58 protein-coding genes and 1 other RNA gene (2 of these 59 only partly in view) are annotated in these 55,121 nt (G+C 56.3%); 32 read left to right on the top strand and 27 right to left on the bottom strand.

All coding sequences use genetic code 11. From position 1 onward, the window contains the following. On the top strand, positions 1 to 345 hold the final stretch of the coding sequence (locus tag PAG01S_RS10335; protein ID WP_062758524.1) for an isovaleryl-CoA dehydrogenase. 1,284 nt of this gene lie to the left of the window's left edge; the window shows 345 of its 1,629 coding nt (coding positions 1,285-1,629); its start codon lies beyond the left edge, outside the window; its stop codon occupies positions 343 to 345. Here PAG01S_RS10335 and bsmA read toward each other — a convergent pair. Next, positions 319 to 645 (bottom strand): biofilm peroxide resistance protein BsmA, encoded by a 327-nt coding sequence (gene bsmA / locus PAG01S_RS10330; RefSeq protein WP_010699802.1) that lies wholly within the window; start codon positions 643 to 645, stop codon positions 319 to 321. The two genes, PAG01S_RS10335 and bsmA, sit on opposite strands and share 27 nt — an antisense overlap. Before the next feature lie 56 nt (positions 646 to 701). Beyond that, positions 702 to 2,633 carry a methyl-accepting chemotaxis protein gene (locus PAG01S_RS10325; protein ID WP_010699801.1) on the bottom strand — a complete coding sequence of 644 codons (1,932 nt, stop codon included), beginning with the start codon at positions 2,631 to 2,633 and terminating at the stop codon, positions 702 to 704. A gap of 158 nt (positions 2,634 to 2,791) precedes the next feature. On the opposite strand from PAG01S_RS10325, the gene yjfP reads away from it, so the two are divergent. Next, positions 2,792 to 3,541 carry an esterase gene (gene yjfP / locus PAG01S_RS10320; RefSeq protein ID WP_062758521.1) on the top strand — a complete coding sequence of 250 codons (750 nt, stop codon included), beginning with the start codon at positions 2,792 to 2,794 and terminating at the stop codon, positions 3,539 to 3,541. 48 nt (positions 3,542 to 3,589) lie between these two features. On the opposite strand, the gene PAG01S_RS10315 is transcribed toward yjfP, so the two are convergent. Next, positions 3,590 to 3,796, bottom strand: coding sequence for a hypothetical protein (locus PAG01S_RS10315; RefSeq protein WP_010256150.1), 207 nt, complete (start codon positions 3,794 to 3,796; stop codon positions 3,590 to 3,592). 405 nt (positions 3,797 to 4,201) lie between these two features. Between PAG01S_RS10315 and rpsF the strand changes: the two genes are divergently transcribed. From rpsF to rplI, 4 genes are read left to right on the top strand one after another with little or no spacing between them, the layout of a single operon-like run. Further along, on the top strand, positions 4,202 to 4,597 hold the full coding sequence (rpsF, locus tag PAG01S_RS10310; RefSeq protein ID WP_003855334.1) for a 30S ribosomal protein S6: 396 nt from the start codon (positions 4,202 to 4,204) through the stop codon (positions 4,595 to 4,597). Between the two features lie 6 nt (positions 4,598 to 4,603). Continuing rightward, positions 4,604 to 4,921 carry a primosomal replication protein N gene (priB, locus tag PAG01S_RS10305; protein ID WP_010256154.1) on the top strand — a complete coding sequence of 106 codons (318 nt, stop codon included), beginning with the start codon at positions 4,604 to 4,606 and terminating at the stop codon, positions 4,919 to 4,921. Positions 4,922 to 4,925: 4 nt separating this feature from the next. Further along, on the top strand, positions 4,926 to 5,153 hold the full coding sequence (rpsR, locus tag PAG01S_RS10300) for a 30S ribosomal protein S18 (protein ID WP_002210155.1): 228 nt from the start codon (positions 4,926 to 4,928) through the stop codon (positions 5,151 to 5,153). A 39-nt stretch (positions 5,154 to 5,192) separates the two neighbouring features. Further along, positions 5,193 to 5,642, top strand: a complete 450-nt coding sequence (gene rplI / locus PAG01S_RS10295; protein ID WP_010256429.1) for a 50S ribosomal protein L9 — start codon at positions 5,193 to 5,195, stop codon at positions 5,640 to 5,642. A gap of 82 nt (positions 5,643 to 5,724) precedes the next feature. On the opposite strand, the gene PAG01S_RS10290 is transcribed toward rplI, so the two are convergent. Continuing rightward, complete coding sequence (locus PAG01S_RS10290) at positions 5,725 to 6,402, bottom strand: LysM-like peptidoglycan-binding domain-containing protein (RefSeq protein ID WP_155724510.1); 678 nt, start codon at positions 6,400 to 6,402, stop codon at positions 5,725 to 5,727. 220 nt (positions 6,403 to 6,622) lie between these two features. Between PAG01S_RS10290 and bamJ the strand changes: the two genes are divergently transcribed. Next, positions 6,623 to 7,243 (top strand): BamJ family beta-barrel-assembly machinery protein, encoded by a 621-nt coding sequence (gene bamJ, locus PAG01S_RS10285; protein WP_062758515.1) that lies wholly within the window; start codon positions 6,623 to 6,625, stop codon positions 7,241 to 7,243. Positions 7,244 to 7,288: 45 nt separating this feature from the next. Here bamJ and PAG01S_RS10280 read toward each other — a convergent pair whose 3' ends face one another. After that, positions 7,289 to 9,232 carry a bifunctional 2',3'-cyclic-nucleotide 2'-phosphodiesterase/3'-nucleotidase gene (locus PAG01S_RS10280; RefSeq protein ID WP_062758513.1) on the bottom strand — a complete coding sequence of 648 codons (1,944 nt, stop codon included), beginning with the start codon at positions 9,230 to 9,232 and terminating at the stop codon, positions 7,289 to 7,291. A gap of 293 nt (positions 9,233 to 9,525) precedes the next feature. Between PAG01S_RS10280 and cysQ the strand changes: the two genes are divergently transcribed. Further along, on the top strand, positions 9,526 to 10,269 hold the full coding sequence (cysQ, locus tag PAG01S_RS10275; RefSeq protein WP_010256437.1) for a 3'(2'),5'-bisphosphate nucleotidase CysQ: 744 nt from the start codon (positions 9,526 to 9,528) through the stop codon (positions 10,267 to 10,269). A 74-nt stretch (positions 10,270 to 10,343) separates the two neighbouring features. Here cysQ and PAG01S_RS10270 read toward each other — a convergent pair whose 3' ends face one another. Further along, positions 10,344 to 10,901 carry a YtfJ family protein gene (locus PAG01S_RS10270; protein ID WP_062758511.1) on the bottom strand — a complete coding sequence of 186 codons (558 nt, stop codon included), beginning with the start codon at positions 10,899 to 10,901 and terminating at the stop codon, positions 10,344 to 10,346. A 314-nt stretch (positions 10,902 to 11,215) separates the two neighbouring features. Between PAG01S_RS10270 and PAG01S_RS10265 the strand changes: the two genes are divergently transcribed. After that, positions 11,216 to 11,422: a DUF1107 domain-containing protein gene (locus PAG01S_RS10265; RefSeq protein ID WP_003855513.1), complete on the top strand. Its 207-nt coding sequence runs from the start codon at positions 11,216 to 11,218 to the stop codon at positions 11,420 to 11,422. Positions 11,423 to 11,568: 146 nt separating this feature from the next. Here PAG01S_RS10265 and paeA read toward each other — a convergent pair whose 3' ends face one another. After that, positions 11,569 to 12,891 (bottom strand): polyamine export protein PaeA, encoded by a 1,323-nt coding sequence (gene paeA, locus PAG01S_RS10260; RefSeq protein ID WP_010256442.1) that lies wholly within the window; start codon positions 12,889 to 12,891, stop codon positions 11,569 to 11,571. A gap of 518 nt (positions 12,892 to 13,409) precedes the next feature. Between paeA and tamA the strand changes: the two genes are divergently transcribed. The 3 genes from tamA to PAG01S_RS10245 are packed head-to-tail and all read left to right on the top strand — an operon-like array spanning position 13,410 to position 19,245. Further along, positions 13,410 to 15,125: an autotransporter assembly complex protein TamA gene (gene tamA, locus PAG01S_RS10255; RefSeq protein ID WP_170933480.1), complete on the top strand. Its 1,716-nt coding sequence runs from the start codon at positions 13,410 to 13,412 to the stop codon at positions 15,123 to 15,125. Continuing rightward, positions 15,122 to 18,889 carry an autotransporter assembly complex protein TamB gene (gene tamB / locus PAG01S_RS10250; RefSeq protein ID WP_062758506.1) on the top strand — a complete coding sequence of 1,256 codons (3,768 nt, stop codon included), beginning with the start codon at positions 15,122 to 15,124 and terminating at the stop codon, positions 18,887 to 18,889. Before tamA ends, tamB begins: the two co-directional genes overlap by 4 nt. Before the next feature lie 2 nt (positions 18,890 to 18,891). Beyond that, the gene (locus PAG01S_RS10245; RefSeq protein WP_010256451.1) at positions 18,892 to 19,245 is read left to right on the top strand and encodes a gamma-glutamylcyclotransferase family protein; all 354 of its coding nucleotides are present in this window, start codon (positions 18,892 to 18,894) and stop codon (positions 19,243 to 19,245) included. A 59-nt stretch (positions 19,246 to 19,304) separates the two neighbouring features. Here the strand turns inward: PAG01S_RS10245 and ppa are convergent, their stop codons facing one another. The 3 genes from ppa to PAG01S_RS10230 form a co-directional block, all read right to left on the bottom strand. Continuing rightward, on the bottom strand, positions 19,305 to 19,835 hold the full coding sequence (gene ppa, locus PAG01S_RS10240; RefSeq protein ID WP_003855519.1) for an inorganic diphosphatase: 531 nt from the start codon (positions 19,833 to 19,835) through the stop codon (positions 19,305 to 19,307). A 100-nt stretch (positions 19,836 to 19,935) separates the two neighbouring features. Beyond that, complete coding sequence (locus PAG01S_RS10235; protein ID WP_003855520.1) at positions 19,936 to 20,385, bottom strand: DUF441 domain-containing protein; 450 nt, start codon at positions 20,383 to 20,385, stop codon at positions 19,936 to 19,938. Between the two features lie 61 nt (positions 20,386 to 20,446). Continuing rightward, a complete protein-coding gene (locus PAG01S_RS10230) occupies positions 20,447 to 20,857 on the bottom strand; it encodes a lysozyme inhibitor LprI family protein (protein ID WP_062758503.1) in 411 nt (136 codons plus the stop codon). 169 nt (positions 20,858 to 21,026) lie between these two features. Here PAG01S_RS10230 and PAG01S_RS10225 point away from each other — a divergent pair, with 169 nt between their 5' ends. Next, positions 21,027 to 22,586, top strand: a complete 1,560-nt coding sequence (locus tag PAG01S_RS10225; protein WP_010256457.1) for a methyl-accepting chemotaxis protein — start codon at positions 21,027 to 21,029, stop codon at positions 22,584 to 22,586. Between the two features lie 63 nt (positions 22,587 to 22,649). Here PAG01S_RS10225 and fbp read toward each other — a convergent pair whose 3' ends face one another. After that, on the bottom strand, positions 22,650 to 23,657 hold the full coding sequence (gene fbp, locus PAG01S_RS10220; protein WP_010256459.1) for a class 1 fructose-bisphosphatase: 1,008 nt from the start codon (positions 23,655 to 23,657) through the stop codon (positions 22,650 to 22,652). A gap of 168 nt (positions 23,658 to 23,825) precedes the next feature. Here fbp and mpl point away from each other — a divergent pair, with 168 nt between their 5' ends. Then, positions 23,826 to 25,178: a UDP-N-acetylmuramate:L-alanyl-gamma-D-glutamyl-meso-diaminopimelate ligase gene (gene mpl / locus PAG01S_RS10215; protein ID WP_010256463.1), complete on the top strand. Its 1,353-nt coding sequence runs from the start codon at positions 23,826 to 23,828 to the stop codon at positions 25,176 to 25,178. A 354-nt stretch (positions 25,179 to 25,532) separates the two neighbouring features. Beyond that, entirely contained in the window at positions 25,533 to 26,273 is a 741-nt protein-coding gene (locus PAG01S_RS10210) for an oligogalacturonate-specific porin KdgM family protein (RefSeq protein ID WP_010256466.1), read from the top strand. Positions 26,274 to 26,313: 40 nt separating this feature from the next. Here PAG01S_RS10210 and yjgA read toward each other — a convergent pair whose 3' ends face one another. Continuing rightward, complete coding sequence (gene yjgA, locus PAG01S_RS10205; protein WP_010256467.1) at positions 26,314 to 26,859, bottom strand: ribosome biogenesis factor YjgA; 546 nt, start codon at positions 26,857 to 26,859, stop codon at positions 26,314 to 26,316. Positions 26,860 to 26,974: 115 nt separating this feature from the next. Between yjgA and pmbA the strand changes: the two genes are divergently transcribed. The 11 genes from pmbA (at position 26,975) to PAG01S_RS10150 (ending at position 36,671) form a co-directional block, all read left to right on the top strand. Next, a complete protein-coding gene (gene pmbA, locus PAG01S_RS10200) occupies positions 26,975 to 28,315 on the top strand; it encodes a metalloprotease PmbA (RefSeq protein ID WP_010256470.1) in 1,341 nt (446 codons plus the stop codon). A gap of 63 nt (positions 28,316 to 28,378) precedes the next feature. Then, complete coding sequence (gene cybC, locus PAG01S_RS10195) at positions 28,379 to 28,765, top strand: cytochrome b562 (RefSeq protein WP_010256473.1); 387 nt, start codon at positions 28,379 to 28,381, stop codon at positions 28,763 to 28,765. 295 nt (positions 28,766 to 29,060) lie between these two features. After that, positions 29,061 to 29,408 (top strand): glycine dehydrogenase, encoded by a 348-nt coding sequence (locus tag PAG01S_RS10190; protein WP_022623928.1) that lies wholly within the window; start codon positions 29,061 to 29,063, stop codon positions 29,406 to 29,408. A gap of 1 nt (position 29,409) precedes the next feature. Next, positions 29,410 to 29,766, top strand: a complete 357-nt coding sequence (locus PAG01S_RS10185) for an SFCGS family glycine-rich protein (protein WP_010256477.1) — start codon at positions 29,410 to 29,412, stop codon at positions 29,764 to 29,766. Positions 29,767 to 29,768: 2 nt separating this feature from the next. After that, positions 29,769 to 30,068: a DUF4312 family protein gene (locus tag PAG01S_RS10180; RefSeq protein WP_010256479.1), complete on the top strand. Its 300-nt coding sequence runs from the start codon at positions 29,769 to 29,771 to the stop codon at positions 30,066 to 30,068. A 127-nt stretch (positions 30,069 to 30,195) separates the two neighbouring features. Beyond that, positions 30,196 to 30,972 carry a DUF4311 domain-containing protein gene (locus tag PAG01S_RS10175; RefSeq protein ID WP_010256480.1) on the top strand — a complete coding sequence of 259 codons (777 nt, stop codon included), beginning with the start codon at positions 30,196 to 30,198 and terminating at the stop codon, positions 30,970 to 30,972. An 11-nt stretch (positions 30,973 to 30,983) separates the two neighbouring features. Further along, on the top strand, positions 30,984 to 31,625 hold the full coding sequence (locus PAG01S_RS10170; protein WP_010256482.1) for a DUF4310 family protein: 642 nt from the start codon (positions 30,984 to 30,986) through the stop codon (positions 31,623 to 31,625). A 43-nt stretch (positions 31,626 to 31,668) separates the two neighbouring features. Then, complete coding sequence (locus PAG01S_RS10165; RefSeq protein ID WP_062758500.1) at positions 31,669 to 32,799, top strand: amidohydrolase/deacetylase family metallohydrolase; 1,131 nt, start codon at positions 31,669 to 31,671, stop codon at positions 32,797 to 32,799. Then, positions 32,783 to 33,904 carry a DgaE family pyridoxal phosphate-dependent ammonia lyase gene (locus tag PAG01S_RS10160; RefSeq protein WP_062758498.1) on the top strand — a complete coding sequence of 374 codons (1,122 nt, stop codon included), beginning with the start codon at positions 32,783 to 32,785 and terminating at the stop codon, positions 33,902 to 33,904. Before PAG01S_RS10165 ends, PAG01S_RS10160 begins: the two co-directional genes overlap by 17 nt. Next, positions 33,901 to 34,641 carry a 2-dehydro-3-deoxy-phosphogluconate aldolase gene (dagF, locus tag PAG01S_RS10155; protein WP_062758495.1) on the top strand — a complete coding sequence of 247 codons (741 nt, stop codon included), beginning with the start codon at positions 33,901 to 33,903 and terminating at the stop codon, positions 34,639 to 34,641. Before PAG01S_RS10160 ends, dagF begins: the two co-directional genes overlap by 4 nt. A gap of 107 nt (positions 34,642 to 34,748) precedes the next feature. Beyond that, positions 34,749 to 36,671, top strand: a complete 1,923-nt coding sequence (locus tag PAG01S_RS10150) for a BglG family transcription antiterminator (RefSeq protein ID WP_031594357.1) — start codon at positions 34,749 to 34,751, stop codon at positions 36,669 to 36,671. Between the two features lie 9 nt (positions 36,672 to 36,680). Here the strand turns inward: PAG01S_RS10150 and PAG01S_RS10145 are convergent, their stop codons facing one another. Further along, positions 36,681 to 37,580: a LysR family transcriptional regulator gene (locus tag PAG01S_RS10145; RefSeq protein WP_010256496.1), complete on the bottom strand. Its 900-nt coding sequence runs from the start codon at positions 37,578 to 37,580 to the stop codon at positions 36,681 to 36,683. A gap of 129 nt (positions 37,581 to 37,709) precedes the next feature. Between PAG01S_RS10145 and PAG01S_RS10140 the strand changes: the two genes are divergently transcribed. Next, positions 37,710 to 38,414, top strand: a complete 705-nt coding sequence (locus PAG01S_RS10140) for a pirin family protein (protein ID WP_010256500.1) — start codon at positions 37,710 to 37,712, stop codon at positions 38,412 to 38,414. Positions 38,415 to 38,466: 52 nt separating this feature from the next. Here the strand turns inward: PAG01S_RS10140 and dolP are convergent, their stop codons facing one another. From dolP to PAG01S_RS10120, 4 genes are read right to left on the bottom strand one after another with little or no spacing between them, the layout of a single operon-like run. Beyond that, positions 38,467 to 39,039, bottom strand: coding sequence for a division/outer membrane stress-associated lipid-binding lipoprotein (gene dolP / locus PAG01S_RS10135; protein ID WP_022623923.1), 573 nt, complete (start codon positions 39,037 to 39,039; stop codon positions 38,467 to 38,469). Positions 39,040 to 39,053: 14 nt separating this feature from the next. Then, entirely contained in the window at positions 39,054 to 39,641 is a 588-nt protein-coding gene (gene diaA / locus PAG01S_RS10130; RefSeq protein ID WP_010256507.1) for a DnaA initiator-associating protein DiaA, read from the bottom strand. 14 nt (positions 39,642 to 39,655) lie between these two features. Continuing rightward, the gene (locus tag PAG01S_RS10125; RefSeq protein WP_062758492.1) at positions 39,656 to 40,051 is read right to left on the bottom strand and encodes a YraN family protein; all 396 of its coding nucleotides are present in this window, start codon (positions 40,049 to 40,051) and stop codon (positions 39,656 to 39,658) included. After that, positions 40,009 to 42,033, bottom strand: coding sequence for a penicillin-binding protein activator (locus PAG01S_RS10120; RefSeq protein WP_010256513.1), 2,025 nt, complete (start codon positions 42,031 to 42,033; stop codon positions 40,009 to 40,011). Before PAG01S_RS10120 ends, PAG01S_RS10125 begins: the two co-directional genes overlap by 43 nt. Before the next feature lie 62 nt (positions 42,034 to 42,095). Here PAG01S_RS10120 and rsmI point away from each other — a divergent pair, with 62 nt between their 5' ends. Both rsmI and rnpB read left to right on the top strand, forming a co-directional pair. After that, on the top strand, positions 42,096 to 42,962 hold the full coding sequence (gene rsmI / locus PAG01S_RS10115; RefSeq protein WP_010256516.1) for a 16S rRNA (cytidine(1402)-2'-O)-methyltransferase: 867 nt from the start codon (positions 42,096 to 42,098) through the stop codon (positions 42,960 to 42,962). Positions 42,963 to 42,995: 33 nt separating this feature from the next. After that, an RNA gene (gene rnpB / locus PAG01S_RS10110) (RNase P RNA component class A) lies at positions 42,996 to 43,374 on the top strand. 367 nt (positions 43,375 to 43,741) lie between these two features. Here rnpB and PAG01S_RS10105 read toward each other — a convergent pair. The 10 genes from PAG01S_RS10105 to PAG01S_RS10060 form a co-directional block, all read right to left on the bottom strand. Next, positions 43,742 to 44,716 (bottom strand): glutathione S-transferase family protein, encoded by a 975-nt coding sequence (locus PAG01S_RS10105; protein WP_010256519.1) that lies wholly within the window; start codon positions 44,714 to 44,716, stop codon positions 43,742 to 43,744. Positions 44,717 to 44,792: 76 nt separating this feature from the next. Further along, the gene (locus PAG01S_RS10100; protein ID WP_010256522.1) at positions 44,793 to 45,206 is read right to left on the bottom strand and encodes a DoxX family protein; all 414 of its coding nucleotides are present in this window, start codon (positions 45,204 to 45,206) and stop codon (positions 44,793 to 44,795) included. 202 nt (positions 45,207 to 45,408) lie between these two features. Continuing rightward, positions 45,409 to 45,693: a YqjK-like family protein gene (locus PAG01S_RS10095; RefSeq protein WP_010256526.1), complete on the bottom strand. Its 285-nt coding sequence runs from the start codon at positions 45,691 to 45,693 to the stop codon at positions 45,409 to 45,411. After that, a complete protein-coding gene (locus PAG01S_RS10090) occupies positions 45,693 to 46,088 on the bottom strand; it encodes a phage holin family protein (RefSeq protein WP_010256529.1) in 396 nt (131 codons plus the stop codon). The genes PAG01S_RS10095 and PAG01S_RS10090 overlap by 1 nt, the downstream gene beginning before the upstream one ends. A 2-nt stretch (positions 46,089 to 46,090) precedes the next feature. Further along, positions 46,091 to 46,396: an ElaB/YgaM/YqjD family protein gene (locus PAG01S_RS10085; protein WP_010256532.1), complete on the bottom strand. Its 306-nt coding sequence runs from the start codon at positions 46,394 to 46,396 to the stop codon at positions 46,091 to 46,093. A 35-nt stretch (positions 46,397 to 46,431) separates the two neighbouring features. Continuing rightward, positions 46,432 to 46,806: a DUF1090 domain-containing protein gene (locus PAG01S_RS10080; protein ID WP_010256536.1), complete on the bottom strand. Its 375-nt coding sequence runs from the start codon at positions 46,804 to 46,806 to the stop codon at positions 46,432 to 46,434. A gap of 194 nt (positions 46,807 to 47,000) precedes the next feature. Next, complete coding sequence (mzrA, locus tag PAG01S_RS10075) at positions 47,001 to 47,348, bottom strand: EnvZ/OmpR regulon moderator MzrA (RefSeq protein ID WP_010256540.1); 348 nt, start codon at positions 47,346 to 47,348, stop codon at positions 47,001 to 47,003. Further along, a complete protein-coding gene (locus PAG01S_RS10070) occupies positions 47,348 to 48,022 on the bottom strand; it encodes a DedA family protein (RefSeq protein ID WP_010699781.1) in 675 nt (224 codons plus the stop codon). The genes mzrA and PAG01S_RS10070 overlap by 1 nt, the downstream gene beginning before the upstream one ends. Before the next feature lie 324 nt (positions 48,023 to 48,346). After that, positions 48,347 to 49,123, bottom strand: a complete 777-nt coding sequence (gene exuR / locus PAG01S_RS10065; protein ID WP_022623920.1) for a transcriptional regulator ExuR — start codon at positions 49,121 to 49,123, stop codon at positions 48,347 to 48,349. Between the two features lie 86 nt (positions 49,124 to 49,209). Then, complete coding sequence (locus PAG01S_RS10060; RefSeq protein ID WP_010699779.1) at positions 49,210 to 50,514, bottom strand: MFS transporter; 1,305 nt, start codon at positions 50,512 to 50,514, stop codon at positions 49,210 to 49,212. 399 nt (positions 50,515 to 50,913) lie between these two features. Here PAG01S_RS10060 and uxaC point away from each other — a divergent pair, with 399 nt between their 5' ends. The 3 genes in view from uxaC to PAG01S_RS10045 are tightly spaced (at most 4 nt apart) and all read left to right on the top strand, a layout consistent with a single transcriptional unit that may run on beyond the window. Next, the gene (gene uxaC / locus PAG01S_RS10055) at positions 50,914 to 52,329 is read left to right on the top strand and encodes a glucuronate isomerase (protein ID WP_062758489.1); all 1,416 of its coding nucleotides are present in this window, start codon (positions 50,914 to 50,916) and stop codon (positions 52,327 to 52,329) included. 2 nt (positions 52,330 to 52,331) lie between these two features. Next, the gene (locus PAG01S_RS10050) at positions 52,332 to 53,780 is read left to right on the top strand and encodes a tagaturonate reductase (protein ID WP_062758485.1); all 1,449 of its coding nucleotides are present in this window, start codon (positions 52,332 to 52,334) and stop codon (positions 53,778 to 53,780) included. A gap of 4 nt (positions 53,781 to 53,784) precedes the next feature. Then, on the top strand, positions 53,785 to 55,121 hold the 5' portion of the coding sequence (locus PAG01S_RS10045) for a UxaA family hydrolase (RefSeq protein WP_062758482.1). It continues 154 nt past the right edge of the window; 1,337 of the gene's 1,491 nt are visible here — the first part of the coding sequence; it begins with the start codon at positions 53,785 to 53,787; its stop codon lies beyond the right edge, outside the window.

Here is a 55,121-nt window from a genome sequence, read left to right as displayed (position 1 = left end):
GAAGGGTCGGGCAACGTGATGTGTCTTGACGTACTGCGCGTGCTCACCCGTCAGGCAGAGGTTTCGGAGATGCTGAGTCAGGAATTTGAAGCGGTGAAAGGGAGTAATCGTCATTTCGATGCGCGCTGGCGTCAGTTACGGCTGCGAATAAGCAAAGTCCCCGAAGAGCAGGCGCGCGAGGTGACCCGCACGCTGCTGCAGCTTGCGACCGGCGCTCAGCTACTGAAATATGGCGAACCGCCGCTGGCGGATGCATGGTGCCAGCAGTGGCTCGATCGGCGTGGCTCCCGCCCGCTTGAGACAGCAATCACAGACCGTTTACTGGCCCGTGCCTGTGGCAGGTGATGCGCCGTAAAGAATCGCGCTGGCGTACCAGAGACCGGGCATTACCGTTTCACTCAGCGCCACGATCTGATAGTAAGCCGCACCGGCCTGGTTAGCCCGGGTGGCCACGGCCCGCCCGGCATCATCCGGTGAGCCGCGCACATTAACGGTAATATTGCCCAGTTTCGGCAAACCACCACTCTGCGCCCGTGAAATCTCCTGCGCCTGTTGCGTCGGCGCGGGCGGTGCTTTTGGCGTGGTCTCAAGCGCGGAACAGCCTGCCAGCAGCAGGCTTATCATCAGTAAATAAGCGAAACGCATAGCAAAACCCTCTTTCAGGACGAAGCATTAAGTGTATGTCATCGCCCTGAATGGCGTCAGGATTTAAGGCTGAATACGCTGACCAGTTGGGTCAGGTGATGCCCTTTATCACTCAGGTTCTGCGCGCTGTTTTCCGCCTGTGTCACCAGTTCGCTGTTCTGGTGAGTCGCCTGGCTGATCTGGTTCATCGCCAGATTAACCTGGCCGATTCCTGCCGCCTGCTGCTGCGCCGCCACGTTGATCTCGCCCATCAGCGCCTGCACCTGCTCGATGTGGGTCACAATGTCGCTCATCGCATCGCGCGTCTGCTCAGATAATTGATGGCCTTCCGCCACGTTGCTGATGGAGGTCGCAATCAGTCCATCAATCTCTTTAGCGGCCTGCGCAGAACGCTGTGCCAGCGCACGCACTTCTGCGGCCACCACGGCAAAGCCACGGCCCTGTTCCCCGGCACGTGCCGCTTCAACGGCGGCATTCAGCGCCAGGATATTGGTCTGGAAGGCGATCGACTCAATCACGTGGGTGATATCAGCAATGCTTTGTGATGAAACCTTAATCGCCGACATGGTGTTGACCGAGCGCACCACCGTCTGGCTGCCGTGACTGACGATATCGCTGGCTTCGGCCACCAGTGACATCGCCTGACGCAGGCTGTCTGCGGTGTGTTCAACCGTCGCGCCAAACTGCTCCATGCTGGCAGAGGTCTGCTCCACGCTGCTGGCCTGACGCCCGATCTGCTCGCTGATGTTATGACTGCTGGCCGCGATGGTGTCCGTGCCGTCGCTGATCTCCTGCGCCGCGCCGCGCACCTGGCTGACGATTTTCTCCAGACCATCGCCAATGCCGTTGATCGCAACGATCAACTGGCCCACTTCATCGCGACGCTGGGTATCCATATGGACCTGCAGATTCCCGGCGGCATATTGCTCCGCCAGATGGATCACCTGCTGCAGCGGACGGGTAATCGCCCGACGGCTGTACCAGACAAACCCCAGCGCAAAGACCACCACCAGAATCAGTCCGGTTATCAGGAACAGGTTACGGCTATGCGTAATCGGGGCGAGCAGGCTTTCACGGTTAACTTCGCCGGCGATCACCCAGTTCCAGCCCGGCAGCTGCTGCCAGGCCAGAATCTGGTGCTCGCCGTTGATCTCTGCCTGCAGCATGCCCTGCGGCTGAGTCAGCAGCGGCTGGAGTGTCGCGCTATCCCAGGCGGGTCGTTTTCCTTCGTCGTGCTGATCGAACAGATACTCTCCCTGCGTCTTACCGGGGGTGCCGTTGAGCACAAAGAAATGACCACTATCACCCAGCTTGCGTGCCAGGATTTTTTCACGCATCAGCGCATACTGCTTATCAATGCCAACGCCGACAAACAGGATGGCGACAACCTTGCCACTCTCATCTTTTACCGGCTGATATTGTGTGATGTAGCGATGGCCGAACAGCGTCGCCAGCCCCTGATAGACGTCGCCCTGACTGACGCTTTTCCAGGCGGCGCCGTTGCGGTCAAGCTGCGTACCGATTGCGCGACTGCCATCCTGCTTTTTCAGCGAGGTAGAAATACGGATAAAATCATCGCCGTCACGCACAAAAATGGTCGCCACGGCGGCGGTGCGTTCGGTGAAATCGTCTACCGCGGTCTGGTCGAGGTTCAGCGTTTTTAACCCGGCGCGCAGCACCGGCGTCGAAAAGGCACCGACCTGCACCCGGGAGCCTTCATCCAGGCTAAAGCGCTTAGGCAGGAAGCTGGTAAACAGACTGGTGTAGTGAGCCACCTCTTCGGTGAGAGTGGCGTTGAACATGGTGGCCATTTCACTGATGCCCTGCACCTGGTTTTGCATGTCATCGATGGCGAGATTTTCCAGCTGCCGCGAAGCGGTGTGGCTCTGGGTTAGCGTCAGAACCAGCAACAATAACGCTACGCTGAGAGACGTCAGTACAGACAGCTTAACTCCAAGACTCAGGCCGCTGAGAGAGAGACGCTTCATAAATTACCTTTGATCAAGTTAGGGGGACACAACATCAACGGCAAAGCGCGGGAAAAGTTTAGGCCGAAATCTGGCGACTAAACGCAGCAGGGGATTTCGTAAATTAACCCGCAGACGTACACTCAATCGGCACGCCTTGCCCCTTCTCAGGAGAGACCATGATTGAACTCACCACAGAAACGCTGGCCGGTATCGAATGCCTGCACGCCACGCCTGCCGGACAACGGCATCAGCCACTGCCTACCGTGCTGTTTTATCACGGCTTTACCTCTTCAAAAGAGGTCTACGCCTACTTCGCTGTCGCGCTGGCTCAGGCGGGGTTCCGGGCGGTGATGCCGGATGCGGATCTGCACGGCGCGCGCTATCACGGTGATGCCGATGCACGCCTTGGTCGCTTCTGGGAGATTCTGAAACAGAACATTGATGAGCTGCCGCAGCTGGAATCGGCGCTGCGCGCTGACGATCTGATCGCCAGCGAGCGTTTTGCGGTGGCGGGCGCGTCGATGGGCGGCATGACGGCGCTGGGCGCGATGGCACGTTATCCGCAGATTCAGAGCGTCGCCTGCCTGATGGGATCGGGCTATTTTATGCAGCTCAGTCAGTCGCTGTTTCCGCCGCTGGTGGCCGACACGCCTGAGCAGCAAGCGCAGTTTGCTGCCCGCATGGCACCGCTGGCCGACTACGATCCCTGCAACCGGCTGGAGGCACTGGCAAACCGTCCGCTGCTGTTGTGGCATGGTGAGGCGGATGAGGTGGTGCCCTGGGCGGAGAGCATACGGCTGGAGAGGGCGCTGCGTGACAACGGGCTGGCGCAGCATCTGACTTCGCTGTCTGAAAAACAGATTGGACATAAGATCACGCCATCAGCATTGACGGCGCTGGTCAGCTTTTTTAAACAGCAGCTATAAAAATGAGCGGGCGGAGAGTGGATCTGCCGCCCGTAAATTTACCGGCACTTACCAGTGCGCAGACGATTTTTCTGCTGCTCTGGCAGGCGCGTTGACCGGATTCTTTTGTGGCGCATCCAGCCGATTAACGTAGATATAACCCGATGCCGCTTCGCTGCTGTGACTTCTTATCTGCTGCGCACAGTCAGCATTGCTGGCAAGAGCGGGTGGAGACAGGAAGAGACCCAGTAAAGTGGCGATGACGAACGTTTTCATGCCCGACTCCTCACTTCAGGGAACACACTCTGTTAGACGCCGATAAGCCAAACCGTAGCGTCTGCATTAAGTTTAGCGACTGTGCACATTATCGCCAGATCGTCCGCCTGAAGCTCTTTATCAGCTTTTTTGAACCTTTCCCGCTTAACGCGCTGTATTCACATGATTAGCACGAAAAGCTACCGTATATGGCACGCCGGATGGCATTTGTTGAAATGTGCGCTTGAGTTTAGCCGTCGCCGCCAGTATGATTACGCGTCAATTTTTCAGCCGCATTCTCAGGCTGTGTCCCACAAACGCTCGTCACAACGAACCTTTGTGGGACACAGCCTATAACGTTCCTTGCTTCCATGGGCCGCGGTTGACCCCGACAGGAGGCTGAATAATCCGTAAGGAGCAATTTCGATGCGTCATTACGAAATCGTATTTATGGTTCATCCTGACCAGAGCGAACAGGTTCCTGGCATGATCGAGCGTTACACTGGTGCTATCACTGGTGCAGAAGGCACGATTCACCGTCTGGAAGACTGGGGCCGCCGTCAGCTGGCTTACCCGATCAATAAACTGCACAAAGCGCATTACGTTCTGATGAACGTTGAAGCGCCGCAGGAAGCGATCGATGAGCTGGAAACGAACTTCCGCTTCAACGACGCCGTTATCCGTAGCATGGTTATGCGCGTTAAAAACGCGGTAACTGAAGCATCGCCGATGGTTAAAGCGAAAGATGAGCGTCGTGATCGTCGCGAAGATTTTGCTAACGAATCCGCTGATGAGTCAGATGCTGGGGATTCTGAAGAGTAATCCATCGTGACGGTTAATCGACTTCGCCTGTCTGGCACTGTGTGCAAGACGCCGGTTCGAAGAGTTAGCCCGTCAGGAATTCCTCACTGTCAGTTCGTGCTTGAGCACCGCTCAGTGCAGGAGGAGGCCGGGTTTCACCGGCAAGCCTGGTGTCGTATGCCGGTTATTATCAGCGGCAGCGCCCATCAGGTGATTACTCAACATATAACGGTCGGCACGCAACTCACACTCGACGGTTTCATTAGTTGCCATCAGGCACGAAATGGCCAGAGCAAAGTGGTGTTCCATGCCGAGCAGATTGAATTGATAGATTCTGGAGACTAGCCTAATGGCACGTTATTTCCGTCGTCGCAAGTTCTGCCGTTTCACCGCGGAAGGCGTTGTTGAGATCGATTACAAAGACATCGCAACGTTGAAAAACTACATTACCGAAAGCGGTAAAATTGTCCCGAGCCGTATCACCGGTACTCGTGCAAAATACCAGCGTCAGTTGGCTCGCTGCATCAAGCGTGCGCGTTACCTGTCTCTGCTGCCGTACACTGATCGTCATCAGTAATCGGCAACTGTCCATTAACGACTTTAAGAGGATAAGGTAATGCAAGTTATTCTGCTTGATAAAGTAGCAAACCTTGGCACCCTGGGTGATCAGGTTAACGTTAAAGCGGGCTACGCTCGTAACTTCCTGGTACCACAGGGCAAAGCTGTTCCTGCTACTAAGAAAAACGTTGAGTTCTTCGAAGCACGCCGTGCTGAACTGGAAGCCAAACTGGCTGACGTTCAGTCTGCAGCAACTGCACGCGCTGAGAAAATCAATGAACTGGGCACTGTAACCATCACGTCTAAAGCGGGCGATGAAGGTAAACTGTTCGGTTCAATCGGTGCCCGCGACATCGCTGATGCAGTGACTGCAGCTGGCGTTGAAGTGGCTAAGAGCGAAGTTCGTCTGCCGAACGGCGTTCTGCGCACTACCGGTGAGCATGAAGTAAGCTTCCAGGTTCACAGCGAAGTATTCGCGAAACTGAACGTGAAAGTAGTTGCTGGTTAATCTTTATTAACTGAGCACGACACAAACGCCGGCCCTGTGCCGGCGTTTTTGTTTTTGTGCCTTTCAATCGCCGCTGTTCACGTTACTGCGCGCGAATAAAGCTGCCGTCTGGCTGACGTGTAAACAGCACCGGACCGCTTGCGCCCTCCACCGTCAGACCTGTTACAGCCCCCTGCGCATCCTGACGGATTTTCACCTGCTGACCACTTTTCAGTGAGCTGAGTGGCTGATCGCTGCCTTCCACCCGCGCCATCGCAAACACATCATTGACCGGCAGACTATTATCACGAAACAGCTGCGCCAGCGTCTGACCGGAAGCGATGGTCAGATTGCGCCACTCACCCTGAGAATCGGCTTTTGGCGTCTGCTGAGACGGTGGGGATGACGGCTGGCGGCTACTGTTGTTCTCATAAATATCCGCCTGCATCGGCACCTCTTTCTCCGTCTGGGGTGCGACCGGCTGCTCGACCGGATAGCGCAGCGTGCTGGCGGGCCAGAGAAACGCCACCAGCAGCATCACCAGTGCGGCCACAATGCCACGGCGGTGCAGCGCAGGCAGCGGGTCCATCCAGCGAATGTGGTCGGTAAAATGCCAGATACGCTGAAGCCATGTCGGCAGGCGGGATGACGTGTCTGAAGCCATTCGGGGTTCCTCCTCTCCGGCAGGCTGCTTTAGCCTGCGTGCGGCCAGCCAGGTCTGCAGCCGGGATACAAGATATTTTGCACGCATCCTGCGGCGTCGTGGGGCTATCTGGCCCATGTTTGCTCTCTTATTCGTGTTCTATAGAGGGGGTGATCCCCCCCGATAGTTATAGTATGGGCAATACCGGCGCGAAGTGCCTGCCAGCATTGATAAAATTGACGGCTCTATTGTTTCTCTTTCCCCGGCAAAAGTCATCTGCGATGCAGGGCATTTTACGCCAGCGGCCTGCGCTGCTATGCTGCCCGTTCGAATTTATCCGAGAGTGAAAGGAACGAAGATGACTACCCCTTCTTTCGACAGCGTCGAAGCACAAGCAAGTTACGGTATTGGTTTACAGGTTGGCCAGCAGTTGCTGGAATCTGGTCTGCAGGGTCTGCAACCAGAAGCACTGCTCGCGGGTCTGCGCGACGCGCTGGAAGGGAGCTCGCCGGCCGTACCGGTTGATGTGGTTCATCGCGCACTGCGTGAAGTGCATGAACGCGCTGAAGGCGTGCGTCGTGAACGCACCGAAGCCATGGCCGCAGAAGGTCAGGCGTTCCTGCAGGAACATGCGCAGCGTGAAGGCGTGAGCAGCACCGAATCAGGCCTGCAGTTCAGCGTGATTACGCAGGGCGAGGGTCCAATCCCATCACGTCAGGATCGCGTACGCGTTCACTACACCGGTAAACTGATCGACGGCAGCGTATTCGACAGCTCTGTTGCCCGTGGCGAACCGGCGGAATTCCCGGTAAGCGGCGTAATTCCAGGCTGGATTGAAGCGCTGACCCTGATGCCGGTTGGCTCAAAATGGGAACTGGTGATCCCACAGAACCTCGCGTATGGCGAGCGCGGTGCGGGTGCCTCTATCCCACCATTCAGCACCCTGATCTTCGAAGTCGAACTGCTGGAAATTCTGTAATTCCGGACGCTGCAACCCCCCCCGGTTGCAGCGTTTTCTTCCGCCTTATTTCTGCTGTAAATTTACCTGCCACAGAGCAAAGCCGATCGCATCTGTCCCTTTGGGCTGAAGCGGATATTGCGCATGCTGCTTAATAAATCCGGTCGCTTTATCACCCGGTGCCGTTTCAAACTGAATGTCGAGCGGGGTGGATGAGGTAATCGGTGCCAGCCGCCAGTTATTGTCCGCCTTCGGCTGAACTTCACCGTGCGCTTTGGTTTCCGCGCTGATATAGGCTGCAACCACGGAACGGTTCTCATCCGGTGAGGCAAAGGCGATGTATTTATCTCCGGTGCCGGCAAACTTGCCGCCGTAAGCGCGATAGTTATTGGTCGCCACCAGGAAGGTCGCCTGTGGATCGACGGGTTTACCCTGCCAGCTAAGCTGACGGATACGTGAGGCCTCAGGATGGATCAACTGACACTCTGCGTCGTAGCGCGCGGGCTGGGTCACATCAATCTGATAATTAACCCCGTCAATCACATCAAAGTTATAGGTGCGGAAATCCCAGTTGATCAGCGACTGCGTTTTCGTGCTGTGGGGATCGATCTGATTAAACTGGCCCGCTGAGCACTCCAGCCACTCTTTTACCTGCGCACCGGTGACTTTCATGACCACCAGGGTATTGGGATAGAGATAGAGATCGGCCGCGTTACGGAAGGTCAGCGCGCCTTTCTCTACTTCGACATAGCTGGCCGGATCGTTTTTACGTCCGCCCGCTTTAAACGGCGCAGCAGCAGAGAGCACCGGCAGGCGGCCCAGATCCGGATCGCCCTGAATGAAATGCTCCACGTAGGCGCGCTGGGCATTATTGACGATCTGTACCGTCGGATCGTCCTGTACCAGCGACAGGTAGCTGTACATCACATCGGCGGACTTGCCGATGGGCTTCGCCACAAACTCTCGCGTGGCGTGGTGATCGTCAGCCAGTACCTTCACCAGCGCCGGATCCTCTGCCGCCAGCGATTTCTTCGCTGCGGTATCGTAGATGGGCCGCGCCTGTGCTTTGCCGCTGCTCACCTGCCAGCGTCCGCCCTCATTATTCAGCACCAGGTCAACCACGCCAAGATGATCGCCCCACATGCCGGGCATCACCGCCGGAATACCGTTCAGGGTGCCGTTGGCGATATCTGCACCCTTGATGTCAGCAAACTCCTTGCCGGGGAAGACCGCATGCGCATGACCAAACAGGATGGCGTTAATGCCTTCCACCTGGCTGAGATAGTAAACCGAGTTCTCCGCCATCGTGTGATACGGCTCGCTGCTCAGGCCGGAGTGGGGAATAGCGATAATCAGATCGGCGCCCTGCGCGCGCATCTCAGGCACGTAGCGGCGAGCCGTTTCGGTGATGTCATCGACGCGTACCTTGCCCTGCAGGTTGGCTTTATCCCACACCATGATCTGCGGCGGCACAAAGCCGATATAACCTATCTTCAGGGTCTGCGTTTTGCCCTCGCGATCAACCACCGTGGTGGATTTGATGAGGTATGGGGTAAACAGCGGTTTGCCGCTCTTCACATCAATCACGTTGGCGTTCACATAGGGAAAGCGTGCGCCCGCCAGCGCTTTTTTCAGGTAGGGCAGGCCATAATTGAATTCATGATTGCCGAGGTTACCGACGCTGTAATCCAGCGTGTTGAGCGCCTTGTAGACCGGATGGATCTCGCCCTCACGTAATCCTTTGGCCGCCATGTAGTCACCCAGCGGGCTGCCCTGAATGATGTCGCCGTTATCGACCAGCAGGCTGTTTTTCACTTCCTGGCGTGCGGCGTGGATCAGCGTAGCGGTTCGCACCAGGCCAAACTTCTCGGTTGGCGTGTCTTTGTAATAGTCGAAATCCATCATATTGCTGTGCAGATCGGTGGTTTCCAGTATCCGCAAATCCACCGTCGCCGCCTGGGTGGCGACGGAAACGCTCAGTGCCAGTAACATCATTCCGGGCTTAAACATGCTTGCTCCTGCTGCAAAATAAATAAGGATCTCAAAATAATGTAAAAGCATGACAGATAGTCATTTTAAATCGTGATGGGTATAACGTTTTAGCGCATCGGTCAGCGACGGATTCTTAAACGATGGAGGCGTAGCGGCACAGGCGTGGCGATAAATGGGTAACTATGATATTGATATATCTATAAATTGAATCGCCGGAGTGCCTGTAAATGGGTACTTCAGGCGGAACTGCTAAAATGTCACTATCTGACGATGAGCTGATCCGGCAGCAGACAGACACAATGAGGTGAAAAATGTTAGAGCAAATCTGCCAACTGGCACGCGAAGCAGGCGACGCGATTATGCAGGTCTATAACGGTGCCGCGCCGCTTGACGTTTCTCACAAATCGGATGATTCGCCGGTGACCGCCGCAGATATCGCTGCACACGAGGTGATCCTCGCGGGCCTCAAAAAGTTAACGCCTGATCTCCCCGTGCTGTCAGAAGAAGATCCGCCAGCCTGGGAGGTGCGTCAGCACTGGCAGCGCTACTGGCTGGTCGATCCGCTGGATGGCACCAAAGAGTTCATCAAGCGTAACGGCGAATTTACCGTTAATATTGCGCTAATCGAAGCGGGCAAGCCGGTAATGGGCGTGGTCTATGCGCCGGTGCTGGGCGTGATGTACTCCGCTGCAGACGGCAAAGCGTGGAAAGAGGAGGGCGGTCAGCGTGAACAGATTCATGTCCGTGATGCGCGACCTCCGCTGGTGGTGGTAAGTCGTTCACATGGCGACGACGATGAGATGAAAGAGTACCTGAAGCAGTTAGGTGAACATCAGACCGTCGCGACCGGATCCTCACTGAAGTTCTGCCTGGTGGCAGAAGGAAAAGCGCAGCTCTATCCCCGTTTCGGACCCACCAACATCTGGGATACCGGCGCGGGCCATGCCGTGGCGATGGCGGCGGGTGCGCATGTGCACGACTGGCAGGGTAAAACTCTGGACTACGCGCCGCGCGAATCCTTCCTTAATCCTGGCTTCCGCGTTTCACTGTTTTAACGCTGTCTGAGCGCCCAGCCTGCTGAAGGCTGAAACCCCGGCGGGCGATGCTCTCCCCACCGGGGCTTCAGCGATTAATCCTTCAGCAGGGAGGTGACCAGCGTAATCACTTTTGTCACTTCATCCTGCGTCAGCGATCCATCCTTCACAAATTTCACCTTGCCCTGCTTATCCAGCACTACAATGGCGGAACCGCCCGGCTGTAACTGCCAGGCATGCTGCACACTGCCCTTGCTGTCGACGACAAACTGCGACCACGGATATTGCTGCTTGTTGGTCTCGACGCTGCTGCGCACAAACATGCCCGTACCGGGAATGGCATCATCTGTATTCACGATGGTGGTGGTCTGATAGCGATCATGCGGCAGCTTCGCGGCCTTAATCGCCTCGATCAATGCGGCATTCATCTCTTTAGCGGATGAGCGACCCGCGATGTGCTGAACCACGCGAACTTTTCCGCCGAGCTGCGCGCTATTCCAGTTTTTGTAGCTAAACTTATCCTGCTGCAATAACAGCTCGCCTTTGTCGTTCACGCCAACGGCCGGTACCCGCATATCCTGCCTGAGGTCATGAGCCATCACGCTTGCCGGTATCAGTAAAGACAACGCTACAGCTGCCAGAATTATTCGCATTGCTATTTCCTTGAGTGATCAGACCAGTTAGTCATTTTACTGCAATAGTAAGCAGGGATGATGCGCCTGTCCTGGAAAGGTGTCAGGTTTGTTATGGCCGCCACAATTCCTTAACCAACGAAGGTTTATACTGTGTTGTGTGAGCCTGATAACAGAGTGTTCTGTAATGATGTGTCAATTCAGTAAAAAAAATCACTTTTAGGAACATTAGTAGGTTTGAGTGTTCTATAGTTATCGCGAATTCGCGCTTCATGGGCTGGAACCAAATTTGGAAACGGCGAAGCGTGCTTAAAAATGTACAGGAGTTAGTCAGTATGAAGATCTTCCAGCGCTATAATCCGCTACAAATAGCGAAATATGTAAAAACGCTGTTCAAAGGAAGGTTGTATATCAAGGACGTCGGCGCGTTCGAGTTCGACAAAGGGAAAGTATTAATCCCGCGCGTCAAAGACAAACAGCACCTGAGCGTGATGTCAGAAATTAACCGCCAGGTCGTTCGTCTCAAACTTGAGTTCAACTAATCATAAGGGCGCCGATGGCGCCCTTAGTGTCTGGCCAGTCAGGCCATTTTATTTGTCACTCTGAACCTGAGCAGTGCCAACAATTCTCACAGACTACGTCACATTCCGGTTGTTCCGCGCTGTCCATGTCCAGACTGCTGGTCATTCTACTCTTCTTCGCTTTTTGTCATGCTCAGCACCGGCGGTCGTTCATCGATGCGGGTGACCAGCAGCTGATCGATGCGATAGCTATCAATATCCACTACCTCGAACTTGTAGCCAGCAAACTTCACAAAATCGGTACGCTTCGGAATCTTACGCAACATATACATCATAAAGCCGCCGATGGTTTCGTAGTTGCCTGACTGCGGGAAATCATCAATGTCCAGCACGCGCATCACGTCATCAATCGGCGTACCGCCTTCAACCAGCCATGAATTCTCATCGCGCGCCACAATCTGCTCTTCCATACCCTGGCCAACCAGATCGCCCATCAGCGTGGTCATTACATCATTCAGGGTAATAATGCCCACAACCAGCGCATATTCGTTCATGATCACCGCGAAATCTTCTCCGGCGGTTTTAAAACTTTCCAGTGCTTCAGAGAGGGTCAGCGTGTCCGGCACGATCAGCGCCGAGCGAATCTGCAGGCCGCTGTTCAGCGCCATGCTCTGATTACCCAGCACGCGCAGCAGCAGCTCTTTGGAGTCGACATAGCCAACGATATGGTCGATATCGCCGCTGCAGACCAGAAACTTCGAGTGAGGATGCTGGGCGATTTTGGTTTTGAGGCTGGTCTCATCTTCGTGCAGATCAAACCAGACAATATTCTCACGTGAGGTCATGGAGGAGGGAACAGTACGTGACTCCAGCTCAAACACGTTTTCAATCAGCTCGTGCTCCTGCTTACGCAGCACGCCAGCCAGCGCACCCGCTTCAACCACCGCGTAGATATCGTCGGAGGTGATGTCATCTTTACGCACCATCGGCAGCTTGAAAATACGGAAGAAGACGTTAGCCAGGCCATTAAACAGAAACACCAACGGACGCATTATCAGCAGGCAGAAACGCATCGGGTTGATGATGCGCAGCGCGATGGTTTCCGGTGCGACCATGCCGACCCGCTTTGGGGTTAAGTCAGCAAACAGGATAAACAGGCTGGTGACGATGGTGAAGGAGCAGATAAAGCTGAGCTGCTCCGCCAGTTCCGGCGAGACAAACCGGTTAAACAGGCCGCTGAAAACCGGCGAAAACGCCGCATCGCCAACAATACCCCCCAGGATGGCGACGGCGTTGAGGCCAATCTGCACCACGGTGAAGAACATGCCCGGCGTTTCCTGCATTTTCAGCACGCGCTGCGCATTTACGTTGCCTTCATCGGCCAGCAGTTTCAGTTTGATCTTACGGGCGGCCGCCAGCGAGATCTCCGACAGAGAGAAAAAGGCACTGATTACGATCAGTAACAGAATGACAAGTAAGCTATCTAACATATGAGATCCAAAGGGTTATCCACTTGTCATTTTTGGCCTGGGCAGCGTGGGTAAGCGCAAACAGAGTTGGTTTATCCGTGAAACAAAGCTATCCGTGCCAAAAATGTCTGCGCCAGTTCGACAACAAACGACATGTCGGTGCAGAAATGAAAACAGGCGGCATGCCTGTGGTGGCCGATTATAGCAGGAGCGCTCATTGCGCCGCCAGAGGGCAAACCGCTGCTTAAGGGCGCATTAGCAGCCAGAGCGGCCGGTTACAGACTCGGATTTATCTGAGTGAGTCATATCGGACTGATCATTCCGACCCGCAGGAGTTGTATCGCTCACCCCATTTACCGACAATAGCCCCGTTATTTGACTTAGATGTCAGAGTTGCTCCGCCGTTTGCCATAAAGTGCGGCTATGATGAGGATGTTGCCGTTGCGGTAGTGCGGGCAAAGAAGATTAATAAGCGCCCCGCGGAAAAGGGGCCGGCATGATTAACAGGAGTACAGGTGCCACGATTTTATGTTTATTGCATGGCTGGCCTGCTGCTTGCCGCGCCCGCCCTTGAGGCGGCGACAGTGCGATTACAGGTAGACGGCTTATCCGGGGATCTGCAAAAGAATGTCAGAGCGCGTCTGTCCACCATCGGCAGCGATGAGGTCTCGAATGATGGCCGCTTTCGCGCGCGCGTTTCTGTTGCGATAAAAGAGGGGCTGCGCGCGCTCGGTTATTACGAGCCCACCATCGATTTTGAATCCCGCCCCGCGCCTGCGCAGGGGGGACGACCGGTATTAGTGGCACACGTAACGCCTGGTGAACCGGTAAAAATCGGCGGCAGCACGATTGTGGTCGAAGGCGATGCGCGCAATGACGCGGATTACAAAGCCTGGGTGAAGCAGGGACGCCCTGAAGTGGGCAGCCAGCTTAACCACGGGCAATATGACAAATTCAAAAGCGGCTTCTCTAATCTCGCACTGCGTAACGGCTATTTCGATGGCACGTTTAAAAAAAGCCAGCTTGGTGTCTCGGTGGAGCGGCGTGAAGCGTTCTGGGATATCGACTACGACAGTGGCGAACGCTATCGCTTCGGCGACGTTACTTTCCAGGGATCGCAAATTCGCGAAGAGTACCTGCAAAACCTGGTGCCGTTTAAAGAGGGGGACTACTACAGCTCCCGCGATTTAGCCGAGCTGAATCGCCGCCTCTCCGCCACCGGCTGGTTTAATTCGGTGGTGGTCGCGCCGGAATTCAGCAAGGGACGACAGACCAAAGTGCTGCCGCTGAGCGCAGTAATGTCACCCCGCACCGAAAACACCATTGAAACCGGCGTCGGCTATTCCACAGACGTCGGTCCGCGCCTGAAAGGGACCTGGAAAAAACCGTGGATCAACGACAGCGGTCACAGCCTGGCGGCCAGCGCCTACGTTTCCGCGCCGGAACAGCAGGTCGATCTCAGCTATAAAGTACCGCTGCTGAAAAGCCCGCTTGAGCAGTACTACACCTTCTCCGGCGGCCTGAAGCGCACCGACCTCAACGACACCAAAGCGGATACCACGACGCTTGCGATGTCGCGCAACTGGGACAGCAGTAGTGGCTGGCAGAAGGCGGTCAACCTGCGCTGGAGCCTGGATCACTTTACTCAGGGCAGCGTGACCAACACCACTATGCTGCTCTATCCTGGCGTCAGCGTAAACCGTACCCGTTCCCGTGGCGGCCTGATGCCGACCTGGGGCGATTCACAGCGCTATTCGGCAGACGTCTCTGATACCACCTGGGGTTCAGACGTCGACTTCCTGATCCTGCAGGCGCAAAACGTCTGGATCCGTACCCTTGGCGACAGTCATCGCTTTGTGGCACGTGGCAATCTGGGCTGGATCGAAACCAACAACTTCGACAAAGTGCCGCCGGATCTGCGCTTCTTTGCCGGTGGTGACCGCAGTATTCGTGGCTACAAATACAAAAATATTTCACCGCGCGATGATGACGGCAAACTCACCGGTGCATCAAAACTCGCCACCGGATCGCTGGAATATCAGTACAACGTCACCGGGAAATGGTGGGGCGCGGTGTTTGTCGACTCGGGCGAAGCGGTTAACGACATCAAGCAAAGTAACGTCAAAACCGGTGCGGGCGTCGGCGTGCGCTGGTCTTCACCGGTTGGCCCAATCAAATTTGATATCGCCAGACCCATCGGGGATGACGAAGAGCATGGATTACAATTTTACGTAGGGCTGGGGCCAGAACTATGAAGCTGTGGAAAAAGGTCCTGATCGGCATTCTGATCTTTCTGGTCGTGCTGTTGGGTGGGGTGGCATTTTTAATCGGTACCACGCCTGGGCTGCATTTAGTGCTCAAAGGTGCGTCGCGCTGGGTGCCGGGCCTGTCAATCAAGCAGGTCGATGGGGGCTGGCGTAACCTGACCCTTAACGGTCTGCGTTACGAAATGCCCGGCGTCAGCGTCGATGCCGGGCAAATTCATCTGGCGGTGGATCTCAACTGCCTGCTGCACTCCTCCGTGTGCGTTAACGATGTCTCCCTGCGCGATATCAGCGTGGTGGTCGACAGCAAGAAAATGACGCCAGCGGCACCAGCGCCGGAAGAGGAGAGTGGCAACACTAACCTCAGCACGCCATACCCCATCACGCTGCGTCACTTTGGCCTGCACAATATCAATGTCAAAGTTGATGACACCGCAATATCGCTGCTCGACTTCACCACCGGCCTGCAGTGGCAGGATCGTGCGCTGACGCTGAACCCGACCCATATTCAAAGCCTGCTGATTGCGTTGCCGAAAGCGGCGAAAGTGGTCAATGACGAGGTGGTAGAACCGAAAGTCCAGCAGCCACATCCCGCTGAAAAACCGCTGGGTGAAACGCTGCAGGCGATGTTTGCGCAACCCCTACTGCCTGAGATGCCTGATTTCCGTCTGCCGCTGGATATTGAGGTGCAGCAGATTCTGGGTGAACAGCTGCGCATTACCGGCGACACCGATATTTCCGTCAGCCGGTTGCTGCTGAAAGCCAGAACCGCCGATCGTCAGATGCAGCTCAGCACGCTGGAGGTGGACTCGAACCTCGGCAACCTGAAGGGTAGCGGTCAGGCGACGCTGGCGGATAACTGGCCGGTCGATTTCTCCCTTAACGGCACAGTGAATACCGATCCGATTAAAGGCGAAAAGCTCGCGCTGAAACTTAATGGCGCGATGCGCGACGAGCTGAAGATGGGGCTGAACCTCTCCGGTCCGGTGAATGCGCAGCTGGACGCCACGACCCAGCTGGCGGTGGCGGGACTGCCGCTGTCACTGAAGCTGACCAGTCCGCAGTTACGCTGGCCGCTGACCGGTCCGGTAGCGTATCAGGCGGATAACCTGGACTATCAGTTCAAAGGCAAAGCCACCGACTATGTGATGTCGCTGCAGACTGCCGTGAAGGGTGAATCTGTACCACCGGCGACGATCTCGCTGACGGGTAAAGGCAACGTTGAGCAGTTCAGCCTCGACCGCCTGCGCGTGGCTGCGCTGCAGGGCAATATCGATCTCACCGCGCTGGTGGACTGGAGCAAGGCGATAAGCTGGCGCAGTGAGCTGACGCTGGCGGGAATTAATACCGCTAAACAGTATCCCGACTGGCCAGCAAGGCTGGATGGCAAAATCACCACCCGCGGCAGTCTGTATGGTGGCAGCTGGCAACTGAGCGTGCCGCAGCTACAGCTGAAAGGCAATGTGAAACAGAACGCCGTGACCGCTGATGGCTCCCTGACCGGTAACAGCTACAACCAGTGGACGGTGCCGGGCATTAAGCTGGCGCTGGGACGCAACCATCTGGATGTTAAAGGGGCGCTGGGCGACAGTCTGGATCTCGATGCCAGTATCGACGCACCCCAGCTCGACAATGCGCTGCCGGGTCTGGGCGGCGTCATCAACGGCACAATAAAAGCGCGGGGTACCCTGAAGGCACCGCAGCTGCTGGCCGATCTTAATGCCCGTGGTCTGCGCTGGCAGCAGATGCAGATCAATCGCGTCACCCTGAATGGCGACGTCCGTTCCGGCGAGCAGGTGGCGGGTAAACTGCAACTGCGCGTCGAGCAGCTGAAGCAGGATGCGCTGAACATCAGCCTGCTGACGCTGAACGCGGACGGCAATGAGCATCAGCATCAGCTGAAGCTCAATGTGCAGGGCAAACCGGTCTCTGGCCAGCTGGCGCTGAACGGCAGCTTTGATCGCCAGACGGAGCGCTGGAAAGGGTCGCTGAACGACACCCACTTTGATACGCCAGTCGGTGAGTGGCGTCTGACCCGCGCCATGGCCATCGACTATCTGAACAGCCGCCAGACGGCCACCATCGGCCCACACTGCTGGCAGAACCCCAATGCGCAAATTTGTGTGCCGGAGCCGGTTGAAGCGGGCCCGGCAGGCAAGGCGCATGTGGTGCTGAATCGCTTTGACCTGGCGATGGTGAAGCCGTTTATGCCGGATGCGACTCAGCTTAGCGGCCTGTTCAGCGGCGACGTGCGCGTCAACTGGACTGCCGATGGCAGCCTGCCGACCGGTACCGTGGCGCTGAAGGGCAACGGCGTGAAAGTGGTGCAGGATGTGCAGGGCAACAATCTGCCGATCGCCTTTGACACGCTGACCCTCAATGCCGCGCTGCGAAACGGACGCGCCCAGCTCGACTGGCTGATCCGCATCGCCAATAACGGTCAGCTGGATGGTAACGTGCAGATCGACGATCCGCAAAACCGCCGCACGCTCGGCGGTAACGTCAACATCCGCAATGTCTCGCTGGCGATGCTCAATCCGGCGCTGATGCAGGGCGAGAAGATCAAAGGCAGCCTGAACAGCAGCCTGCGCCTGGGCGGCAGCGTGCAGCAGCCGCAGGTATTTGGTCAGCTTGGCCTGACGGGTGTGGATGTGGATGGCAACTTTATGCCGGTTGACCTGACCAGTGCCAACCTGAATCTGGTGTTTAACGGCATGAGCTCTACCCTGAACGGGCTGGTGCAGACCGGGCAGGGCAATATCAACCTCAGCGGTAACGCAGACTGGAGCCAGCTCGACAACTGGCGTGCGCGCATTGCGGCGCAGGGCAGCCGGGTTCGCGTGACCGTGCCGCCGATGGTGCGCATGGATGTCTCGCCGGATCTGGTGTTTGAAGCGACGCCAGCGGCCTTTAACCTTGATGGCCGGGTCGATATTCCATGGGCGCGCATCACGGTGCAGGAAGTGCCGGAAAGCGCCACTGGCGTTTCGTCGGATGAGGTGTTGCTGGATAAACAGCTGAAGCCGATTGCACCGCAAACCGCCGCGATTCCGATTAACAGCAATCTGGTGATCCACGTCGGCAACGATGTGCGACTCTCTGCGTTTGGCCTGAAAGCGAAGCTGAATGGCGATCTGAAAATGGTGCAGGATAAGTCAGGACTCGGCCTGAACGGTCAGATCAACATTCCGTCCGGTCGCTTCCACGCTTATGGTCAGGATCTGATCGTGCGTAAAGGCGAGCTGCAGTTTGCCGGTCCGCCGGATCAGCCTTACGTCAACCTGGAAGCCATCCGTAACCCGGATGCCACCGAAGATGGCGTCACCGCGGGTCTGCGCGTCACTGGCCTGGCGGATGAGCCAAAAGCGGAAGTCTTCTCCGATCCGGCGATGTCGCAACAGGAAGCGCTTTCCTATCTGCTGCGCGGTCAGGGATTGGGCAGCGACGGCGACAGTAACGCCCTCACTTCAGCACTTGTTGGCTTAGGGGTTGCACAAAGTGGGCAGGTTGTGGGTAAAATCGGGGAGACATTCGGTGTCAGCAATCTCGCTGTTGATACTGCCGGTGTTGGCGACAGCCAGCAGGTGCAGGTCAGCGGCTATGTGCTACCGGGTCTGCAGGTAAAATACGGTGTTGGCATATTTGATTCACTGGCGACGTTAACCTTGCGTTACCGCCTGATGCCTAAACTCTATCTGGAAGCCGTGTCCGGTGTGGATCAGGCTCTCGATTTGCTCTATCAGTTTGAGTTTTAGCAATGCGAATAATTGTCTACGGCAGTTTACGGCGCAAACAGGGAAACAGTCACTGGATGACGAATGCGCAGTGGCTGGGTGATCACCAGATTGAAGGCTTTGAGCTTTACAGTCTGGGCCATTATCCCGGCGTGATTGAGGGCAATGGAGCGGTACATTGTGAGGTGTACCGCATTGATGCCTCAACCCTTGCGGAGCTGGATGCGCTTCGCACCAAAGGGGGAGAGTACAAACGTTATCTGACTCAGACGCCGTTTGGCAGTGCATGGCTTTATGTCTATCAACGCTCAGTGGCAGGACGCCAGCGCATCATGAGTGGTGACTGGCTGAAGCGCGATGAGGAGCCAGAGGCCTGAACAAAAACACCGTCCATCCGGACGGTGTTTTTTTTTCGACTCACAAACCGGCAGCAGAATTACTTCTTCTGTGCGCGCTCGTAAGAGGAGATGATTTCAGCTTTAGCGGCTTCGGCATTATCCCAGCCATCCACTTTCACCCATTTGCCTTTTTCCAGATCTTTGTAGTGCTCAAAGAAGTGGGTGATCTGTGCACGCAGCAGTTCTGGCAGGTCGTTCACATCTTTGATGTGATCGTACTCTTTAGAGAGTTTGGTGTGCGGAACGGCAACCAGTTTGGCATCTTCGCCAGACTCGTCGGTCATTTTCAGCACGCCAACCGGACGGCAGCGGATCACTGAGCCTGGAACCAGTGGATACGGGGTCGGAACCAGTACGTCAACCGGATCACCATCCAGAGAAAGGGTATGGTTGATGTAGCCGTAGTTGCACGGATAGAACATGGCGGTAGACATGAAACGGTCTACAAACAGGGCACCAGACTCTTTATCAACTTCATATTTGATCGGATCAGCATTCGCTGGGATCTCAATGACAACGTAGATATCTTCTGGCAGGTCTTTACCTGCTGGCACCTGGTTCAAACTCATCTGGCATTCCTTCAGTAGTCGTATGTTGAGTGTCGGCTATTATAGCCAACTGACTCTGAAAGTATGCCCCCTTTTTGGCGTTTCGGAATGCGCCCAAACGCTACTTAGCCGCCACAAACAGCGAAACAATGCCTGCGGCAATCAGTGGTCCTACCGGCACCCCACGGAAGAACGCCACGCCAATCACCGTACCAATCAGCAGACCACCAATCACCGAAGGCTGGACGCTCATAAAGTTCACGCCACGGCCGCCCAGCCAGGCGACAAAGATCCCCACCAGAATCGCCACAATCGACTTCCAGTTAGCAAACGACTTGATCAGCGCAGAGGCGGGCAGTGAGCCGCTTGCCAGCGGGGCCATCACCGCCACGGTAAGAATAATGATGCCTAAGGTAATGCCCTGTTTTTCTACGTAGGGGAAGAACTGAGCCAGCGGGGTAATTTTAATCGCCAGCAGCACCAGAATTGAAATTGTGACTGCGTTGTTGTGAACGAAATAACTCAGCACGGCAAGGCAAATCAGAATGATGGTCGAGGCGTAAGCAGCCATGGTTTCTCCCTGAAGGTTAATGAGCGCGCTGACTTCAGCCAGCGCAAAAACCGGTTATCGATCAGCAGTCATCGGGGTTAGCACAGCTGCCTTTACCAAGTGACTGCAGCATCAGTGCCTGATTGCGCACCAGGCTCAGGCTCTGAGCGCTCAGCGCCACGCTGCCCAGCGAGCCTTGTGTACTGAGCTGGCTGCGGTTCGCCTCAAGCCAGCTGTCGCGGTAGCTCAGCCAGGCGCGTTGCGCGGCACGCAGTTTGTTTTTAGGTTCGCCGGAGAGGGTTTTCATCAGTTTGTTGTACTGCTTATTCATCTCCTGATCCCAGGCCCGATTAGCCGCAGCGTAGCACTGGTTCATGGCAAGGGTAGTAGAGGCGTCATTGAGGCAGCGATCGGGCGAGGCGTCTGTCGGCAGATCCTCTGCCAGCGCCGCCGTGCTGAGGCACAGCAGCATCAGAAGTAATCCTGGTTTCATTCTTTTCTCCGGATAACGGATAAGCGGCGATTAGCTTGATGGATGTTCCCGTGATGATCAAGTTGTTAACACTAATCAGGGTTAAAGTTTCGCGCCGTTACTGCCGATACTTCATCCGTTTTAGGGCCGCTGGAAAATTTGCCTTTTCACATACACGGAAACTATCTGGATGAAACAGTTATCACTTCGCACGGGGTTGCTGGCATTGCTGGCATTTATGACACTGCTGCTGTTGGCGGTGAGTTTTATGGGTATCGTGGCAATTAACAAAGGGAATCGCTCGCTGGATGTGATCAACCGCATTCAGGGGATCGAGCTGAACAGTCTTTACCAGAGCAATGCCGATCTGATGCGGGCCCGCGCTAACGCCGCGCTGGCGGTGCGTAAAATTGAAATTGGTTTGCTGGAAGAGGGGGCGGCAGTAACAAAACTGTCGCAGGCGGATGTGGTCTCATCACAGCAAAGCCTGAAGCGTTTTGTGGACGCCGGAACGGTGACGGCGCACGGCAAAAAGCTGGCCGATGCGGTTTCGGCCAGTTACAAAGCCTATCTCGATCAGGGCATCAAACCAATGATGAACGCCCTGGATAAGCAATATACCGACGAGTATTACCAATTGCTGGAAGGCAACCTGGCGACGCTGGCGGCCAGCTATAACAAGGCCGTCACGGACTTCAGTCAGCTGGCCGATCAGATCACCCAGGCCCAGCTGGCGCAGGCGGCCTACAACGAAACCAAAATGAAAATCCTGATCGCCGTGGCGGTGGTATTAACACTGCTGCTGCTGGTGCTCGCCTGGCAACTGCTGCGCCGGATGCTGCTGCAGCCGCTGAACCTGGCCATTCTCCATCTTGAGCAGGTCGCGGCGGGCGACCTCTCGCAGGCGCTGCCACCGTCGGGCAACAATGAGCTGGGGCGGCTTAATCATGCGCTCGCCGGGATGCAGCAGTCGTTGCGTACCTCGGTGAGTCAGGTGCGCGAAGCGAGTATGCAGATCGACATCGGCAGCCGTGAACTGGCCGCGGGCAACGTCAATCTGTCGCAGCGTACCGAAGAGTCCGCCGCCTCGCTGGAGCAGACTGCCGCCAGCATGGAGCAGCTCACGGCAACCGTGCGGCTTAACGCCAGCAATGCCCAGCAGGCGCACCAGCTGGCTAACGCGGTCTCTGATACTGCCGATCGCGGCGCGGAGGTAGTCTGCTACGTGATGGAAAAAATGCATGAGATTACCGACAGTGCCAATCGTATCGGCGACATTCTTGGCGTGATTGATGGTATCGCCTTCCAGACCAATATCCTGGCACTCAACGCCGCCGTTGAAGCGGCGCGCGCAGGCGAGCAGGGCCGTGGCTTTGCGGTGGTGGCAAATGAAGTGCGCACGCTGGCGCAGCGCAGCGCTAACGCGGCCAAAGAGATCCGTACGCTGATTAGTGATTCACAGTCGAGGGTGAAAGAGGGCAGCGAGATGGCGACGCGGGCCGGGGAAACCATGGATGAGATTTCTGGTGAGGTCATGCGCGTAACGGCACTGATGAAAGAGATCTCGATGGCCTCCGACGAACAGAGCCGTGGCATTGAGCAGGTTAATCTGGCGGTCACACAGATGGATGCGGCGGCGCAGCAGAACGCGGCGCTGGTAGAGCAGGCCACCGCCGCGACCCAGTCGCTGGAAGCGCAGTCCGATCAGCTTCAGGCAACCATGGCGCAGTTCAGGTTGCAGACGGCGTAAAAACAGCAAGGGCGCGAAAATCGCGCCCTTACTTTTTATATGACTTTTTATACCACTGCCGGATTAACCCTGACGGCAATCCGGGAACTCGGCCAGGAAACGCTCAACGTCGTTCACCATCGCCTCGTTACCGCAGTAGAACGGACAGCGCTGGTGCAGCGTGACCGGTGGAATATCCAGAATACGCTTCTGACCGTCGCTGGCTTTACCGCCCGCCTGCTCTGCCAGGAACGCCATCGGGTTGCACTCATACAGCAGACGCAGCTTACCCTGAGGATGGCTGGCGGTGCTTGGGTAGAGGTAGATGCCGCCTTTCAGCAGGTTACGATGGAAATCCGCGACCAGCGATCCGATGTAACGTGAGGTATAAGGACGGTGCGTTGGCAGATCCTCTTCCTGACAGAACTTCAGATATTTCTTCACACCCTGCGGGAAACGAATGTAGTTACCTTCGTTAATGGAGTAGGTGTAACCCGTTGGTGGATAGGTCATACGTTCGTGGCTGAGGCAGAACACACCCAGAGACGGATCGTAAGTAAACGCATGCACGCCTGCACCGGTGGTATAAACCATCATGGTGGAGGAGCCGTAAACCACGTAACCGGCAGCGACCTGCTTGTTGCCTGGCTGCATGAAGTCAGCTTCAACAACCGGCGTACCCGGCTCGCTGACGCGGCGGTAGATAGAGAAAATGGTGCCGACGGAAACGTTAACGTCGATGTTAGAAGAACCATCCAGTGGATCCATTAACACCACGTACTTACCGTTTTCTTCACCTTCAAAGATCACAAACTCGTCTTCTTCCTCAGAAGCGATACCGGCGACGATGCCACGTGCTTTCAGTGCTGCCTTCAGTTTCTCGTTGGCAAACAGATCAAGTTTCATCTGCTGCTCACCCTGAATATTCTCGACGCCGCTGGCACCCAGAATATCCACTAAACCGGCTTTGTTGATATCGCGGTGGATGATTTTGGCACCCAGCTTAATAGCGGAAATCAGCGCTGTCAGTTCACCTGTAGCGTGCGGAAAGTCATGCTGCTTCTCGACGATAAATTCGCCCAACGTTTTCATAACACATTCCCTGAATCTTCGATGGAGTGGCAGCACGCGTAACAGTCTGCCAACGGATGCGTACGCAGTTTAGCCGATTGAACTTCAAAAACCATAGTCCTAATCCGTTTCTTCCATCTGCGAGCGGCGTTACACTGTGCGCCGAACTTTTGAGTAATGGATCACGTAATGCGCATTCACATCCTCGGGATTTGTGGCACTTTTATGGGCGGTCTGGCGATGCTGGCCCGTTCACTTGGTCATCAGGTGACCGGATCAGACGCCAACGTTTACCCACCTATGAGTACTCTGCTTGAACAGCAAGGTATTGAATTAACAGAAGGTTACGACGCCAGTCAGCTTGACCCGGTGCCTGACCTGGTGATAATCGGCAACGCGATGACGCGGGGTAATCCTTGCGTGGAAGCGGTGCTGGAACGCAACATTCCTTACCTCTCTGGCCCGCAGTGGCTGCACGATTTCGTGCTGCGCGATCGCTGGGTGCTGGCGGTCGCGGGAACCCACGGCAAAACCACCACAGCCGGCATGGCAGCGTGGATTCTTGAGGCCTGCGGCCTTGAGCCAGGCTTTATTATTGGTGGTGTGCCCGGAAACTTCGATGTCTCGGCAAAATTAGGAAAAAGTCCATTCTTCGTGATTGAGGCGGATGAGTACGACTGCGCGTTTTTCGATAAGCGTTCCAAGTTTGTCCATTACTGCCCACGTACGCTGATCCTCAATAATCTTGAGTTTGATCACGCCGATATCTTTGACGATCTGCGCGCGATCCAGAAGCAGTTCCACCATCTGGTGCGGATCGTACCGGGCCAGGGCAAGATCCTGCTGCCGGAACATGATCCTAACCTCAAACAGGTGATGGCGATGGGCTGCTGGAGCGAACAGGAGAACGTCGGCGAGCACGGGCGCTGGCAGGCGAAGAAGCTCACCAACGATGCGTCTCACTGGGAAATCTGGCTCGACGGCGAAAAAGTCGGGGAAGTGAACTGGGCGCTGGTGGGTGAACACAATATGCACAACGGGCTGATGGCGATCGCTGCCGCGCGCCATGTGGGTGTGAAGCCGGAAGATGCAGGCCAGGCGCTGAACAGCTTTATCAATGCGCGTCGACGGCTGGAGCTGCGCGGCGAAGTGAACAGCATCAAAGTCTATGATGACTTCGCCCACCATCCGACCGCGATTCTGGCGACGCTGGCTGCCCTGCGTAGCAAAGTTGGCGGCAGAGCGCGTATCCTGGCTGTGCTGGAGCCACGCTCTAATACCATGAAGATGGGCGTCAGCAAGAACGATCTGGCACCGTCGCTGGCGCGTGCTGATGAGGTCTTTCTGTTCCAGCCGCACCATATTCCGTGGCAGGTATCAGATGTCGCAGAAGCGTGCATTCCGCCTGCGCACTGGAGCGCGGATATCGATACCCTGGTGGAAATGGTGGCCAAAGCCGCTCAGCCAGGCGACACGATTCTGGTCATGAGCAACGGCGGGTTTGGTGGCATCCACCAGAAGCTGCTGGACAGGCTGGCATAATGTCACAGGCGCCCGTTTCGGGCGCTTTTTTTTAAAAGCATTATCTCCGGAAATATTATTCCCTCAATAAATCCCGCATATTTTTGAATTCGATCTGCTCACTCTTCCTGCCGTTGCCATATTTTTCTTATTAGTGTCTGAAACAGAAAGGCCGCTCTCGCCGGTTATTTCTAGCATCATTCCTGATGTTGCTGAGGAATAATAATTAAAGCCTTAACGTTAAAGGAATAAATAACGGGTTATCTTTATGCGCGGTCTTATATTGATGAGGGTTTTAAATATAAGTTAACTCTGGGTTAAACGAATGAGTTCGGATAATTCATTGCTCTGATTACCACTAATAAGGATGTTCATATGGGAAATAATAATTCATTGTCGTTTTTGCTGGGCGCCGCGTTATTATGCAGTTCTGCTGCGGCGCTGGCCACGGCCACCGTTGATTACCGGCATGAGTACCGCCTTCGCGACCGCACGCACTACGACAAGCTGGGTCTGAGCACCACGCTGCCGGACAATATGTTTCTCGGGGTCGAAACCAAATTCAAAACCGGCGGCGCCGATCCAAAAGACAAATATTATAACGACACCGTGTTAAATGTGGTGGAGGTGACCTTTCTGAAGTCGTATTACTGGGGAAACTGGACAGTGTCGCCTTTTATTCAGCCAGAGTTTAACTCCTCGCGCACTGAATGGAAATTTGGTGTGGCACCCTGGTATAAATTTAATGATCGCTGGTCTCTCGGTGGCCTTTATCGTCTTGAGCTGACCGATTATGCGCATGACGATCAATGCCGCACCGGCGGTATTGATTATTGCGATACTGACCGGCATCGCACTGCCAACCGTTTTGATCTCTATCTGCGAAATAAAAGCGATCGGCTGACCACCACCTATAAGCTGGTGTATAAGCACGCGGATGCGAAACTCTTTGCCAATAAACATGACGATTACGAACAGGAGTTACAGTTCGATTATGCGCTTGGCAACGATCGCGTCTGGGTGCCTTACGTCACCTTTGGCGATATCGGACGTTCTGCGACATCGAGCGAACGCCAGCTGCGGCTGCGCACCGGTATTCTCTATATCTATCGATAAATGCGCTGCCGGGAGGCGGGCGAGGCTGCCCGCCATGGCGTTACTTCGCTTCGGCCAGTTCGCGCAGATACTGGAAAATCTGACGGGCAGACTTCGGCGGCTTGCTGCCCGCTTTCTCTTTCTGCGCGTTACGGATCATGCTGCGTAACTGCTGACGATCGGCATCGGGATAAAGCGCAATCACGTCGCCCATCGCTTCATCACCCTGTTCAATCAGACGATCGCGCAGCATTTCCAGTTTATGGAACAGCGCAACCTGCTGGTTATGGCGATTATTGAGCTTATCCAGCGCAACGCGGATCGGCTCCACATCAATACTGCGCAGCAGTTTACCGATCAGCTGCAGCTGACGACGGCGACCCTCTTTCTTGATGCGCTGTGCCAGTTCCACTTCGGTACGCAGGCGTTCATCCAGCGGGATTTTATCCAGCGAGTTTTTACCCAGATCAACCAGTTCAGCACCCAGGCGCTTTAACTCTTCTGCATCGCGTTTAATTTCACTCTTACTGACCCAGATAATCTCTTCATCTTCTTCTTCGTCATTATCTGGCACATCGTCGAGCCACTCATCGGGCTGTTTGGTCATTTCCGGGCTCCCAAAAAAAAGAGGCTAATCCTACCAGTTTATCGGGTGACTGCGAAATTGTTCTCTGACTCTGATAGACTCAAATCATTCACACATAAGATTAGACGGCAGGTCGATGAACGTATCTACTCAGGTTGCAGAACAGCGAAAAGTACTGGAGCAGGCCATTGCGCAGGCACTTGAACTGGCTAAAGCAAGCACTGACAGCGCGGAAGTGGCAGTCAGTAAAACCACCGGCATCGGGGTCAGCACCCGCTATGGCGAAGTGGAAAACGTCGAATTCAACAGCGACGGTGCGCTGGGCATCACCGTCTATCATCAGAATCGTAAAGGCAGCGCCTCATCGACCGACCTCAGCCCGGACGCGATCAAACGCACCGTGCAGGCGGCGATTGATATTGCGCGCTATACCTCGCCCGATCCCTTTGCCGGTCCGGCCGACGCAGAGCTGCTGGCCTATGATGCGCCAGACCTGGATCTCTACCATCCTTGGGAGATTGATGCTGACCGCGCCATTGAACTGGCTGCGCAGGCGGAACAGGCATCACTGCGCGCCGACAAGCGTATTACTAACACTGAAGGTGGCAGCTTCAACAGCCACGTCGGCATCAAAGTCTTTGGCAACAGCCACGGTATGTTACAGAGCTACTGCTCAAGCCGTCACTCGCTCTCCAGCAGCGTGATTGCCGAGCAGGATGGTAATATGGAGCGCGACTACGCCTACACCATTGGGCGCGCGTTTGAAGATTTGAAGAGCCCGGAGTGGGTCGGTGCAGAGTGCGCGCGCCGCACGCTCTCCCGTCTGGCACCGCGTAAACTTCCGACCATGAAAGCCCCGGTGATTTTCGCCTCAGAAGTGGCAACCGGCTTATTTGGTCATCTGGTTGGCGCGATCAGCGGCGGCAACGTTTACCGTAAATCGACCTTCCTGCTGGATTCTATGGGTCAGCAGATCCTGCCGGAGTGGCTCACCATCAATGAACAGCCGCATCTGCTGAAAGGGCTCGCCTCCACGCCATTCGACAGCGAAGGGGTGCGTACCCAGGCGCGCGACATCATCAAAGATGGCGTGCTGCAGACCTGGCTGTTAACCAGCTACTCAGCCCGCAAACTGGGCCTGACCAGCACCGGTCACGCTGGCGGCATTCATAACTGGCGCATTGCGGGCCAGGGCCACAGCTTTGACGACCTGCTGAAGCAGATGGGCACCGGGTTAGTGGTGACCGAACTGATGGGACAGGGCGTCAGCGCCATTACTGGTGATTACTCACGCGGTGCGGCCGGGTTCTGGGTCGAGAATGGCGTTATTCAGTACCCGGTCAGCGAAGTGACTATCGCCGGAAATCTCAAAGAGATGTGGCGCAATATGGTGACCATCGGTGACGATATTGAAACCCGCAGCAATATCCAGTGCGGTTCAGTGTTACTGCCTGAGATGAAGATAGCGGGACAATAAAGATGGATTCCTGAAGCAGCCGGTTGGCTGCTTTTTTTTCATCACAATAAAAAGGAAGTAATGATGCGTAAGCATGTGATTGCAATGTTGTCGGCTTCTCTGTTGTTCTCCAGCGTCAGTCTCTATGCGGCGGATCTGGAGCAGGATATGGATACACTGAATGCGAACCTGAAAATCGTCAAAAAAAGTGACAATGCCCAGGAGATGCAGCAGGCGCTGACCAAAATGCGTGCCGCGGCACAGGATGCGCGACAGGGCACGCCGGATAAGCTGGAAGGCCAGCCGGCTGACAGCCCACAGGTGAAAGATTTCCATGCCGGTATCGACTCACTGATCGCGCAGATCGATGTGGTCAGCGCGCTGGCGAAAGCCAACAATGTGGACGGGGCGAAACGCGAAGCAGCGAAGTTCGACGACATCCGCAATACCAACCATAAGAAATTCCGTTAATCAGATCGCCGGCCAGCCAGGCCGGCGGTTTTTTACCATCACTTCTGCTTATTACCGCACCCTGAACCCCCGCGCGTCCGGCTTGTCGCCGCACAACATCACCGCTTTTCTCGGTTAAATCCATCAAATAACGCATTCTGCGACGCGTGTCGCACTAAGCATGCAGCCTGCGATCTGACGCACAACCTTCACTTCAATTTCCACTTGCTGCTGGAAATGTTGCCTCTCCACAGCCGGGGCGATGACCGCTAATTTGTTTTTAACGCGAATTATCCGGTTTAACAGGAGTAGCAAGGTGAGTAATAACGGCGTCCCGGTGTATGAAGCGGCACCTGAGAAAGTGCAACAGCTGGCTGACAGCGTGATGACGCAGATTGCTGCGATCTATCAGCAGCAGGGTATTCAGCCCAATGCGGTTCAGCAGCAGATGCTGCAATCGCATGTCGGTGCCATGGCGTCACGCTCGCTGAGCGGTGAGCCGCTGCCGGAAGTGGAAGCGGAGCTGTTTGAGGATATTCCGCCGGAAACGTTAGCGCTGGCGCAGCAGGTCGTCGATCTGTTTGGCAATCTGCCCCGCGAAGAGGCCTGGCTGCTGTCAGTGCATATTGAAGTCGCGCGATCAAACAACCAGAGAGGAACATAAGATGGTAACAGTAGTGATTGGCGATCGTTTAGGTAAAGGACAGAAAGTGGCTGCGGGCATCGAAAAAGCGGGTGGCCGTGCCGTCGTGGTGCCAGGTGTCGCCGCTGACATGAAACTGGGTGACGTGATGAAGGCGGAAAACGCCGATTTCGGCATCTCGTTCTGCGGCAGCGGCGGCGCCGGTGCTATCACCGCTCAGAACAAATATGGCTACAAAGCAAAACATGGCATGCGTTCTGTCGACGAAGGCGTCACCGCCATTAATGAAGGTGCCACGGTGCTGGGCTTCGGCTTTATGGATAAAGAAGAGTTAGGCGAGCGGCTGGTGCAGGCCTGGAACAAGAAGCACGGCAGCTGATTATGAAAGAACAATACGTTACCCAGGTGACGGTCGAGGGCAAAGGCGACACCAAAGCGAAAGCCTTTGCCGATGCCCTGAGTCGTGTGCAGAACCAGGTTCTGCGCGCGACGCAAAAAATTCTGCTGCGCATTGAACCTCAGGATGTCCGGGTGCTGCGCGCGCAGGAGAGCGTCAAAACCGAGAAGTTTCTCTTCTTCTTTCTGGCGCGCCAACGGCGGAGCTTCAGCGTCACGCTGGAGATCACCGTCAGCGTCACCGTTTTCGACACCGAACAGGTGGCGTTCACGGCGGCATCGTAAAACAGAGCCTGTTAACGCCAGCCAGCCGTTTGCCCGATGCTCTGCTGTCGCGACATCGCGATGATCAGGCGTGGGCGATGCGGCGGCGTGGATAGGGCAGGTAAAAACGACAACAAGGTACAACAACATGTTTTTAATCATTTTGTTTAAGTCGTTGATCATTGGCGGGCTGGTAGGGGTCGGCGTCGGTGCGGGTGCTGCGCGCATGTTCCACGCGCCAACCACTCAGGGCATGGGCGCTTTCCGTACGCTGGGCGAGCTGAACTCGTGCGAGGGCGATCCGGCATCCCACTTCTCCTTTGGTCTTGGCTTCTTTTTCAATGCCTGGGCATCGTCGGTTGCAGCCGGTTCATTCACTCAGGATGTGGATCATCGCATCATTCCAAACTGGGGTGCGGCCGCCTTGATGGTGAAGAATCGTAATGTGGCAGAGACGCTGCACGATCCGAAAAAAATGGCCATCGCCTGCGGCATCATCGGCATGATCGTGGTCGCCTTCCTCAACTCCACCGCCTCGGCTGTTCCGGCTGCGCTGCAGGTCACGGCGGTCAAAGTGCTGGTGCCCGCCGCTAACCTGCTGGTGAACACCGTCATGCCGGTGATCTTCTGGCTGGCGGCGATCGACGCGGGCAGAAAGTCAGGCTTCTGGGCCACCATTTTTGGCGGTCTGGCGCAGCTGATCATGGGCAACGCCGTGCCGGGACTGGTGCTGGGTATCCTGATCGGTAAAGGCGTGGAAGAGAGCGGCTGGAACCGGGTCACCAAAGTCATGATGACCGCCATCGTGCTGCTGTTTGTGCTGAGCGGCTTCTTCCGTGGTTTCGATATGAAGCTGCTGCAGTCCTTCCAGCTCGGCATTCCCGGCTGGCTCGACATGATCCATAACTCAGTCAGCGGCAAATAAGAGGCGATGCGATGAACGAAAATAAAGGCTTCTGGTACGCCGACTGGTCTTTCCCGATCTTTGTTGGCCTGCTCTCTTCTGGCGTCTTTGCCGGGACACACATGTATTACCTCTATGGCATCGGCGCGTTCAATGAAGTGGCGTTTGTGTCGATGCTGCGCGCAGGCATGGAGACCGGCGTCTACGGCGCGGTCGCCGCCTTTGGTGCCAGCTTCCTGTTCGCCCGTATCATCGAAGGCTCGCTGGTGGGCATTCTGGATATCGGCGGGGCGATTCAGACCGGCGTCGGGCTGGGCGTTCCGGCACTGCTGCTGGGTGCGGGCATTGTCTTCCCGGTGGCGAACTTCGCTGCCTCGCTGGCGACGGGCCTGGTGATTGGTGTGGCGATTGGCTACCTGATTATTCTGGCGCGTAAATTCACCATCAATCAGAGCGACTCAACCTACGGCGCAGACGTGATGATGGGTGCGGGTAATGCCTCGGGGCGCTTTCTGGGGCCGCTGATCATCCTGTCAGCCATGGCGGCATCCATTCCGATTGGCCTGGGTTCGCTGCTGGGCGCGCTGCTCTTCTATCTCTGGAACAAGCCCATTACCGGCGGCGCCATCCTCGGCGCGATGATCCTTGGGGCACTGTTTCCGATTGCTCTCTGATCTCACCGGCAGCCCGGCAGCGGGCTGCTGTTAAGGAGAAACCATGTACGACTTGATTATTCGCGGTGCGCGTCTCAGCGATGAGCAGGTGGTCGACATTGCGCTGCAGGATGGCCGTATCGCCGCCATAGGCAAGGTGCAGGGTAACGCGCAGCACGAGCGCGATCTGGCTGGCCGTTACTACCTCAGCGCAGGCTGGATCGACTCCCACGTTCACTGCTATCCCAAATCACCAATTTATCATGATGAAGCGGATGCGATTGGTGTTGCGCATGGCGTCACCACGGTTGTCGATGCGGGCAGCACCGGCGCAGAGCACATTGATGACTTTTACCGGCTGACTCGCGCGGCACAGACCCAGGTTTATGCGCTGATCAATATCGCCCGCACCGGCATCGTCATCCAGAATGAGCTGGCTGACATGACGCAGATAGATGGCGAGGCGGTGCAGCAGGCGGTGGCTCGGCTGCCCGATTTTATTGTCGGCCTTAAGGCGCGCATCAGCAGCAGCGTGGTGGGCGAGAATGGTGTGCAGCCGCTGATCAAAGCGAAGGCGATCCAGCAGCAAACCGGCGGGCTGCCGCTGATGGTTCACATTGGCAATAATCCGCCCAATCTCGACCAGATTGCGGATCTGCTCACCACGGGTGACATCATCACGCACTGCTTTAACGGCAAACCCAACCGTATCCTGACGCCGCAGGGCGAGCTCAAAGCGGCGGTAAAACAGGCTATCGCGCGTGGCGTCAAACTTGATGTCGGCCACGGCAGTGCCAGCTTCAGCTTTGAAGTCGCCCGCGCGGCGATTGCGCAGGGCATTCTGCCCGACACCATCAGCTCTGACATTTACTGCCGCAATCGTCTGGCCGGACCGGTTCACAACCTGGCGCATGTGATGTCGAAATTTTTCAGTGTCGGTATGACCCTGCCGCAGGTGATTGACTGCGTAACGCTCAATGCGGCGGCAGGACTGCGCCTGCAGCGCAAAGGCCAGCTGAAAGTGGGCTACGACGCCGATCTGACAGTGTTTAGCGTCAAAGAGGAAACCCGGCCATTCATCGATTCAGAAGGTGAACAGGTCGCAGGTGAGAAGCATCTGGTCCCGCTGGCGGCCGTCGTTGCTGGTACGTGGATCGCGACTGAAGAAGGAATAGCGCATGACCTCGGTATATGAAAAGTATGGCCTGAAGCCGGTGATTAATGCCTCTGGCCGTATGACGATCCTCGGCGTCTCTACGCCATCGAGTGAGGTGATCGATACGGTGAAATATGGCCTCGATCACTACTTCGAAATGAAAGATCTGGTGGATAAGACCGGTGCTTATATCGCAGGTCTGCTGAAGGTGGAGAACGCGCTGGTGGTCTCCTGCGCCTCGGCCGGTATCGCCCAGAGCGTGGCGGCGGTGATTGTGAAAGACAACGACTGGCTGGTGGATAACCTGCATGCCGCGCCGCTGACTGTCCCGCACCAGATTGTGGTGCCGAAAGGGCACAACGTGAACTATGGCGCACCGGTCGGCAGCATGGTGGCACTGGGTGGCGGGCAACTGGTGGAAGCGGGTTACAGCAACGAGTGCTCACCCGCCCAGCTTGCGGCGGCGATCACCCCACAGACCGCGGCGATCCTTTATGTAAAATCGCACCACTGTGTGCAGAAGAGCCATCTCGATGTGGCGCAGGCCGCAGCCGTTGCGCGCCAGCATGGCGTCCCGCTGATCGTCGATGCGGCGGCGGAAGAGGATCTGCAATGCTACTACCAGGCGGGTGCCGATCTGGTGATCTACAGCGGAGCAAAAGCGATTGAAGGGCCGACCAGCGGACTGGTGATTGGCCGACACCACTACGTTGAGTGGGTCAAACGCCAGACCAACGGCATTGGCCGCGCGATGAAAGTGGGCAAAGAGGGGATCCTGGGGCTGACCCAGGCGATTGAAAACTATCTGACGCAGCCAAAAATCAGTGGTGCGCAGATGGTGGAAAAAATGACGCCGTTCATTGAACAGCTCAACAGTCTGAATGGCGTGACGGCCCGGGTAGTGTGGGACGCAGCCGGACGCGACATCGCCCGTGCTGAGATCAAGTTCGACGAAGCCGCGATCCAGCAGCGCACCGGCGATCTGGTGCAGGCGCTGAAAAACGGCGAGGTGGCGATCTACTTCCGCGGCTACAAAGCCAACGAAGGGATCATTGAGGCGGACGTGCGCAGCGTCAGCGCCGATCAACTGCACACTATTTTCACCCGCATTCAGGCACTGTTAAACGGAGAGAAAAACGCATGACGCTGACCCCCAATTTCTATCAGGATCGTCTCTGCCTTAACGTACTGGCGGGATCGAAAGAGAATGCGCGCGCCATCTGGCAGGCGGCAGAAGGGCATGTGCTGGTCGGCGTGCTGTCGAAAAACTACGCCAGCAATGAAGCCGCTATCGCCGATATGCGCGAGTATGCCGCGCTGATCGATAATGCGCTCTCGATTGGTCTGGGTGCGGGCGATCCCAACCAGTCACAGATGGTGAGTGAGCTCGCGGCAGTGCTGCAACCGCAGCATGTGAATCAGGTCTTTACCGGCGTCGCCACCAGCCGTGCGCTGCTGGGGCAGTCGCAGACAATAGTGAACGGTCTGATCTCGCCCACCGGTACGCCAGGTCAGGTGAAAATCTCCACCGGACCGCGCAGCTCAAAACAGCGTGACGGGATCGTGCCCGTCGAAACGGCGATCGCGATGCTGCAGGATATGGGCGGCAGCTCGGTAAAATATTTCCCGATGGGCGGTCTGCAGGCGGTGGATGAGTATCGCGCTGTGGCGGAAGCCTGTGCGAAACAGGATTTCTGGCTGGAGCCAACCGGCGGCATCGATCTGGAAAATTTCGGTGAGATCGTGCGCATTGCGCTGGAGTCGGGCGTCAGCAAAGTGATCCCGCACGTCTACAGTTCGATCATCGACAAAGCCAGCGGAGAGACCCGCGTTGAAGATGTGAAGCAGTTGCTGGCCATCTGTAAAACGCTGCTGGCTTAGAGATCAACACGATCTGCCTGCAACAGGCAGATCGCGCAACATGGACGTTGCGAGACGATCTCCGTAGGCTGATGTTCCCTATTTCTGTCTGCAAACAGGTAACGCTTGTGAGATTTCCCAATCAGCGCCTTGCGCAACTGTTCGATGCCATGCAAAACGAAACGCTGCCTCAGGATGAGCTGGCGCGGCGTTTCGCCGTCTCGACACGCACCGTGCGTACCGATATCACGGCGCTGAATGCGCTGCTGGCAGAACATGGCGCGCAGTTTGTCCTCAATCGCGGCGCGGGCTATCAACTGAAGATTGAGGATGCTCAGCGCTTTCAGCATCTGCAACAGCATACCGCGTCGCCGCTGCGGGTGCCGCGCACCTCGCCGGATCGGGTTCGCTACCTGCTGACCCGCTTTCTTACCGCCGCTTATTCCCTGAAACTTGAAGAGCTGGCAGAAGAGTGGTTTGTCAGCCGCGCCACCCTGCAGAATGATATGGCGGAGGTGCGCGAATGGCTGGGGCGCTATCACCTCACCATTGAGAGCAAGCCACACTACGGCATGAAACTGTTTGGCAGCGAAGTGGCAATTCGTACCTGCCTGACCGACCTGTTATGGCAAATTGATCAGGCGCAGCCCGAGAGCCCGCTGCTCACTATCGAAGCGCTGAACAGCGGCATGCTGGAGACGCTGCGCCCGCTGCTGCAAAGCTGTTTTGCTCAGCACAACATTCGGCTCAGCGATGAGGGTGAACGCTATCTGCGGCTTTACTGCGCCGTGGCGGTGCGGCGCATCAGTGAAGGCTATCCGCTTAACGATCCGGGTGCAGAGGAGATTGGTGATGAGGTGCGTGAAGCGGCCCATCACCTGATTAATCTGATGCGTCCGCTGGTCAGCAAACCGATTTCACCGGCGGAAGAGAACTGGCTGCGGGTCAATATCGCCGCGCGACGCATTCAGGCGATTGCTCCCAGCGCCATCAATGCTGATGACGCCGACGCGCTGGTGGATTATCTGCTTAGCTTTATCAACACGCATTACAACTTCAATCTGCAAAACGATCAGCAGCTGCGTGCTGACCTGCTCACCCACATCAAAACCATGATTACGCGGGTGCGCTATCAGATTCATATTCCCAACCCGCTGCTCAGCAACATCAAACAGCACTATCCCATGGCCTATGATGTCACCTTAGCGGCGGTGACCAGCTGGGGAAAATATACCCCTTACGTCATCACCGAGAATGAGATTGGCTTTCTGGTATTGCATATCGGTGTCGGGCTGGAGCGCCACTATGACGTCGGTTATCAGCGTCATCCGCAGGTGCTGCTGGTCTGCGACAGCGGTAACTCTACGCTGCGAATGATTGAGGCGATGCTGCTGCGCAAATATCCGCAGTTGCAGGTCACGGCCCGCCTGTCTCAGCGCGAGTATGAGGCGCGCAGCCGCATCGACGAAGATTTTGTTATCTCTACCATCCGGCTCAGCGAAAAAGAGAAGCCGGTGGTGGTGATGTCGCCGTTTCCCACCGGTTTTCAGCTGGAACAAATTGGTAAGCTGGTGCTGGTGGACCGTACCCGGCCCTATATGCTGGCGAAGTTTTTTGATGCCCAGCACTTTCATATCGTCGACAGGCCGATGACCCAGTCTGAACTGTTTCGCCAGCTGTGCGATCAACTGGAGGCGGAGGGATTTGTGGATGCGGCGTTCTATCCGTCGGTTGAAGAGCGCGAAGCGATTGTCAGCACCATGCTCGGCGAAGGCATTGCGCTGCCGCACTCGCTGGGGCTGCTGGCAAAGAAAACCGTGGTTTACACCGTGCTGGCGCCGCACGGCATTGCCTGGGGAGACGATACCGCCTATGTCATTTTCCTGCTGGCGATCAGCAAAAGTGAATATGAAGAGGCGATGGCGATATACGATCTGTTTGTGACGTTCCTGCGTGAAAGGGCGATGACCCGCCTGCGGGACAGCACCGATTTCACCCGCTTCAGGGCAGTGGCGATGGATTGCCTGAGCCGCTCCTGGCCCTCGCCCTGAATCGGCGCTTTAGTTTTTCTTCGCCAGCAGGCGCGGGATCTCACGCAGGCACCAGGATTTGGCTTCGCCCATGCTGTCACGCCGCCACGCCATAATAATATCGACCTCGCGGGTATATTCCGGACTCACCACCCGCAGACGGCCTTCCGCAATATCCTGCTCCACCAGCGAATAGGGCATGGTCGCCACGCCCAGGCCAGCCAGCAGCGCACGGCGCTTATCGTCCATGCTGCTCACGGTCAGGCGCTGCTGCTTATCCAGTAACTGCACGGTCAGCACCGGACGCTCACGCGCGGTATCTGCGACCGCGATGCCACGGTATTTCACCCGCGTCACTTCAGACTGGGGTTCAGGCTCGTTATGAATCGGGTGGTCAGCACTGGCGACATAGACGCTCATCATGGTGTAGAGCTTGCGGGTGTTGATCTCGGTGGAGGCGCGGAAGTGCATATCGGGGGCAATCACGATATCGGCCCGGCCCTGTTCCAGCCGTTCCCATGCGCCCGCCAGCACTTCCGTCACCAGCGAAAATTGCGTATTGGCCTTGTCGGCCAGCCGCGTCACCAGCGGAAACAGCGCATCAACAGGTACCAGTGCTTCGGTGACGATGGTCAGATGGGTTTCCCAGCCACGTGCCAGCGCTTCCGCATCGGTGGTGAGCTTATCGGCTGCTTCCAGCAGCACCCGGCCACGCTCCAGCAGCATGCGTCCCACGTTAGTAAATTTGGTACGGTGACCGGAACGGTCAAACAGCACCACATCCAGCTCCTCTTCCAGCTTTTGCATGGTGTAGCTGAGGGCGGAAGGAACGCGCCCCAGTTCATCCGCCGCCGCGGCAAAACTGCCACGCCGATCAATCGCATCCATAACGCGTAAAGATTCAAGGGTTAACGCACGCTCTTTAGCCATCCCGGTTCTCTGTCAGGAAATTTGAACATGCCCGGCAGATTAACTGGCTAACAATCCGGCGTCCAGACTTTTACCATGGGAGCATATAGTCCGTGGCCGATCCTCGTCACCGGATGCTGGAGGTAAACAATGATAACGACACGCAGTGCGTCCGCATGTGGTCAGGCCGATTTCGGCTGGTTACAGGCGCGCTACAGTTTCTCTTTTGGCCACTATTTTGATCCCAAACTGATGGGGTACGCGTCACTGCGCGTACTGAACCAGGAAGTGCTGGCGCCGGGTGCCGCTTTTCAGCCGCGCACCTATCCACAGGTTGATGTGCTGAACATCGTGCTGCAGGGTGAAGCTGAATACCGCGACAGCGAAGGCAACACCATCAGCGTGCGGGAAGGGGAGGCGCTGCTGCTCTCTGCCCAGCCGGGTGTGAGTTACACCGAAATGAACCTGAGCAAAGATCGACCGCTGACACGCATGCAGCTCTGGCTGGCCGCCTGTCCGGAGCGCGAAAATCCGCGGATGCAGAAAATCGCCCTGACGGATGGCCGGTTGTCCCAGCTGATCGCCTCGCCGGATGGCATGGACGACAGTCTGCAACTGCGTCAGCAGGTGTGGATTCATCAGGTCGAGCTGGCACCAGGCGAAAAGCATTCGCTGCGGTTACAGGGGCCGCGTGCCTATCTGCAGTCGATTCACGGTTCGCTGGAAGCGATGTCCGGCACGGATCATCAGGAGAAGCTGGGCTGTGGCGATGGTGCCTTTTTGCAGGAAGAGAAGCTGTTGCAACTGACGGCGAAAACCGCGACCCGCGCACTGGTCATCGACATTCCCGTCTGAACATCGGGCAATAAAAAAGGCGGCCATGGCCGCCTTTTTTGCGTTTTGCGTACTACTTCAGCATGGTGAAGGCCGTGGTGACGTGCTTCACGCCACTGACGCGGCTGGCGACATCAGCCGCTGCCTGCGCTTCCTGCGGTGTCACCAGACCCAGCAGGAACACTTCGCCATTCTCCGTCGTCACCTTCACGTTGGAGGATTTCACCTGATCGCTGCCCAGCAGCTGCGAGCGGATTTTGGTGGTAATCCAGGTGTCTGACGACGTGGTGCCCAGCGTCACTTTCTGGCCGATACGGATCTCGTTATAGACCTCGGTTGCGCCATCAACGCCCATGGTGATCTGTTTGGCACGATTGGCGATCTCCTGCGAAGGCGCCTGACCGGTCAGCAACACTTTGCCCTGATAGGCCGTGGCGATAATGCGGGCATCGGTTTTAATCTGCTGATCTTTAGCCAGCGCGTTAGTCACGCGTAGCTCCAGCGTGCTGTCATCAACCTGCGTACCCACCGAGCGTGGATCGGTGGCCGTTTTAGTGGCAACCGCTGCGCCACCCGCCACAACCGCAACGCAGCCCTGCAGCAGCATGGCGGTTAACAGAATAGCTATAGCATTCAATGCTTTCATTCGTGCTCCTTCGGTCATTCCTGATGGGGAAAGAGAGTGTTATCGATCAGATCGCATAAGCAATTAACGGTGAGCATATGCATCTCCTGAATACGGGCGCTGCGGTGCGACGGAATGCGGATCTCCACATCCTGCGGACCCAGCAGTCCGGCGAGCTCTCCGCCATCATACCCGGTAAGCGCAACGATAGTCATATCGCGTGTTACCGCCGCTTCCACGGCCTTAACGATGTCACGGGTGTTGCCACGGGTTGAGATAGCCAGTAACACATCGCCTGCGTGTCCCAGAGCGCGCACCTGCTTGGCATAGATTTCATCGTGCAGGCGGTCATTACCAATCGCGGTCAGCATCACGTTGTCGGCGCTCAACGCCAGCGCCGGTAAGCTTGGGCGTTCGGTCTCGAAACGGTTGATCATGCTGGCGGCGAAGTGCTGTGCATTGGCGGATGAGGCACCGTTGCCACAGCTCAGGATTTTATTGCCATTCAGTAACGACTGCACCAGCGTCATAGCGGCGCGGGAGATGGCATCGGGCAACGCTTCGGCTGCGGCAATCTGAGTTTGAATACTTTCGGTAAAACACGCTTTAATTCTGTCCTGCACACGACCACCTGGTTCTAAACGTCTGCATTAAAGGCATTCGGCAGCCACTCGAGCGCCGTGCCGGTAATGGCGATGATGTCGAAACGGCAATACACTGTTTCAAAACTGCCGCCGCGTTGCGCCAGCCAGAGAGCGGCAGCGCGCAGCAGCTTTTGTTGTTTATTCCGGGTTACGCTGGCGAGCGCGCCACCATAACGCGCATCGCGTCGGTAGCGAACTTCAACAAACACCCAACAGTGCCCGTCACGCATTATCAGGTCAAGTTCACCATTGCGAAAGTGAACATTACTGGCGACCCATATCAGGCCAGCCTGCTCCAGATAGCGCCGGGCATCTTCTTCATGCCTGGCGCCAGTCTGACGCCGATTTAGTTGGCCGGTGCGATTTCGCCCCGACGATACTGGTTCCATGTCAACTTCCTGTTGATCACACAATCCGTGTCGGCGCTGAGCTTGCCGGTATTGCCGTCCAGCGTAAAGCCAGGTGACTGACGCATCTGGTTAAAGTGATTCGCCAGCGTCCAGGCATCCATTCCCATGGCATAGAGACGCACCAGCGAATAGTCATTATTGAATGACTTTGATGTCTGCTGCATCAGGCCAGGATTGCTGCCGGAGAGCAGCGGAATATCGCTGAACTGCAGGCCATCCATTTCCAGACGGAAGTCCGGGCCGGCACCGGCTTGCGCGCTGCGCGAACTGGCGTAGAGCGAGATATTGCTGCGACTGCCGGTGCGCATGGTGATCATCGGTTTGATCAGCTGCAGTTCGTCCTGCGTTGAGACGATATAGACTGCATCGACACCACCACCGCTGCTGGTGCTGACCACATCTGGCGTGTTCTGCTGCGGTGCCGGGATAGTCAGGCCCGCAATCGTAACACCCTGCGGCTCGGCAGGTGCAGCGTTCACTGGCGTACCGGATAAGCTGATGCCCGCGCCGCTGTTAATGCCCTGTTTCAGCTCTGAGGTCGAACCAAAGCGCTGCTGCATCACGGTGCTGCCACCCAGCGTCTGCCACTCCTGAGCAAAGGCGTTGGTGACGCGATCGCCCAATCCGCTGCGCGGAACCAGCAACAGCGGCTGGCGTTTGCCCTGATCCCAGATATGGTGCGCCGCATCGCGCGCTTCGTCTTCAGGAGAAAGCGCAAAGTAGCAAATATTCGGATGGTTCTGGATCTTTTCCGGCTCGTTGAGCGCCAGCACATTCAGTGGCGTCTGGCTGTTGGCGACCTTCTCAACGTTGCTCTTCAGCAGCGGACCGACCACGATGGTGGCGCCATCCTGCTGTGCCTGCTGCATCACCTGTTCAATCGGCTGGCTGCTGGTGTCATAGACCTTGATCTGTGCGTTGCTGGCCGGTTCTGCGGCAGCAGGCTGTGATTGAGGCTGTGGCGTCGCGTCGGCAGGCTGTTGCTGCTGCGGCGCGCTGATGGGATCGGTGGAAGAACCAGCAGCGGCAGCGGGTTGGGTGCTGGCGGTTGCATCAGCAGCGGCGGGCTGAGCTGCCGCAGGCTGAGTGACCGGCGCGGAGATGCCATTCTTCGCATCATTAAAGCCTTTCTGAATCGCGTTGGCGAACACCTGAGCCTGGCCATTCAGCGGCAGCAGCAGCGCGATGATGCTGGTTGAAGCTTTGGTGTAGTTCTGCATCTGGCTCAGCTGCGTCGGCAGCGTTTTGGCCGCCGGGTTCTGCGGATAGCGGGTCTGCCAGTCTTTGATGCCTGACTTGAGCATCTCAGCATCCTGCGTGTTGGCGCGCCAGACCGCGAGCAGATCCAGCCAGCCCTGCAGCACATTTTCATCGGCATTGATGACCAGGTTGCTGACTTCCTGCGGCGACATCTGGGTCAGTGTCTGCCAGGTGGCGTCGATATTGCCCTGATGATCGGTGCCTTTCAGCAGCGGCTCCTGGGCAATATAGTTGCGCAGCAGCGAGAGTGAAGGGCGACCCTGTGCGCTGGCGATCTGCAGGCTGTAGTAACGCGCCAGCTGATCCTGCGACAGTGCGCCGGTTTTCACTGCCGCTAACAGCGGTTCGGCGTCTTTGATCTTCTGCTGTGCAATCAGCAATTGCGCTTTCAGCAGCAGGGATTCCTGTTGCTGCGTCTCAGAGAGCTGCTGCGGCAACTGGCTCAGTTGCTGAGTCGCCTCAGGATACTTTCCTTCCTTCAACAGGGCGCGGATTGCAAGTAATTGCCAGTCGGTCTTGCTATCATCGCTGCTTTGCTGCGCTTGCTGCAGATAGTAAGCGGAGCTGGCTGTGACGGGCCCCTGAATATTGACGGTTGAGGTTTGCGGCCCCTGACCGCTACATGCGGCTAAAATCAGCCCAGCAAGAATGACAGGCAGAAAGCGTCCTGCTTTATGACGAACGACTTTTGAAGGAAGCATACTGTATCCAGTGATGTTTTTTTCAAGATGCTCAATATTAAATCGGCAATTCGGATGAAACAATGAAACAACTCGATCGGGCAGAGATTTCTGCCAGCACGCTCTACATCGTTCCAACCCCGATTGGTAATTTGGGTGATATCACCCAGCGGGCGCTGACGGTGCTTTCGAGCGTCGATCTGGTCGCTGCGGAAGATACACGTCATACCGGACTGTTGCTACAACATTTCGCCATCAATGCGCGACTCTTCTCACTTCATGACCACAACGAGCAGCACAAGGCTGAACTGCTGCTGACGAAGCTGCAGGAGGGTCAAAGCATAGCCTTAGTTTCTGATGCTGGCACGCCGCTGATCAACGATCCGGGCTACCATCTGGTGCGTCGCTGCCGTGAAGCGGGCATTCGTGTGGTGCCGCTGCCGGGCGCCTGTGCTGCCATTGCTGCATTAAGTGCCGCAGGACTGCCATCCGATCGTTTCTGTTACGAAGGGTTTCTGCCCGCGAAAACCAAAGGCCGTTGCGACGCCCTGCGGGCGCTGGTGCAGGAGCCGCGCACGCTGATTTTCTATGAGTCGACCCACCGTCTGATCGACAGCCTGCAGGATATGGTGAGTGAGCTGGGTGCCGAACGCTACGTGGTGCTGGCGCGCGAGCTGACCAAAACCTGGGAGTCGATCTACGGTGCACCGGTCGGCGAGCTGCTGGCGTGGGTAAAAGAAGATGAGAATCGTCGCAAAGGCGAGATGGTGCTGATTGTCGAAGGGTACAAGACCGATGATGAAGATGCGTTACCGGCCGATGCGCTGCGTACGCTGGCGCTGCTGCAAAAAGAGCTGCCGTTGAAACGCGCGGCTGCGCTGACCGCTGAGATCCACAGCGTGAAGAAAAATGCGCTTTATAAGTATGCGCTGGAGCAGCAAGAGGCGTGACAAACGCCGGCGAATGTCCTATTATCCCGCGCCGAAGCTGACCAGACAGTCGCCGCTTTGTCGTCGTCCTCACTTGTGGGGAGACGGGCAGAGGGGAGGAAAGTCCGGGCTCCATAGGGCAGGGTGCCAGGTAACGCCTGGGAGGCGCAAGCCTACGACCAGTGCAACAGAGAGCAAACCGCCGATGGCCCAGAAATGGGATCAGGTAAGGGTGAAAGGGTGCGGTAAGAGCGCACCGCGCGACTGGCAACAGTTCGTGGCACGGTAAACTCCACCCGGAGCAAGGCCAAATAGGGGTTCACAAGGTACGGCCCGTACTGAACCCGGGTAGGCTGCTTGAGCCAGTGAGCGATTGCTGGCCTAGATGAATGACTGTCCACGACAGAACCCGGCTTAACGGTCAGCTTCGACTCTTTATCAAAAACCCCGCTTCGGCGGGGTTTTTGCTTTGTGACGCGCGGTGACAGGATGAATGACTGCCCACGACGCTTTATATGAAAAGAACGCGGCTTAACGGTCAGCTTCGACTTTTTATCAAAAACCCCGCTTCGGCGGGGTTTTTGCTTTGTGACGCGCGGTGGTTTGAAGGTCAGCGGTGAGATCGCGCCTGCAAAGGAAACAGGGTCAGATCGGAAAGTCGCAAAATCCGTCATCCCTGACATGCTCGGCCCGCGCCATCCCTGGCGCGGGACGCTTTCCTCTTCTGACCCTGTTCCCTTCGCGTTTAGATTGTCATTGCGGTCAGATTGTATCTGCTCCCTGCGCGATATGCAGGCAGCTTAACCGCGGCCGTGCGGTTCATCCCAGTCAAACGCCGGGCCCAGCGAAATGACGCCGTTCGGGTTGATGGTCTTATGGCTGCAATAGTAGTGATGACGAATATGCGGCAGATTAACCGTCTCTGCGATACCAGGCATCTGATAGATATCACGTAGGAAACCACTCAGGTTTCTGTAGTCACTGATGCGATGGCGATCGCATTTAAAGTGGGTCACATAGACCGGATCAAATCGCACCAGTGTGGTCCACAACCGCAGATCCGCTTCGGTCAATTGATCGCCAGTAAGATAGCGATGCTGGCCTAAAATCTGCTCCAGCCGCGACAGCGAATGGAACAGCGCAGTGACTGCCTCGTCGTAAGCGGACTGAGAAGTGGCAAAGCCTGCTTTGTAAACGCCGTTGTTCACGGTGTCGTAGATCCAGCTATTCAGTTCATCAATCTTTTCGTGCAGAGCAACAGGATAATAATCCCCGGCACGGGCACCGACAGCATCAAACGCACTGTTGAACATGCGGATGATATCGGCAGACTCATTGCTGACGATGGTGTTCTGCTGCTTGTCCCACAATACCGGCACGGTTACGCGGCCACTGTATTGCGGATCGGCGTGCAGATAGAGCTGATAGAGGAACTCATTCTGGTAGAGCTTATCGCCAGTCGCATCCTGAAAACTATCATCGAACGTCCAGCCATTCTCCAGCATCAGCGGATGCACCACGGAGACATCGATCATGCTATCCAGGCCCTTCAGCTGACGCATCAGCAGCGTGCGGTGCGCCCAGGGGCAGGCCAGCGAGACATAAAGATGATAGCGGTCGCGTTCGGCGACAAATCCCGCTTTACCCACCGGGCCAGCACTGCCATCCGCGGTAACCCAGTTGCGGAAAGCCGACTCTGAACGCTTGAAGCGTCCGCCGGTAGATTTGGTGTCGTACCAGGTGTCATGCCAGACACCGTCAATTAACTGTCCCATAATGGCTCCAATGCAAACAGGGCGGGGAAATGTCCCCGCCCTGCTAAGTATATGTGGCATTACGCTTTATGTGAGATTAGCGCGCAATCGCTGGCTGTGTTTTTCTTTTGCTGATCAGGCGATCAATGCTGTATGCACCAGGACCCACCAGACCTAACACCAGGAAACCACCGGCGATAGAGAGGTTCTTCATGAACATCAGCTGGTTCACGCCTTCGGCAAAGTTACTGTGGAACAGAAACGCGGTCAGGATGGTGAAGCCTGCAGTAAACAGGGCAGTGAAACGGGTCAGGAAACCAAACAGGATAGCCAGACCGCCGCCAAACTCCAGCAGGATAACCAGCGGCAGCATAAAGCCCGGGACGCCCATTGCTTCCATATATTGCTGAGTACCTGCATAACCGGTGATTTTGCCCCAGCCAGCCGTAATGAACAGGATTGGCATCAGGATGCGAGCCAGTAACAAACCAACGTCTTCGAATTTTTTCATCATTTACTCCAGCGCTATCAGGGATGCAGGGCAAGCTGCCCGCAAGGTTTATGCCCGCTGAAAGCAGTATTGCGTTCATTGGGTTGATAGCTGGAGATGATAGTCGCGGAGTGGAAAGGTTGTAAGCGAGATATACTGTCAGTGTTTTTCAGAAATTCTGATGAAGAAAAGCCGGCCTTTTCAGGACCGGCTTTTAGCAAAATTAACGCGGTGGCAGAGCGGACTTGATCATGCGCCAGGTACTCCAGGCGCCGAATCCCCGTTTTACCCAGCGTAACAGCATGTTGGGACTGCGAACGGAGTAGATAGCCAGCGCACTGCTGCCAATGGCCAGGTAGCGGCGTAAGCTGAGGAAGGTGAACCAGCCGCGATCGTAATGGGCGGTGCCTTCCAGCCAGTCACGCCGCGCAGCGCTTAAATCCAGCCGCTGCTGCTGCACATGCTTAAGCAGTTCATGGATGCGTTCTTCACGCTCGCGGCGGCTCATCAGCGCTGGTCCTCAAGTAAATCCCGGTCTGTTTCCAGCTCCTTGCGCGTGTGGCGCAACAGCGTGGACTGACGTGATTTGTGAAGCGTCCAGAGCCCCAGAATAACCGCCAGCAGTAGCAGCGTGCCGGTCGTGATGCCAATGGCCATCAGACGGTACTGCGCATCCACTGCCCAGATAATCAGAACCATCAGGCTCATCAGACCAAATGCAGTGAACAGCATTGTCAGGCCAACCATCAACAGCAGCTGAATCAGGTTAGCTTTCTCGTGCTCCAGTTCCACCACTGCCAGACGAACGCGTGTCTCGACCATGCCAACCAGCGTGGTAACAATGCGCTGGCCGATGTTAATGACCCCTTTAGCCGGGCCGTGGTTATGCTGTGAGTCAGCCATAATTATCGACGCGAAATGAGCATGCCCAGTGCGACGCCAATCGCTGCACCGATACCCACACCATGCCATGGATTTTCACGCACGTAGCCTTCGGCTTTTTGCGCCGCTTCGCGGGTGGTCGCAGCAATGCGCTCGCTTGATTCGCCCAGACGTTCACGTGAGCTATCCAGCGCCACACGCGCTTTATTGCGAAGTTTATCCAGCTCGCCTTTGGATTTTTCAGTGCTGCTGCTCAGCACCTCTTCCAGGGTATCGGCCAGGTTTTTCAGTTCAGCACGCAAATGTTCCGATGATGTGTCTTTAGACATAAAATACTCCTTTAACATCAGTTGGTTAGTTCCGATTAATAGGGCTCCGCCTGTAACTTTTTCAGCTCCCGGCGCGCTTCATCCAGTTTTTGTTGTCGCTTAGCAATCTTCTCCTTGTCATGGCCCTCTTCACGCTCTTCCCTGAGTGCGTGCTCACGCTCAGCAACTTTCTGCTTCTGAGCGTTAATTCTTTCCAGATGGGCGGCCTCGAGCTTTTTGTCGCTGCAATCGGCCCGGACTTCTGTCAGCGCGCGCTCCAGACCGTTAACCCGGCGCTGGTTGTTATGCTTCTGCGCCATCCCGATTTCACGCTGAATATCCTGCTCTTTCTGCTCACACAGCGATTCCGCCGCCAGCAGCGAACCCGACAGCGAAAACAGCGCGACTCCCAGTAATACTTGATATTTCATTGGTCCTGGACCCTTCCATTGCGACCTGATCCGTCATCACCCGCGTAATCATATGGCTGCGGGTGCTAAGAATCGACTCTCGCTTAAGCATAGACACCCATAGTAAAAAGTTCAAAGAAGACCGGGAGATAGAGCGCCTTTCAGACCGGCGAGCGATGGCGCGACGGTCTGAAAAGGAGAGGGGAGTCGGGGGATTACGCCAGTGAGAGGTGCTGAGAGTGATCGTGCTGCGCCACAATAAAGCCCTGTGGCAGCAGACGGCGTAACACCTTCTGGGCCGCCAGGCTCTGCTCTTCGCTATCAAAATGGATGATCAGTGCATCACCCGCAGGCGTAATGCTTTTGATACGAATACCCTGCGCACTTAATTGCTGGTAGAGATAAAAACCATCGGGCAGGGTGGCGCCAGCATGGGAAACCCGAATCTGCACTACCGTCTCGTGCTTCATCAGACCGGGGACCACACAAAGCGCGACCAGCGCAAAGACGCCAGCGATCAACCACGGTAACCACCGTTTAGGAATAGCCTGCAGCAGTTTCATTACTCGGCTTTCCCGTTCTGATTCGCCTGACGCTTACGCCATATCACCACCAGCGATCCCACCAGACCAAACACCAGCAGCGCCAGCGGCAGCATCATCAGGAAGAACATCATCTCATCTTCATAACGACGGAAAATCGGGGTTTTACCCAGCGCGAAGCCGATAACGGTCAGAATCACCACCCACAGGAACGCACTTACCCAGTTAAAGAACTGAAAGCGGGCATTACTGAGGCCTGACAATCCGGCGATGGTAGGCAGCAGAGTACGCACAAACGCGATAAAGCGACCAATCAGCAGGGCAGATAAGCCGTGGCGATGGAACATGCTGTGCGCGCGCAGATGATACTGGGCAGGAAGATGGGAGAGCCATTTCTGTACCGTGGGCGTGTTACCCAGCCAGCGGCCCTGTAAGTAGCTCACCCAGCAGCCAAGACTGGCACCGGTCGTTAACACCAGAATCGTCAGGGGGAAGCTCATGGTGCCTTTAGCAATCAGTACGCCGACCAGAATCAGCAGACTGTCACCCGGCAGAAATGCAGCGGGAAGAAGGCCATTTTCTAAAAACAAAATCATAAACAGCACGCCGTAAATGGCCCATACCAGCGTGGGATCGGAGAGGGTTTCGTAGTCCTGCTGCCAGAGGGCATGCAGCAACGATTGCAAAATATCCATCAATTCATTCCTGAACATCATTGTTAAACATGTCCCACAGGGACTTAAACGCAGACCGGCATTTCGTTATAAATTTTAGGAGCGCAGCCTGGGCGGGATTTTCCGGATCCTTCCAGAATTGATTGTTAAATCAGCGACTTTATAACCCCCAGTCGCAAAGGGTAATAAAAGGGCGATAACTGTAACAAAAATCGCCTGTCTGAGACAGGAAAACTCTCTGGCGAACAGGAGTTTTACCTTGTGAAACGGCGTGTAAAAAGGAGCTTTACATGACCTGACACTATTGCAGATTAACTGACCATCTCAGGGCATTTTCAGGCACTTTTAGCGGGCGTTATTGGACCCATCAGGCAGGATGACCGGATTCTCACCAAACATGTATCGATCCACGTTAAATTCAAAATCATCCGCCGTCGCGTTAAACAACATCTGTTTAGTATTTTCCAGATGTTGCCACATCGCCAGTTTGCTGGCGGCGGGATCTTTGCGCATCAGAGCTTTAAGAATCTGATCGTGGTCGTCGCACCAGCTGAGAATGCTGCGCTGGTCGATGTGTTCGTGAAGTTTGAGCCAGTAGGGATTGTGCAGGCGATGCAGCCACATTTTTTCAACGATGGCGGCTAAGGCACTGTTCTGGGTGGATTGCGCGATACGTACATGAAACTGCATATCCCACTCGGAGTCGCGGAAGTGATCCTCCTGGCGGGCTTTTTCCTGAATCGCCATCAGGTCGATAATGTCCTGACGCGTTACCTGCGTTGCAGCGAACTCGGCCACATTACTCTCAATCAGCTGACGAGCCTGGAGCAGTTCGAAGGGGCCAAACGTGGCGAACTCCAGCTGACTGCTGGTGGAAGCGATGCGGTTCTGCTGCTGGCTGGCAATGACGTGGATGCCCGAGCCTTTGCGGACCTCAACATAGCCTTCAACTTCCAGCATGATGATCGCTTCACGTACGACGGTGCGGCTCACTTCCATCTCTTCGGCAATCAGGCGCTCAGCAGGCAGTTTGTCACCCACCGGATAGATCCCGGTTTCAATGCGGCTTTTCAGCTCGCTGGCCAGCTGTTGATAAAGTCGACGGGATTCAGTGAAGTCCATAGCACAATCCTGGTAGCAGACAGATAAGTTGTTATACCACTTCAAGAGGTGCGAGGAAATGGGCTGGCTTGCGCCAGCCCGGCAGATTAACTGCGAACGGCGCTGGCCTGCGGAATAACGGCTTCGGCATTCAGCTCTGAAATGGGTTTATTTTTCAGAACCGTCCAGATAACGACGGCACCCAGCAGATCAAACACCGCCAGCGCGGCAAACAGTGGGCTGAAGCCCAGCGTATCGGCCAGTGCACCGACCACCAGCGCAAACATGGTGCTGGCGGTCCAGGCTGCCATGCCGGTCAGGCCGTTAGCCGTGGCAACTTCATTGCGGCCGAAAACGTCTGAGGAGAGGGTGATCAGCGCGCCAGAGAGGGCCTGATGCGCAAACCCGCCGATGCACAGCAGACCAATAGCGACGTAGGGGCTGGTGAACAGGCCGATGGTGCCCGGCGCAATCATTAACACCGCACCCATCGTCACGACCATCTTGCGGGAGACGATCAGGTTAACGCCGAACCAGCGCTGAAACAGCGGCGGCAGATAGCCACCGAGGATGCAGCCGAAGTCCGCGAACAGCATCGGCATCCAGGCGAACATCGCAATCTCTTTCAGATTGAAGCCGTATACCTTAAACATAAACAGCGGAATCCAGGCGTTGAACGTTCCCCAGGCCGGTTCTGCCAGAAAGCGCGGCAGGGCAATACCCCAGAACTGGCGGTTACGGATAATCTCCAGTGCTGACATTTTGCGGGTGTTGCCGGTCTGATGCTGCGCTTCCTGGCCGGAGATAATATAGTCGCGCTCTTCATCGCTCAGCTTCTTCTGCTGTTTCGGGTGCTTGTAAAACACCAGCCAGCTGAGTGCCCAGGCCATGCTCAGCACACCGGTCATGATAAATGCCATCTGCCAGCTGTGCGCCACGATCGCCCAGACCACCAGCGGCGGAGCCAGCATCGCACCGATAGACGAACCCACGTTAAAGTAGCCCACGGCGACCGAACGCTCTTTAGCCGGGAACCATTCGCTGCTCGCTTTCAGTCCGGCCGGGATCATCGCCGCTTCAGCCGCACCGACTGCGCCACGTGCCAGCGCCAGTCCGCCCCAGCTGCCCGCCATCGCCGTAGCGGCACAGAAAATCGCCCACATAATAGCAAACACCGCGTAGCCGACTTTGGTGCCGAGCAGATCCAGTACATAACCTGCCACCGGTTGCATCAGCGTGTAGCAGGCTGAATAGGCCGCAATTATGTAGGAGTACTGCTGCGTGGTGATATGCAGCTCTGACATTAATGTCGGGGCCGCCACGGCAATGGTGTTACGGGTCAGATACCCCAACACCGTACCGAGCGTCACCAGTCCAATCATGTACCAGCGTAACCCTTTGATCTTACGCATCCTCTACCTCTTCCAGTTCTGTATGCGGTCTTGCCGCTGTTGTTATCTGGAGCGGGACAGCACGTGATGCAGCTCTGCTCACGCCCGCAGGTTCTGTATGAGCAACCCTGTTATGACCTTGCCATTTGTGAGTCGCTAACGACCTCACGATGGGGCGAGAGCCTAACTTGTTATACAACTTTAAAAGTTGAGAGCCATCACAAAAACCCTTTCTGCACTGTGGGATACTGGAAACCTGCGTAATGACAGCCATTTAGCGCGATGCGGGCGACAAAAACGTCCATAACGGCAGCCAGCTACCGCCGTTTATGTGAGCAGGATCGCAAATAAATCCGTAACGGACTAAAATTGGTATGATAACTTTGGGCCATCCGTGGTTCAGTCGATGAGGAAGCATGTATGTCACGTTTCATGACCGAAGATTTTTTGCTGGATACCGAATTCGCCCGTCGTCTCTATCACGACTATGCAAAGAATCAGCCGATTTTCGACTATCACTGCCACTTACCGCCGCAGCAGATTGCCGAAAATCATCGCTTCGCCAACCTTTATGACATCTGGCTGAAGGGCGATCACTATAAGTGGCGGGCCATGCGCGCCAACGGTGTGGCTGAGGCGTTCTGTACCGGTAACGCTAGCGATCGTGAAAAATTTGACGCCTGGGCGCGCACCGTACCGCACACCATCGGCAACCCGCTCTATCACTGGACCCACCTGGAGTTACGCCGGCCTTTCGGTATTACCGATACACTGCTTTCTGAGAAAACGGCTGACAGCATCTGGCATCGCTGCAATGAACTGCTGGCGCAGGATAGCTTTACCACGCGCGGCATCATGCAGCAGATGAAGGTGAAGATGGTGGGCACCACTGACGATCCGCTGGATGACCTGCGCCATCACCGCGCGCTGGCAGACGATGCCAGTTTCAGCGTTAAAGTGCTGCCGAGCTGGCGTCCGGACAAAGCGTTTAATATCGAAGCGGAAACCTTCCTGCCGTGGATCGAGACGCTGGAGCAGCTGACGGATATCAGCGTGCAGCGTTTTGACGATCTGCGCAGCGCACTGCATCAGCGGCTGGATCACTTCGCGGCGCACGGCTGTAAAGTCTCCGATCACGCGCTGGATGTGGTCTGCTACGCCGAGGCGGATGACGCCACGCTGGATGCGATTCTGGCGCGTCGTCGCAGCGGTGCCGCGCCCAACCCGCAGGAAACGGCACAGTTTAAAACGGCGGTGCTGGTCTGGCTGGGCAGCGAATATGCCCGCCGTGGCTGGGTGCAGCAGTATCACATTGGCGCACTGCGCAACACCAATCCGCGCCAGTACCAGCTGCTGGGGCCTGATGTCGGCTTCGATTCGATCAACGACCAGCCGCTGGCCGAACCGCTGGCACGCCTGCTGGGCGCGCAGAATCTTAATAATGCGCTGCCTAAAACCATTCTCTACTGCCTGAACCCGCGCGACAACGAAGTCCTGGCCACTATGGCGGGCAACTTTCAGGGCGAAGGTCAGGCGGGCAAAATGCAGTTTGGTTCAGCCTGGTGGTTCAACGATCAGCTGGATGGTATGCAGCGTCAGATGACACAGCTGGCGCAGATTGGTCTGCTGAGCCGTTTCGTCGGCATGCTGACCGATAGCCGCAGCTTCCTCTCCTACACCCGCCACGAATATTTCCGCCGCTTGCTGTGCCAGATGATAGGCCGCTGGGTGGAGCAGGGTGAAGCGCCAGCCGATGAAGCACTGTTAGGTCAGATGGTACAGAACATCTGCTTCAACAATGCCCGCGATTACTTCGGCATCGAGCTGGGAGCCTGATAATGAAAAGGCTAAACCGTCACGACTTTCCGGGCGCAGTCTATCGCGACCGGGTGATCCAGTTCGGCGAAGGCAACTTCCTGCGCGCCTTTATTGACTGGCAGATCGACTGGCTCAATGAACATCAGGGCACCGATGCCGGGATCGTGGTGGTGCGGCCGCGCAACCGTGAAGTCAGCGACAGCCTGAATCAGCAGGATGGACTCTATACCACACTGATCCGCGGGCTGAACGATCAGGGCGAGCAGGTCAGCGAAACCCGGCTGATCCGCAGTCTCAACCGTGAAATCCAGCCCTGGCAGCAGTTCGGCGAGTTTATGGCGCTGGCCCGTAATCCGGATCTGCGCATGGTCTTCTCCAATACCACCGAAGCGGGCATCGCCTTTGTCGGCACGGATCAGCTTACCGATCAGCCTGCCAGCAGTTTCCCTGGCAAACTGACGCAGCTGCTGTGGGCGCGCTATTCCCACTTCAATGGCGCCAGCGACCGGGGCTGGCTGGTGGTGCCGTGCGAGCTGATTGAACATAACGGCGACACGCTGCGCGATCTGGTGCTGCGCTACGCCGATCAGTGGCATCTGCCCTCCGAATTTAAAACCTGGGTTCATCAGCACTGCGCGTTCTATAACACTCTGGTCGACCGCATCGTCACCGGCTTCCCGGCGGAAAGCGAGCAGCTACAACGCGAGCTGGGTTATGAAGATCGCTATCTGGTGGCGGGCGAAGTCTACTATCAGTTTGTGATTCAGGGGCCGTCGGCGCTGTTTAATGAACTGAAGCTGGCGGCGCTGTCGCCGCAGGTTCGGCATGTGGATGACATTGCGCCCTATAAAGCGCAGAAAGTGGCCATTCTCAATGGCGCGCACACTGCAATGGTACCGGTCGCGTTTCTGGCCGGTATTGAGAGCGTGGGAGAGGCGATGGCCGATCCGGCTATCGCCGGATTTGTGGATAACCTGCTGCGTCACGAAGTGATCCCGACGCTGGATCTGCCTGCCGATGAACTGCACGCGTTTGCCGATGCGGTACAGCGTCGTTTCCGCAATCCGTTTATTCGCCACGCGCTGCTGTCGATTGCCCTTAATGGAATGACCAAATTCCGCACCCGTCTGCTGACGCCACTCCTTGCCGCGCATCAGCAAACCGGCGAGTGGCCGACACATATCACTTTTGCGCTGGCCGCGCTGATCGCTTTTTATCGCGGCGAGTCAGCCGGCAAAAGCTGGCCATTGCAGGACGAGCCGCAGTGGTTACAGCGCTACGCCGACGCCTGGAAAGCACTTGATGCGGATCAGCTGTCACCGCAACAGCTGGTGAACGGCGTACTCAGCGACGCGCAACACTGGGGTGAAGATTTAACCCGTCAGCCCGGACTGGCTGCGGCTGTCACCCAACACCTGCAAAATATCATCGCCCACGGAATGCGTGAGGCGCTGAGCCAACTGAGATAACGCTATGCAAGACGCAATTAAAATTGATCCCCGCGACAATGTCGCCGTGGCGTTACGTGATTTAGACGCGGGCGCCATGATAGAGCTGCCGCCACTGAGTGTGGCGGTGCAACAGGCGGTCGGACGCGGGCATAAATTTGCCCTGCAGCCTATCGCGCAGGATGAGCTGGTGATCAAATATGGGCTGCCGATTGCCCATGCCACGCAGCCTGTGGCCGCCGGTGAGTTAATCCATTCGCAGAACGCCCGCACCAATCTCAGCGATCTGGATCAGTATGCGTATCAGCCCGAGTTTGTGACGCTGCCGCCGCAGCCGGGTGACCGTGAGGTGCAGATCTACCGTCGTGCTAACGGCGAGGTTGGCATCCGCAATGAGCTGTGGATCCTGCCAACCGTCGGCTGCGTCAACGGCATTGCGCGTCAGATCCTGCAGCGTTTCCTGAAAGAGACGCAGGAGGCAGAAGATATCGATGGCGCGTTCCTGTTCAGCCATACCTTCGGTTGTTCGCAGCTGGGGCAGGATCACGAAAACACCCGCACCATGCTGCAGAACATGGTGCGCCATCCTAATGCTGGCGCGGTGCTGGTGATTGGTCTCGGCTGCGAAAACAATCAGGTTGATGCCTTCCGTGACACCCTCGGCGCGTTTGAAAGCGACCGGGTCGAGTTTATGGTGTGCCAGCAGCATGACGATGAGGTGGAAGCCGGGCTGGAGCGGCTGCACGCATTGTATGAAAAAATGCATCACGACCAGCGCGAGCCGGGCAAACTCAGCGAGCTGAAGTTTGGTCTGGAGTGCGGCGGTTCGGATGGTTTGTCTGGCATCACCGCCAATCCGTTGCTGGGACGTTTCTCGGACCAGATGATCGCCAATGGCGGCACGACCGTACTGACCGAAGTACCGGAAATGTTTGGCGCAGAACGGATTCTGATGAGTCGCTGTCGCGACGAGGAGACCTTCAGCAAAACGGTGGCGATGATCAACGATTTCAAACAGTATTTTATCGATCACCAGCAGCCGATCTACGAAAACCCGTCGCCAGGCAACAAAGCGGGCGGTATCACCACGCTGGAGGAGAAGTCGCTGGGCTGTACTCAGAAAGCGGGGCAGAGCCAGGTGGTCGATGTGCTGAAGTATGGCGAACGGTTAAAAACGCCGGGGCTGAATCTGCTGAGTGCGCCGGGCAATGATGCGGTCGCCACCAGTGCGCTGGCGGGAGCCGGTTGCCACATGGTGCTGTTCAGTACCGGACGCGGCACACCTTATGGCGGTTTTGTGCCGACGGTGAAGCTGGCCACCAATACGCCGCTGGCGGAGAAGAAACCGCACTGGATCGACTT

Origin of the sequence: Pantoea agglomerans NBRC 102470 (assembly GCF_001598475.1) — a bacterium.
Taxonomy (GTDB): domain Bacteria; phylum Pseudomonadota; class Gammaproteobacteria; order Enterobacterales; family Enterobacteriaceae; genus Pantoea; species Pantoea agglomerans.
This window is presented reverse-complemented; position numbering and strand designations above follow the sequence as displayed.

What these genes read in the sequence shown, in the direction of transcription:
- PAG01S_RS10245 (WP_010256451.1), top strand. Translation starts at nt 18,892, where the DNA reads ATGCGAATAATTGTCTACGGCAGTTTACGGCGCAAACAGGGAAACAGT.
- cybC (WP_010256473.1), top strand. Translation starts at nt 28,379, where the DNA reads ATGCGTAAGCATGTGATTGCAATGTTGTCGGCTTCTCTGTTGTTCTCC.
- PAG01S_RS10085 (WP_010256532.1), bottom strand. Translation starts at nt 46,396, where the DNA reads ATGTCTAAAGACACATCATCGGAACATTTGCGTGCTGAACTGAAAAAC.
- bamJ (WP_062758515.1), top strand. Translation starts at nt 6,623, where the DNA reads ATGACTACCCCTTCTTTCGACAGCGTCGAAGCACAAGCAAGTTACGGT.
- PAG01S_RS10175 (WP_010256480.1), top strand. Translation starts at nt 30,196, where the DNA reads ATGTTTTTAATCATTTTGTTTAAGTCGTTGATCATTGGCGGGCTGGTA.
- PAG01S_RS10290 (WP_155724510.1), bottom strand. Translation starts at nt 6,402, where the DNA reads ATGGGCCAGATAGCCCCACGACGCCGCAGGATGCGTGCAAAATATCTT.
- yjfP (WP_062758521.1), top strand. Translation starts at nt 2,792, where the DNA reads ATGATTGAACTCACCACAGAAACGCTGGCCGGTATCGAATGCCTGCAC.
- tamA (WP_170933480.1), top strand. Translation starts at nt 13,410, where the DNA reads ATGGCTGGCCTGCTGCTTGCCGCGCCCGCCCTTGAGGCGGCGACAGTG.
- exuR (WP_022623920.1), bottom strand. Translation starts at nt 49,123, where the DNA reads ATGGACTTCACTGAATCCCGTCGACTTTATCAACAGCTGGCCAGCGAG.
- PAG01S_RS10185 (WP_010256477.1), top strand. Translation starts at nt 29,410, where the DNA reads ATGGTAACAGTAGTGATTGGCGATCGTTTAGGTAAAGGACAGAAAGTG.
- rpsF (WP_003855334.1), top strand. Translation starts at nt 4,202, where the DNA reads ATGCGTCATTACGAAATCGTATTTATGGTTCATCCTGACCAGAGCGAA.
- PAG01S_RS10145 (WP_010256496.1), bottom strand. Translation starts at nt 37,580, where the DNA reads ATGGCTAAAGAGCGTGCGTTAACCCTTGAATCTTTACGCGTTATGGAT.
- PAG01S_RS10265 (WP_003855513.1), top strand. Translation starts at nt 11,216, where the DNA reads ATGAAGATCTTCCAGCGCTATAATCCGCTACAAATAGCGAAATATGTA.
- PAG01S_RS10125 (WP_062758492.1), bottom strand. Translation starts at nt 40,051, where the DNA reads ATGGAACCAGTATCGTCGGGGCGAAATCGCACCGGCCAACTAAATCGG.
- mzrA (WP_010256540.1), bottom strand. Translation starts at nt 47,348, where the DNA reads ATGAAACTGCTGCAGGCTATTCCTAAACGGTGGTTACCGTGGTTGATC.
- rpsR (WP_002210155.1), top strand. Translation starts at nt 4,926, where the DNA reads ATGGCACGTTATTTCCGTCGTCGCAAGTTCTGCCGTTTCACCGCGGAA.
- yjgA (WP_010256467.1), bottom strand. Translation starts at nt 26,859, where the DNA reads ATGACCAAACAGCCCGATGAGTGGCTCGACGATGTGCCAGATAATGAC.
- dolP (WP_022623923.1), bottom strand. Translation starts at nt 39,039, where the DNA reads ATGAAAGCATTGAATGCTATAGCTATTCTGTTAACCGCCATGCTGCTG.
- dagF (WP_062758495.1), top strand. Translation starts at nt 33,901, where the DNA reads ATGACGCTGACCCCCAATTTCTATCAGGATCGTCTCTGCCTTAACGTA.
- PAG01S_RS10090 (WP_010256529.1), bottom strand. Translation starts at nt 46,088, where the DNA reads ATGGCTGACTCACAGCATAACCACGGCCCGGCTAAAGGGGTCATTAAC.
- PAG01S_RS10225 (WP_010256457.1), top strand. Translation starts at nt 21,027, where the DNA reads ATGAAACAGTTATCACTTCGCACGGGGTTGCTGGCATTGCTGGCATTT.
- rsmI (WP_010256516.1), top strand. Translation starts at nt 42,096, where the DNA reads ATGAAACAACTCGATCGGGCAGAGATTTCTGCCAGCACGCTCTACATC.
- PAG01S_RS10235 (WP_003855520.1), bottom strand. Translation starts at nt 20,385, where the DNA reads ATGGCTGCTTACGCCTCGACCATCATTCTGATTTGCCTTGCCGTGCTG.
- fbp (WP_010256459.1), bottom strand. Translation starts at nt 23,657, where the DNA reads ATGAAAACGTTGGGCGAATTTATCGTCGAGAAGCAGCATGACTTTCCG.
- PAG01S_RS10315 (WP_010256150.1), bottom strand. Translation starts at nt 3,796, where the DNA reads ATGAAAACGTTCGTCATCGCCACTTTACTGGGTCTCTTCCTGTCTCCA.
- PAG01S_RS10140 (WP_010256500.1), top strand. Translation starts at nt 37,710, where the DNA reads ATGATAACGACACGCAGTGCGTCCGCATGTGGTCAGGCCGATTTCGGC.
- ppa (WP_003855519.1), bottom strand. Translation starts at nt 19,835, where the DNA reads ATGAGTTTGAACCAGGTGCCAGCAGGTAAAGACCTGCCAGAAGATATC.
- PAG01S_RS10100 (WP_010256522.1), bottom strand. Translation starts at nt 45,206, where the DNA reads ATGAAAAAATTCGAAGACGTTGGTTTGTTACTGGCTCGCATCCTGATG.
- paeA (WP_010256442.1), bottom strand. Translation starts at nt 12,891, where the DNA reads ATGTTAGATAGCTTACTTGTCATTCTGTTACTGATCGTAATCAGTGCC.
- PAG01S_RS10180 (WP_010256479.1), top strand. Translation starts at nt 29,769, where the DNA reads ATGAAAGAACAATACGTTACCCAGGTGACGGTCGAGGGCAAAGGCGAC.
- uxaC (WP_062758489.1), top strand. Translation starts at nt 50,914, where the DNA reads ATGTCACGTTTCATGACCGAAGATTTTTTGCTGGATACCGAATTCGCC.
- PAG01S_RS10270 (WP_062758511.1), bottom strand. Translation starts at nt 10,901, where the DNA reads ATGCGAATAATTCTGGCAGCTGTAGCGTTGTCTTTACTGATACCGGCA.
- tamB (WP_062758506.1), top strand. Translation starts at nt 15,122, where the DNA reads ATGAAGCTGTGGAAAAAGGTCCTGATCGGCATTCTGATCTTTCTGGTC.
- PAG01S_RS10165 (WP_062758500.1), top strand. Translation starts at nt 31,669, where the DNA reads ATGTACGACTTGATTATTCGCGGTGCGCGTCTCAGCGATGAGCAGGTG.
- PAG01S_RS10230 (WP_062758503.1), bottom strand. Translation starts at nt 20,857, where the DNA reads ATGAAACCAGGATTACTTCTGATGCTGCTGTGCCTCAGCACGGCGGCG.
- PAG01S_RS10105 (WP_010256519.1), bottom strand. Translation starts at nt 44,716, where the DNA reads ATGGGACAGTTAATTGACGGTGTCTGGCATGACACCTGGTACGACACC.
- rplI (WP_010256429.1), top strand. Translation starts at nt 5,193, where the DNA reads ATGCAAGTTATTCTGCTTGATAAAGTAGCAAACCTTGGCACCCTGGGT.
- PAG01S_RS10080 (WP_010256536.1), bottom strand. Translation starts at nt 46,806, where the DNA reads ATGAAATATCAAGTATTACTGGGAGTCGCGCTGTTTTCGCTGTCGGGT.
- bsmA (WP_010699802.1), bottom strand. Translation starts at nt 645, where the DNA reads ATGCGTTTCGCTTATTTACTGATGATAAGCCTGCTGCTGGCAGGCTGT.
- pmbA (WP_010256470.1), top strand. Translation starts at nt 26,975, where the DNA reads ATGAACGTATCTACTCAGGTTGCAGAACAGCGAAAAGTACTGGAGCAG.
- PAG01S_RS10060 (WP_010699779.1), bottom strand. Translation starts at nt 50,514, where the DNA reads ATGCGTAAGATCAAAGGGTTACGCTGGTACATGATTGGACTGGTGACG.
- mpl (WP_010256463.1), top strand. Translation starts at nt 23,826, where the DNA reads ATGCGCATTCACATCCTCGGGATTTGTGGCACTTTTATGGGCGGTCTG.
- PAG01S_RS10050 (WP_062758485.1), top strand. Translation starts at nt 52,332, where the DNA reads ATGAAAAGGCTAAACCGTCACGACTTTCCGGGCGCAGTCTATCGCGAC.
- PAG01S_RS10280 (WP_062758513.1), bottom strand. Translation starts at nt 9,232, where the DNA reads ATGTTTAAGCCCGGAATGATGTTACTGGCACTGAGCGTTTCCGTCGCC.
- PAG01S_RS10325 (WP_010699801.1), bottom strand. Translation starts at nt 2,633, where the DNA reads ATGAAGCGTCTCTCTCTCAGCGGCCTGAGTCTTGGAGTTAAGCTGTCT.
- PAG01S_RS10070 (WP_010699781.1), bottom strand. Translation starts at nt 48,022, where the DNA reads ATGGATATTTTGCAATCGTTGCTGCATGCCCTCTGGCAGCAGGACTAC.
- cysQ (WP_010256437.1), top strand. Translation starts at nt 9,526, where the DNA reads ATGTTAGAGCAAATCTGCCAACTGGCACGCGAAGCAGGCGACGCGATT.
- PAG01S_RS10120 (WP_010256513.1), bottom strand. Translation starts at nt 42,033, where the DNA reads ATGCTTCCTTCAAAAGTCGTTCGTCATAAAGCAGGACGCTTTCTGCCT.
- PAG01S_RS10210 (WP_010256466.1), top strand. Translation starts at nt 25,533, where the DNA reads ATGGGAAATAATAATTCATTGTCGTTTTTGCTGGGCGCCGCGTTATTA.
- PAG01S_RS10160 (WP_062758498.1), top strand. Translation starts at nt 32,783, where the DNA reads ATGACCTCGGTATATGAAAAGTATGGCCTGAAGCCGGTGATTAATGCC.
- PAG01S_RS10095 (WP_010256526.1), bottom strand. Translation starts at nt 45,693, where the DNA reads ATGAGCCGCCGCGAGCGTGAAGAACGCATCCATGAACTGCTTAAGCAT.
- PAG01S_RS10170 (WP_010256482.1), top strand. Translation starts at nt 30,984, where the DNA reads ATGAACGAAAATAAAGGCTTCTGGTACGCCGACTGGTCTTTCCCGATC.